At 46.1% G+C, this 57,671-nt stretch carries 36 protein-coding genes, 2 tRNA genes and 3 rRNA genes (1 of these 41 running past the window's edge); 24 read left to right on the top strand and 17 right to left on the bottom strand.

All coding sequences use genetic code 11. From position 1 onward, the window contains the following. The first annotated feature begins 83 nt into the window (after nt 1-83). The 5 genes from MA_RS27825 (at nt 84) to MA_RS24125 (ending at nt 3,327) form a co-directional block, all read left to right on the top strand. Nucleotides 84-269 (top strand): hypothetical protein, encoded by a 186-nt coding sequence (locus tag MA_RS27825; RefSeq protein ID WP_157197147.1) that lies wholly within the window; start codon nt 84-86, stop codon nt 267-269. Between the two features lie 35 nt (nt 270-304). Further along, on the top strand, nt 305-1,552 hold the full coding sequence (gene ltrA / locus MA_RS24140; protein WP_011024495.1) for a group II intron reverse transcriptase/maturase: 1,248 nt from the start codon (nt 305-307) through the stop codon (nt 1,550-1,552). A 52-nt stretch (nt 1,553-1,604) separates the two neighbouring features. Beyond that, on the top strand, nt 1,605-2,240 hold the full coding sequence (locus MA_RS24135) for a group II intron maturase-specific domain-containing protein (RefSeq protein WP_226990708.1): 636 nt from the start codon (nt 1,605-1,607) through the stop codon (nt 2,238-2,240). A gap of 521 nt (nt 2,241-2,761) precedes the next feature. Further along, entirely contained in the window at nt 2,762-3,019 is a 258-nt protein-coding gene (locus MA_RS24130; RefSeq protein ID WP_048066034.1) for a hypothetical protein, read from the top strand. Nucleotides 3,020-3,123: 104 nt separating this feature from the next. Beyond that, nucleotides 3,124-3,327, top strand: coding sequence for a hypothetical protein (locus MA_RS24125; RefSeq protein ID WP_226990707.1), 204 nt, complete (start codon nt 3,124-3,126; stop codon nt 3,325-3,327). Between the two features lie 242 nt (nt 3,328-3,569). Here the strand turns inward: MA_RS24125 and MA_RS24120 are convergent, their stop codons facing one another. From MA_RS24120 to MA_RS24110, 3 genes are all read right to left on the bottom strand, one after another. Further along, complete coding sequence (locus MA_RS24120; RefSeq protein ID WP_011024492.1) at nt 3,570-3,992, bottom strand: TrmB family transcriptional regulator; 423 nt, start codon at nt 3,990-3,992, stop codon at nt 3,570-3,572. 113 nt (nt 3,993-4,105) lie between these two features. Continuing rightward, nucleotides 4,106-5,533: an MFS transporter gene (locus MA_RS24115; protein ID WP_011024491.1), complete on the bottom strand. Its 1,428-nt coding sequence runs from the start codon at nt 5,531-5,533 to the stop codon at nt 4,106-4,108. Next, nucleotides 5,530-6,135 (bottom strand): class I SAM-dependent methyltransferase, encoded by a 606-nt coding sequence (locus MA_RS24110; RefSeq protein ID WP_011024490.1) that lies wholly within the window; start codon nt 6,133-6,135, stop codon nt 5,530-5,532. The genes MA_RS24115 and MA_RS24110 overlap by 4 nt, the downstream gene beginning before the upstream one ends. A 165-nt stretch (nt 6,136-6,300) precedes the next feature. Here MA_RS24110 and MA_RS24890 point away from each other — a divergent pair, with 165 nt between their 5' ends. Next, a complete protein-coding gene (locus MA_RS24890) occupies nt 6,301-7,056 on the top strand; it encodes a helix-turn-helix transcriptional regulator (RefSeq protein WP_052279229.1) in 756 nt (251 codons plus the stop codon). A 348-nt stretch (nt 7,057-7,404) separates the two neighbouring features. Here MA_RS24890 and MA_RS24100 read toward each other — a convergent pair whose 3' ends face one another. The 4 genes from MA_RS24100 to MA_RS24085 form a co-directional block, all read right to left on the bottom strand. After that, nucleotides 7,405-9,249, bottom strand: a complete 1,845-nt coding sequence (locus MA_RS24100) for a YgiQ family radical SAM protein (RefSeq protein ID WP_011024488.1) — start codon at nt 9,247-9,249, stop codon at nt 7,405-7,407. A 414-nt stretch (nt 9,250-9,663) separates the two neighbouring features. Continuing rightward, nucleotides 9,664-10,305, bottom strand: coding sequence for an MBL fold metallo-hydrolase (locus MA_RS24095; protein WP_011024487.1), 642 nt, complete (start codon nt 10,303-10,305; stop codon nt 9,664-9,666). Nucleotides 10,306-10,388: 83 nt separating this feature from the next. After that, nucleotides 10,389-11,147: a TatD family hydrolase gene (locus MA_RS24090; protein ID WP_011024486.1), complete on the bottom strand. Its 759-nt coding sequence runs from the start codon at nt 11,145-11,147 to the stop codon at nt 10,389-10,391. 147 nt (nt 11,148-11,294) lie between these two features. Beyond that, nucleotides 11,295-12,842 (bottom strand): 2-isopropylmalate synthase, encoded by a 1,548-nt coding sequence (locus tag MA_RS24085; protein ID WP_011024485.1) that lies wholly within the window; start codon nt 12,840-12,842, stop codon nt 11,295-11,297. A 709-nt stretch (nt 12,843-13,551) separates the two neighbouring features. Between MA_RS24085 and MA_RS24080 the strand changes: the two genes are divergently transcribed. The 3 genes from MA_RS24080 to rrf all read left to right on the top strand — a co-directional run bounded on the left by MA_RS24080 (nt 13,552) and on the right by rrf (nt 18,318). After that, nucleotides 13,552-15,029 (top strand): 16S ribosomal RNA (locus tag MA_RS24080). 189 nt (nt 15,030-15,218) lie between these two features. Further along, nucleotides 15,219-18,122: ribosomal RNA gene (locus tag MA_RS24075) — 23S ribosomal RNA — on the top strand. A 74-nt stretch (nt 18,123-18,196) separates the two neighbouring features. Beyond that, nucleotides 18,197-18,318 (top strand): 5S ribosomal RNA (gene rrf, locus MA_RS24070). Together the 16S, 23S and 5S rRNA genes form the textbook arrangement of a ribosomal RNA operon. A 147-nt stretch (nt 18,319-18,465) precedes the next feature. On the opposite strand, the gene MA_RS24065 is transcribed toward rrf, so the two are convergent. Further along, entirely contained in the window at nt 18,466-20,517 is a 2,052-nt protein-coding gene (locus MA_RS24065; RefSeq protein WP_162013106.1) for a tetratricopeptide repeat protein, read from the bottom strand. 582 nt (nt 20,518-21,099) lie between these two features. Between MA_RS24065 and MA_RS24060 the strand changes: the two genes are divergently transcribed. The 6 genes from MA_RS24060 (at nt 21,100) to tpiA (ending at nt 25,009) form a co-directional block, all read left to right on the top strand. Next, on the top strand, nt 21,100-21,708 hold the full coding sequence (locus tag MA_RS24060) for a YIP1 family protein (protein ID WP_011024483.1): 609 nt from the start codon (nt 21,100-21,102) through the stop codon (nt 21,706-21,708). Nucleotides 21,709-21,870: 162 nt separating this feature from the next. Next, nucleotides 21,871-21,942 (top strand) — tRNA-Cys (locus MA_RS24055). A 71-nt stretch (nt 21,943-22,013) separates the two neighbouring features. Next, nucleotides 22,014-22,085, top strand: a tRNA-Cys gene (locus MA_RS27820). 176 nt (nt 22,086-22,261) lie between these two features. Then, complete coding sequence (nth, locus tag MA_RS24050) at nt 22,262-22,876, top strand: endonuclease III domain-containing protein (RefSeq protein WP_048066030.1); 615 nt, start codon at nt 22,262-22,264, stop codon at nt 22,874-22,876. A 225-nt stretch (nt 22,877-23,101) separates the two neighbouring features. Next, nucleotides 23,102-24,280 carry a bifunctional 5,6,7,8-tetrahydromethanopterin hydro-lyase/3-hexulose-6-phosphate synthase gene (locus tag MA_RS24045; RefSeq protein WP_011024481.1) on the top strand — a complete coding sequence of 393 codons (1,179 nt, stop codon included), beginning with the start codon at nt 23,102-23,104 and terminating at the stop codon, nt 24,278-24,280. A gap of 60 nt (nt 24,281-24,340) precedes the next feature. After that, nucleotides 24,341-25,009: a triose-phosphate isomerase gene (tpiA, locus tag MA_RS24040; protein ID WP_011024480.1), complete on the top strand. Its 669-nt coding sequence runs from the start codon at nt 24,341-24,343 to the stop codon at nt 25,007-25,009. A gap of 158 nt (nt 25,010-25,167) precedes the next feature. Here tpiA and MA_RS24035 read toward each other — a convergent pair whose 3' ends face one another. From MA_RS24035 to MA_RS24025, 3 genes are read right to left on the bottom strand one after another with little or no spacing between them, the layout of a single operon-like run. Further along, complete coding sequence (locus MA_RS24035; protein ID WP_157860414.1) at nt 25,168-26,046, bottom strand: ABC transporter ATP-binding protein; 879 nt, start codon at nt 26,044-26,046, stop codon at nt 25,168-25,170. Further along, nucleotides 26,043-27,110 (bottom strand): FecCD family ABC transporter permease, encoded by a 1,068-nt coding sequence (locus MA_RS24030; RefSeq protein ID WP_011024478.1) that lies wholly within the window; start codon nt 27,108-27,110, stop codon nt 26,043-26,045. Before MA_RS24030 ends, MA_RS24035 begins: the two co-directional genes overlap by 4 nt. 15 nt (nt 27,111-27,125) lie before the next feature. Further along, complete coding sequence (locus MA_RS24025) at nt 27,126-28,247, bottom strand: iron ABC transporter substrate-binding protein (RefSeq protein WP_048066029.1); 1,122 nt, start codon at nt 28,245-28,247, stop codon at nt 27,126-27,128. Between the two features lie 465 nt (nt 28,248-28,712). On the opposite strand from MA_RS24025, the gene MA_RS24015 reads away from it, so the two are divergent. The 6 genes from MA_RS24015 to MA_RS23990 are packed head-to-tail and all read left to right on the top strand — an operon-like array spanning nt 28,713 to nt 34,744. Further along, the gene (locus MA_RS24015) at nt 28,713-29,366 is read left to right on the top strand and encodes an FmdE family protein (RefSeq protein WP_011024475.1); all 654 of its coding nucleotides are present in this window, start codon (nt 28,713-28,715) and stop codon (nt 29,364-29,366) included. Nucleotide 29,367: 1 nt separating this feature from the next. Then, a complete protein-coding gene (locus MA_RS24010; protein WP_157860413.1) occupies nt 29,368-31,119 on the top strand; it encodes an ABC transporter substrate-binding protein in 1,752 nt (583 codons plus the stop codon). A gap of 16 nt (nt 31,120-31,135) precedes the next feature. Then, complete coding sequence (locus MA_RS24005) at nt 31,136-32,134, top strand: ABC transporter permease (protein WP_011024473.1); 999 nt, start codon at nt 31,136-31,138, stop codon at nt 32,132-32,134. 2 nt (nt 32,135-32,136) lie between these two features. Next, entirely contained in the window at nt 32,137-32,961 is an 825-nt protein-coding gene (locus tag MA_RS24000) for an ABC transporter permease (RefSeq protein ID WP_048066027.1), read from the top strand. Then, nucleotides 32,961-33,914 carry an ABC transporter ATP-binding protein gene (locus MA_RS23995; RefSeq protein WP_048066026.1) on the top strand — a complete coding sequence of 318 codons (954 nt, stop codon included), beginning with the start codon at nt 32,961-32,963 and terminating at the stop codon, nt 33,912-33,914. The genes MA_RS24000 and MA_RS23995 overlap by 1 nt, the downstream gene beginning before the upstream one ends. A 2-nt stretch (nt 33,915-33,916) precedes the next feature. Next, the gene (locus tag MA_RS23990) at nt 33,917-34,744 is read left to right on the top strand and encodes an ABC transporter ATP-binding protein (protein WP_011024470.1); all 828 of its coding nucleotides are present in this window, start codon (nt 33,917-33,919) and stop codon (nt 34,742-34,744) included. A gap of 168 nt (nt 34,745-34,912) precedes the next feature. On the opposite strand, the gene MA_RS23985 is transcribed toward MA_RS23990, so the two are convergent. The 6 genes from MA_RS23985 to MA_RS23960 all read right to left on the bottom strand — a co-directional run bounded on the left by MA_RS23985 (nt 34,913) and on the right by MA_RS23960 (nt 41,727). Continuing rightward, nucleotides 34,913-36,358, bottom strand: coding sequence for a HEAT repeat domain-containing protein (locus tag MA_RS23985; protein WP_226990706.1), 1,446 nt, complete (start codon nt 36,356-36,358; stop codon nt 34,913-34,915). 167 nt (nt 36,359-36,525) lie between these two features. Continuing rightward, nucleotides 36,526-37,956, bottom strand: a complete 1,431-nt coding sequence (locus tag MA_RS23980; protein WP_011024468.1) for a prephenate dehydrogenase — start codon at nt 37,954-37,956, stop codon at nt 36,526-36,528. After that, the gene (locus MA_RS23975; RefSeq protein WP_011024467.1) at nt 37,953-38,795 is read right to left on the bottom strand and encodes a shikimate dehydrogenase; all 843 of its coding nucleotides are present in this window, start codon (nt 38,793-38,795) and stop codon (nt 37,953-37,955) included. The genes MA_RS23980 and MA_RS23975 overlap by 4 nt, the downstream gene beginning before the upstream one ends. Next, nucleotides 38,792-39,520, bottom strand: a complete 729-nt coding sequence (gene aroD, locus MA_RS23970; RefSeq protein WP_011024466.1) for a type I 3-dehydroquinate dehydratase — start codon at nt 39,518-39,520, stop codon at nt 38,792-38,794. Before aroD ends, MA_RS23975 begins: the two co-directional genes overlap by 4 nt. Nucleotides 39,521-39,679: 159 nt before the next feature. Continuing rightward, nucleotides 39,680-40,822, bottom strand: a complete 1,143-nt coding sequence (locus MA_RS23965) for a 3-dehydroquinate synthase II (protein ID WP_011024465.1) — start codon at nt 40,820-40,822, stop codon at nt 39,680-39,682. Between the two features lie 107 nt (nt 40,823-40,929). Further along, nucleotides 40,930-41,727 (bottom strand): 2-amino-3,7-dideoxy-D-threo-hept-6-ulosonate synthase, encoded by a 798-nt coding sequence (locus MA_RS23960; protein WP_011024464.1) that lies wholly within the window; start codon nt 41,725-41,727, stop codon nt 40,930-40,932. Between the two features lie 513 nt (nt 41,728-42,240). Between MA_RS23960 and MA_RS23955 the strand changes: the two genes are divergently transcribed. From MA_RS23955 to MA_RS29135, 3 genes are all read left to right on the top strand, one after another. Further along, nucleotides 42,241-42,810 carry a GMP synthase subunit A gene (locus MA_RS23955; RefSeq protein ID WP_011024463.1) on the top strand — a complete coding sequence of 190 codons (570 nt, stop codon included), beginning with the start codon at nt 42,241-42,243 and terminating at the stop codon, nt 42,808-42,810. A 1,216-nt stretch (nt 42,811-44,026) separates the two neighbouring features. Further along, nucleotides 44,027-48,097 (top strand): PKD domain-containing protein, encoded by a 4,071-nt coding sequence (locus tag MA_RS29140; protein WP_052279228.1) that lies wholly within the window; start codon nt 44,027-44,029, stop codon nt 48,095-48,097. Nucleotides 48,098-49,116: 1,019 nt separating this feature from the next. Then, on the top strand, nt 49,117-57,671 hold the 5' portion of the coding sequence (locus tag MA_RS29135) for a DUF2341 domain-containing protein (protein ID WP_011024461.1). It continues 301 nt past the right edge of the window; only the first 8,555 of its 8,856 coding nucleotides appear in the window; it begins with the start codon at nt 49,117-49,119; its stop codon lies off the right edge, out of view.

The raw sequence follows: 57,671 nt of genomic DNA, 5'->3' as shown, positions 1-57,671 counted from the left end.
AAAACCAGGGGGTAGTCGTTAACCTGGGATAAGTCTGGAAGAAACCTGTTTACTGACCAGATGGTGGCCGGCATGAAGGTGGCGTGAACTTAGCACAGGCTTCTGTGTGGAACGTGGGAACCTGTACTTCGATGGTAAGAGAAAATTCCAAGCGGAGGACCCGTAAGGAGGAAAGTATCGAAGCGATGTACAGGGGCGGAACAATCCGTAGTAGTGATGAAGCTCCTGTAATGGGAGTGAAGCGAAGGGATTGTGTTATCCAGTTTTGAAAATTGGTCAACCTGACAAATCAAGGGAGGAACCCATGGACGAAACAAAGCCTTATGAAATCTCTAAAGATATAGTACAAGAAGCTTTTCAGAGAGTAAAAGCAAACAAAGGTGCTGCTGGTGTTGATGATGAAAACATTGCAGCTTTTGAATCAGATCTAACAAACAATCTCTATAAGATTTGGAATAGAATGTCCTCTGGCTGCTATTTCCCCCCATCAGTGAAAGCAATCGAAATCCCTAAAAAGAGCGGCGGAACTCGCATTCTGGGAATTCCCACAGTACTCGACAGGGTAGCACAGATGGTTACAAAAATCTATTTGGAACCGCAATTAGAACCACTCTTTCACCCCGACTCTTACGGCTATAGACCCGGCAAGTCAGCTGCAGACGCTCTTGCTGCAACACGTAAGCGTTGTTGGAGATATAACTGGTTACTGGAATTCGATATCAAAGGATTGTTTGACAATATTAATCACGATCTGCTAATGAAGCAAGTCAGTATGCATACTGACAAACCATGGATCATTCTCTACATTCAGAGATGGCTCAAAGCACCCTTTCAGATGGCAGATGGAACAGTCAATGAACGGACAAAAGGAACTCCCCAGGGAGGCGTTGTTAGTCCGCTTCTTGCGAATCTGTTTCTTCATTATGCTTTTGACCAGTGGATGGATAGTCATCATCGGTATAATCCATTTGAAAGATACGCCGATGATAGTGTCATACACTGCCGAAGCAGAGAAGAGGCAGAAAGGCTGTGGATTGAGTTGGACAAGCGTTTATCTGAATTTGGTCTCGAGCTACATCCTAGCAAAACACGGATTGTCTATTGTAAAGATGATGATCGTCAAGGTGATTATCCAGAAACAAAATTTGACTTTCTGGGTTATACCTTTAGACCCCGTAGGTCAAAGAACAAATACGGGAAACACTTTATCAACTTTACTCCAGCAGTCAGTAACACTGCTAAAAAGTCTATGCAGCAAGAAATTCATGATTGGCGAATGCACCTAAAACCAGATAAAACGTTAGAAGACCTTTCCCACATGTTTAATCCTATACTTCGAGGGTGGGTCAACTACTATGGACTCTTTTACAAGTCTGAACTGTACTGTGTACTCAAGCATATGAATCGGGTGTTGACTCGCTGGGCCCAACGTAAATACAAGAAACTTGCAGGCCACAAGCGACGAGCGAGATACTGGCTTGGCAAAATTGCCAGAAGGGATCCAAAACTTTTTGTTCACTGGCAAATGGGTATTTTTCCTGAGGCTGGATAATGGGAGCCGGATGAGCTGAGAGGTTCAAGTCCGGTGCTGAGAGGGCCTAGGGGTGAAACTCCTCTGTGCTACTCACCTCATAGTTACTGCTAATTCAGAAGAAACTGCTAAAGAAATTAAAGATATAATTGCTACTTTTCTCAAAGAACGTGGTCTTGAGCTCTCGGATGATAAAACCCTTATCACAAACATTGATGCAGGCTTTGACTTTCTGGGCTGGAATTTCCGCAAGTACAACGGTAAGCTTCTTATCAAACCCTCCAAAAAGTCCATTAAAAGATTTACTGAAACTATCAGTCAAACCATAACTGAAGGAAAGGCATGGTCTCAGGAATTCTTAATCTCCAAACTAAACCCCATAATAAGAGGTTGGGCTAACTACCATAATTCCGTGGTCTCCTCGGATATTTTCCAGACACTTGACCACAGAATTTGGGAACTGTTATGGAAATGGGCTAAAAGAAGACATTTAAACAAACCCAAAGATTGGATTGTCAACAAATACTGGAAAAGAAGCACTACCAGAAGGTGGAATTTCAGAACAGAAAAGAACAATTTACTGCTTTTATCAAAAACCAGAATCTATAGACACATTCCTTTAAAACTACAAATGAATCTATTTCTTAATGTGGATTACTTCTATGAACGTCAAAACAAATTGAATCCTCGGAAAGGTCAATCCATTTAAAAAAAAGACTGCTACCTGATACAGAAAAGGTTATAGAACGCTTGAGCCGTATGAAGGGAAACTTTCACGTACGGTTCTTAGAAGAGGGAGAGCGAGTAATCGCTCTTTCTTATTCGACATGTCTTCAAAAAAATAACATTTTTTTTGCTATCGTTTTTGGGGAATTATTAGAAAATTTCGGTCATTGTCTCAACTGAAGCTTAGGTAAACGGCTTCTGGAAGTTCTCAATGAAGACAAAAGGCCAAAGAGTTTGCAAAATTTCAAAAATAAATGTTTGAGTAGCTAGGGCAGTTTTCAGAAAAAACGATAGCAGGAAAAATTATGAAAATTGGAAGGACGTCTGCGGAAATCAGATGCTAGAATCCTAATCAACTTTTATAAATGTCTTAATAAACTCTGAACTATCCTTTATTGATGTGAAAACTCCAAATTTTAATTTTTTAGAAACCTCATTACTTTATAGAATGAACGAAAAAAATGAGTGACAATCTTTTTGGATATTTCTATAGGAGGAAAGACCATGAGCTGTAGACCTATAAAGTTTAGTAATGTACCTCCTGAGGTGTTTAATTGTATGAAGGAAAAGCTTCAGGACTCCGGCATCCATGTCCCGCCGGGAAATAGAGGAGAACTCTCGGGGTCAGGGATTGTGGCAGACTTCCAATGGGACGGGCAGTCCATCCTTACGATTACAATCACAGAAAAACCATTTATTGTCAGCTGTGAAGTCGCAGCCATGAAAATAAAACAATTCGTAAGACAGTGCCACGGTTCTTAAAGGAAATCCAGGAGCCTGGTATAAATATGGGCGAGAGAAAAATTGATACTGAAGGTTGTCAGGGCATCAAATTTAGAAATGTTACTCCAGAGGTTTTTTCCTGTATGAAGAAAAAACTCCAGGCTTACGGGATTGAAACTTCAACTGGAAATTCCGGAGTTCTTGAAGGCAACGGCATAGTTGCCCATTTTAGCTGGGATGGAGAAGCAAACCTGCTAATTGAGATCCAGAAAAGGCCTTTAACTACCTACTGCGGACAGGTAAGCGGAAAATTGAGAGCTTTCCTGCGTGAATGCCAGGGGTATTGAGTAAGCAGGGAAAAGTATTTCATGCGTCTTTTATTAGATGGGGAACCTTGACAAATTGCCTTCATTTCCACAACAATCATCAAAAATTTCATTGTTTTGTAGGCTGGAACAAAGTATCGATTTTATGTAAAAGAGTCAAAATTTAAGCAGGCTTCTGGTACAAAATCGACACCGTCAAGCAAGAAAATTCCTTAACCGATGATCATGTATGAGTACTAAGTACCGAATCGATACAGCCCTGCTTACATAACTTTAGGAGTTAGAGTTGGAAATTGAAATCCCCATTTTGCTTTTTTTAGACAAATTTTCAAGTCCTTACTCTTAGTTCCTGGAAACCTTCCTGGAGATGAAAAAGAGGTGGAGTTCAATGCGTTAAGTTCACTGGCAGTTTCACTTAAAAAGAGCATAAAATCTGCCCTTAATTTTAAAATGATCTCTTCTGGTCGGACGCAGCAAAAAAAGGTCGGTTCGCCTTCAATTATCCTTACATAGCCTTTTTTCTCCGTTCCTCTGAGGGCTCCATATATCTTGGGTCTCGGAACTCCTGCATTTTCTGCAATCTCACTGGCTCGCGCCTGCTTGAAGCAGACAAGCGCTGTGTAGATTTTGGCTTCGTTACCTGTAAAACCCAGTTTCTGAAGGTTTTCTACAAGCTTAAGAGTCATTTCGGTTTCCTTCTTTCACTGTGATCAATTGTATAATCTAAGTAGCTGATCTGATCTAAACAGTAACAAATATTTTTTCAGAGTAAACTTTTCAGTTATATGATTAAGGTAAGTCAATTATTTCTGTTCCTTATGTAAGAAGGCCAGGCAGCAATTATACATAGCAGGGCAGCTATAGCCAGCGTTACTCCTGAGGATAATGTCAGGCTGTTGATATCGATTTCGGGTAATGCCTTTGTCAGTTCTGTAGACAAGAACTGTATGGAAAGAATTACAGATGCAAAAGATGCCCCGATTGCCATTCCAAAATATCTGCCCGTGTTTGCAATACTGGAAGCGATAGCTGCTCTGTCTTTATGCAATCCCCGCATTATCTCAATATTATTGGGGCTCTGAAAAAGGGAATATCCAGCTGCAAACAAACCCATTGAGAATAAGATTATTCCCAGTCTTTCATCCAGTATCGCCCAGGCACATATTAGCAGGGCTGAAAAGGCTACTAATAGTCCCATGGTTGAGAAATGTTGCCATAGATAATGGTCATACAGCCAGCCTACTATCGGAGAGCCAACTATCAGGACAACAGGAATGGCCATCATCAGCATCCCCACATGTAACGGGGTAAATTCCAGAACCTCTTCCAGATAGAAAGGCATGGTTATGTTCAGCATGAAAACTGCAGCAAAGAAAAGAATCGTGCTCAAAAGAGGCAGAAAAAACATCGGTTCACGGAAAACGCCGGTATCAAGCATGGGATCTATCTGCCGTCTTTCATTCCATCCCAGGAGCATAAATGCGAAAAACATCACTGTAAAGGTAACCAGAACCTCCATGGAATACAGGCCTTTTGTAGTGATTGCATTGAACAAGACCATGAGTGATGTGATGCCAACTGCAAAACTTACAGCCCCTATCCAATCGATGTTTTCTCCTTTTTTCTTGGTATCTGTTACTTTGAGATAAGGAATTCCTATGAAGAGTCCAATTATTCCTATCGGGATGTTAATGTGGAAAATGGCTCTCCAGTCGAACATCTCGATCAATATGCCTCCAATACCCGGACCTGCAAGGCTTGCGATGGCAACAGTTGCACCCATGATACCTATTGCCTTTCCTTGCTTGTCAGGAGGGCTAATCCTATAAATAAGGGCCATACTGATAGAACTCGCCATGGCCCCTCCAATTGCCTGAGTTATCCTGAAGGTGATGAGCATAAGAAGAGAAGAAGCCATACCACATCCAAGAGAACTTACCGTAAAAAGAGCAATCCCTCCAAGAAACATCTTTTTCAGGCCCGTGTATGTGGAGAGCTTTCCAAAAACTATCATAAATGCCGTGATAGTTATCAAATAAGCAGTTACAACCCATTGTGATTCGGAAATCGTATTCCCGAAATAAGCAGTTATACTGGGCAGTGCTATGTTTACAATGACAGTATCCATTACGGACATGAAGAGCCCCAGCAGCACAACTCCAACCGCGACTAGATACTCTTTTCCATTCAAAATATTCGAGTCCGAAGCAATCCCATCTGTCTTCAAAACAGGGTCCCCTCTTGATTGCAGTTCTTTTTATTATTGGCTGCCGAAAAGATCAGAAAACTCTGCTCTGGCAGGAATGTGTGGTCTTCTACCAGGCAGTATCCTGCTACAGCCATTTCGTTGATTATTGTCTCCTTTGGGACACTGTGACAGAAGAGTCGATGGAAGCTCCATTTACCTCTGCCGTCATAATCGATGATCGCAACCCTTGTTCCAGTGCTCAGGGCTGCGGCCAGATCCCTGAAATAGACTTCCCTGTTGGGAAGATGATGATACACGTTACGCAGAAAGACCAGATCCAGTTTCTCATTCGTAAAAGGAAACCTATCCCCCTCAGCAAGCACGGTGACGATATTATGAAAATCGCTTTTTTCCGAACTGTTGCTTACAAAGTCAAGGAATCCCTTGTTTGTATCGGTCGCATATACTTTTCCTTCACTGCCGACATATCTGGCAAAAAGGAGGGAAAAATGGCCTCCCCCAGAGCCAACATCCGCAATTTTCTGCCCCGGCTTAAGGGAGAGGATCTTTACTATTTCATCGGGTCTGCTCTTTGCACTTGATGCCTTTCTATTTAACAGTCTGGCCTTTATAGTGTTCATTGTTTTAACTTCCAGAAAATTCTACATGAGTATTCTAATTCCTTCTTGACTATTTATTTCACCAATAGCTATACTCAAGTGCGTTTATTTAAGAAAAATCTGGAACAGATGTTACAGTAGTTACATCGGTATGACTAAGTAGCATAATTGTTAGAATGTAAAGGCATGAAGAGTCACGAGCTTTTTGCTGAGCTGTCATCCGAGAGCAGGCTTGCCATATTGAAGGCTCTGGAGAAAGAATCATTGACATTCACCCGGCTAACAAATACAATAAACGCTACGTCTCCTGAGGCAGCAAGGCAATTGAACCGCCTGTTTAAAAGCAGTCTGATTAGTAAAGATAGTGAAGGGTGTTATTCCCTCACTTCTCTTGGAAGGCTTGTAGTCTCATCAATACCAAATTTGGAGATTATCGCTCAAAAGTCGGACTTTTTTCTGCATCATGACACCTCTGCTATACCTCCACATCTACTCAGGGAACTTGACGCTTTTGAAGAAGCAGAAGAGGTTCATGGAGTTTTTACGGTGGTCAACAGAACAACACAGCTTTTAGAGGAGATGCATGAATATGCCTGGTACCTTACTGATGATTTTCCCCACTTCTTTATGCCTCTCATAAAAAAGAAGCTCAATGAAGGAGTGAATTTCCGTGTTATTTCTCCTTGGAAGTTTGGTGAAGGTTTTCTATCTGAAGACTTACTGTCGGGTTTACCCGAAAAACTCTTGAAAGCCATAGAAATCCGTTATATAGATGAACTTAGAATAATCGTTAACATCAATGACAGGTTTGGTATGCTAGCACTGCCCGGGCCCGATGGGAAGATTGATCGCGATTATGTGCTTATCGGGTATGGGAGTAGATTCAAAGATTGGTGCAAAGGCGTTTTTGAATATTACTTTAAAGCCTCCAGGCGGTGCTAGTGCGAGTCCATCGAATTGATTTATGAGGAGTAGATCTGCAGCCAAGAAATTAAGGGGTACTTGAAGGCACGGCATAGTTGCCCATTTTAGCTGGGATGGAGAAGCAAACCTGCTAATTGAGATCAAGGAAAGGCCTTTAACTACCTACTGCGGACAGGTAAGCGGGAAACTGAGAGTTTTCCTGCGTGAGTGCCGGGGGTTTTGAGGGAAACCATTAATTTTCCCCGAAATTTTGAGGGAAACCATTAATTTTCCCCGAAATTTTGAGGGAAACCATTAATTTTCCCCGAAAATCTGGTTCCTTCCGATCCTGTTCATTTGAAGTCGGTATGTCTAAGTTCTTCACTTTCATTGTTTCTCTTTTCTCCTTATCAAGCACTTATGAGCGTTTCCCACAAGGTCAAGCCTTCCTGCTTTTTCCAGGGCTTCATATACGAGTTCATAGTTTGCAGGGCTCCTGTAGTGCATAAGGGCTCTTTGCATGGCTTTTTCTTTTTTATCTTTTGCAACATACACTTTTTTGCCTGTGAACGGGTCAAGCCCCGTGTAGTACATGCAGGTTGATACCGTCATGGGTGTTGGGGTAAAGTCCTGTACCTGTTCGGTGTAGCCTCCATGGTCCCGTAAATACTCCGCCATTTCGATCATATCTTTAAGGGTACATCCCGGGTGGCCCGACATAAGATAGTTTACGATGTACTGTTCCTTGCCGCATTTTTTGTTAAAGGCGGCAAATTTTTCGGAAAATCTCTCATAAACTTTCTTTCCCGGCTTGGACATTGCATCGGTTACTCGCTTTGAGAAATGTTCAGGTGCAATCCGCAGCTGCCCGCTTATGTGGTGGGTGCAGAGTTCTTCGAGGTATTCCTCATCCTCAAGGGCAAGGTCGTAGCGCACGCCGTAACCTGTAAAGACATGTTTGACTCCGGGAAGCTCGCGCAGGCGCTTCATTAATTCGAGCAGTTTTTTATGGCTGGTATCGAGAGCCGGGCAGACCCGCGGGTAGAGGCAGGCTTTATCCAGGCAGGCTCCTTGCTTTTCCCAGGATCTGCACCCCATGCCGTACATATTGGCAGTGGGACCTCCGACCCCGTTGATTATGCCTTTGAAGTCCGGCTTTTCCGTAAGCTTCTTTGCTTCCCGCAGGACGGACTCGATACTGCGGCTTGTGATCATACGCCCCTGGTGCTGGGTGATGGCGCAAAAAGAACAGCCTCCGAAACAGCCCCTGTGTGTTGTCAGGGAGAATTTTACCATCTCAAGGGCAGGGATGGGCTCGGTATAGGAGGGGTGGGCTTCCCCCGTATAAGGCAGCTCATAAACATGGTCAAGTTCCGCTTCTGTCAGAGGACGCATGGGCCTGTTCTGCACAATAACGGTTTTTGGGTGAGGCTGGACAATGCCTTTTCCGGTGATGGGATTCTGTTCCAGAAAATATGTGCGGAAAGCTTTTGCAAAAGCCGCTTTATCCTGAGAAACTTCGGAAAAAGAAGGGATTTCGATATATTCCTTAAAAAATTCGGCTGCTTCAGGGGCTGTATCCCTAGCCACAGCTTCATTCGTCCCTTTGCCCTTTTCTTTGAGCTCTTTCCAGGCTCTGACTTCCATTTTCCAGACCGTGCCGGGGATGTCTCTGATCTTCCGGATGTCCTCTCCGGCTTGAAGACGTTTTGCAATTTCTACGATCTGGAGTTCGCCCATGCCATAGACAACCAGGTCTGCGGGGGCGTCGGCAAGAATTGCCTGCCTGACTTTATCCGAAAGATAATCATAATGAGCAAAGCGCCTGAGGGAAGCTTCGATTCCTCCGAGCACTATCGGCACATTGGGGAAAGCTTCTTTTATCCTGTTGGAATAGATAATCACGGAGCGATTTGGACGAAGCCCTGTTTTGTTTCCGGGAGAATATGCGTCCTTTTTCCGGGGTTTAAGGCCCGGAGTCAGGTTGCTGACCATTGAATCGGTGTTTCCTGCGCTTACGGAAAAAAAGAGTCTGGGCCTCCCGAGTTTCTTTAAATCCTCAGGGTTATCCCATCTGGGCTGGGCAATTATTCCCACTCTGAAGCCGGCATCCTCAAGGACCCTTCCTATTATTGCAGTCCCGAAACTGGAATGATCCACATAGGCATCTCCGGTAACCAGGATGATGTCAAGTTCTTTCCAGCCGCGAGCCTTTACTTCTTCAGGGCTCATCGGGAGAAATTTTGATGCGGGGAGAGATGAAGAAAAGCTTTTTTTCTGCTTTTTTTCCTTCTTTCCGGTTTTGGTTCCAGGTCCCGATTCTGCTTTTTTTCTTTTTCCTGCTGAGGGTTTCAGAACTGCCCTTTCAGATATTGTTGAGGTGCTGATTCCGGCTTTCCCTTCTGCTTTTTCTTCTGCCTTCCCTTCCGATTTTCGTCCTAATTTTCCTTTTTTTCCTGTCTCTACTTTTTTTGGGACAAAAAAACCTGTTTTCCTGCCAGCTCTTTCTCTATCAGGTTTTTTATCCTTTTCTTTATCTTTTTTTTCCCTGGTAAATTTTTTATTTTCTATCGGGACTGCTGTATCTTTTACCATAGTCTGCTTCCGAACTCCCAATCTTTAAGCTCTTTTCCTTATTCGTTGCCTTCAGACTCCCATCATCATCTTTAGCATTGTATAAGAAGCCATGATCTGTTTATTCCCGTCCCTATCATTGGGGGCTCCATGTCCTGAGTACAGGTTTTTTACATCGAGTTTTGTGAGTTTTTCTACGGAACCAAGCATTTTTTCAGGTTCTGAGCCTTCAAAGTCCATCCTTCCGAAACCACCTCCTGGAAAGACAGTGTCTCCCGAAAAGAGGCTTTTTGAGACGGGCTCATAGAGGCAGATGCTCCCTTTTGAATGTCCCGGGGTGTGGATAACTTCGAGAAACTCCTCGTTTCCTATGGGAATTCTGTCTCCTTCTTCATAGATGACTGTTGGTTTGACAGCCGGGGCACGGTCTCCGAAGAGCACGGAAACACTGAGATACTCGTCGTTTACACCTTCAAGGTCTGCTCTGTGGATTCCAACTTTTGCTCCGCTCTTCTCCGCAATTTCTGCAGCTGCGGCAGTGTGGTCATAGTGGCAGTGGGTCAGGATGATCAGTTCAAGGTCAGTAAGCTTGATAGATTTTTCAAGTTCCCTGATGATCAGGTCGCTGCTCATTCCCGCATCGATAAGGACTTTCCCATTTACAAGGTAAACACTGGAATCGTAGGCTGTGGGGCAGATGTACCGGACTTCCATATTTCTTCCTCTTCTGCTTTTTTTTCTGCTTTCCCTTTACTTTTTGTTTTTTTCCTTCTTTTTTCTAAAACTATTTTAAAACTTCATATCTTGAAAATCCTGCGTGCGTTTCCAGTGACGGTTCTCGCAATTTCTGCAGGTTTCATTTCCTTAAGTTGCGCTACAACCGGAATTGAATCCACTATATATGCAGGCTCGTTTCTGCCTTTGCGGGGGGAGAGGAAAGGACTGTCGGTTTCCAGAAGCAGGTTCTCAGGGGGCACTTCAGCTGCAAGAGCTTGGTGGTGTTCGGAAAAACAGACAAGGGTGGCCAGGGAAATATAGTAACCTGCGTCCACAATTTCCTGCATGGTCTCAGGGGAACCGCTATAGCAATGGTAGATTACGGTGTCCACGTTTCTGACAAGCTCCAGGACCTCGGCTTCAGCCATCCGGGCGTGCACCACAAGGGGTTTTTCCAGGTCTTTTGCAAGCTCGATTACTTTTTTGAACGAAGCTGTCTGACGTTCTCGTTCTTCATTAGTTTTGCAGTCCTGAAAGTCCAGACCGGCTTCTCCGATCGCCACCGCTTTTCCGGCATTGTCTTCGATCTGGGATAGGATTGAGTTGATGACGTCATCAGTCCCCCCTCTCCCGATGTCGGGGCTCAGGCCCAGAGAGGCGTGGATGTCCTCGTTCTTCTCTGCAAGCTCGAGACTCATGCGGTTGCCTTTCAGGGAAATTCCGGAGTTGACCATTCCGACAACTCCTGCTTTCCGGGCGCGGTGGATAGCCTCTTCCCGGTCGGGGTTGAATTTGGGAAAATCAAGGTGACAGTGAGAATCAATGATTGGATAAGGCATGGGTTTGTATTCCATTTCATTTTATTTTACTTTATACATGCTTGAGGAACACAAACCCGAAAATTAACAGGTGTCTGCCTTATCCTTAAGGCTTCAAGTGCCGGTTCCGGTATTATTTTCCGGCTTTTCAGTCTTTTTCTTGCCTTTTTAGCTTTTTTCTTTCTTATACAGCAGGTTCATAGCGTTTATGAGGGCTTCTACGGAAGCCATGACTATGTCCGGGTTTGCGGAACGTGCTGTTACAATTCTGCCCTTTTCGTTTTCGAGACCTATGTACACATCGGCAAGAGCGTCAGCTCCTCCCGTGATAGCATCGATCCTGAATTCCTGGAGCCTGAAATGGTTGCTCTCGCCCAGGATATCCCTTACGGCTTTAAGGGCAGCATCCACAGGACCTACTCCGGTTTTTGCTGCAATTATTTCTTTGCCTTCAATATCTGCCTTGACCACAGCTGTAGGTGTGAGGATGTTTCCTGTCATGACGGATACTTCTTTGAGTTTAATCAGTTCTTCTTCAGAACTTGCTTTTCCTAGCACTGCAGAGGCAACTGCATAGAGATCAGCGTCTGTTATCTGTTTCCCTTTGTTTGCGATTTCTTTGATCCTGAGCACAATCTCATCGAGCTGATTTTCACTGGTTTTTACGCCAGCAGACTCAAGGGACTGTTTGACTGCGTGTTTGCCTGTATGCTTTCCAAGAACAATGCGCCGTCTGTGCCCGACCATTTCCGGGGTCATAATACCTGGTTCGAAGGTATCGGATTTTTCAAGCACTCCCTGGCTGTGGATTCCCGACTCGTGGGAAAAGGCGTTTTGCCCGACCACAGGCGTGTTTGGTGGAAGCCTGATTCCGGTGTAGTTTTCGATCATTTTCGAGGTTTCTACGAGGTATTCTGTCCGAATATTGGTTTTTATACCGTAGATTGATGCCAGGCTCATCACTGTCTGGGCAAGGTCAGCATTTCCTGCTCTTTCTCCTATACCGTTAATAGTGACCTGTACCTGAGATGCCCCTGCTTCAACAGCCATAAGACTGTTTGCTACTGCAAGCCCGAAATCATTGTGGCAGTGTACGTCTATCGGAATCGTTATTTCAGCTGCAATGTCTTTTATCTGCCTGTACATTGCAGACGGAACCATAACGCCGACGGTGTCCGGCACGTTAATGATATCGCATCCTGCCTCCTGAACCGCCTTGAAAACCTCTATGAGGTATGCAGGATCGGTTCTGGTGGCATCCATTGCAGAAAACATACACTTCAGTCCGTGATCTTTGATGTACTGGACCGCTTCCACAGCCAGTTGAATGACTTCTTCCTGGCTCTTTTTGATGGTATAGATCCGCTGTACATCCGAGGTCGGAACGAAAGTGTGCACAAGGCCAACATCACTTTCAAAACAGGCATCGATATCTTTTTTCAGCACACGAGCAAGTCCACAGACTGTGGTTTCAAGCCCAGCATTAGAAATCGATTTTACGGATTCTTTATCCCCTTCTGAAGATATGGGAAATCCGGCTTCTATTATGTCTACCCCCAGTTTGTCGAGTTGACGAGAAATCTCCAGCTTCTGAGAAGAAGTCAGGGATACTCCAGGGGTCTGTTCTCCGTCACGCAGTGTTGTGTCAAAAACAGTTACTTTTTTATTCTGCATGGGTTCGATGTAAAAATCGATCCCTTCTTTCAGTGTGTACATCCATAGTAATCACCTACATGGATGTACAGTTCTGGTATATAAACATCATGCATATTTTTAAATGTTCAGCTGAAATTTTATTTTTTTAGGTTTTCAACAGAAAATTATTTATAGTATATATGCTATGTTAGGGTTGCTTCTCGGGCGTCACAAGACACCCCGAAGGTGAAAAACGGAAATTGAAAAACAGAGTTCGAAAAACGGAACAGGTACTTAAAAACGAAACCTGAAAAACGGAATAAATAGTGCCTGAGCGGTTTGTTTTTTACAGCAGTCGCCAATAAAAACGGACAAAGGTGAGGATTCAAAAGGTCAACTCTTTTGAAATCTTTTAACCATTCACTTTCCATCTTTCAAATTTGTTCAACCTTCCTTGAAGGAAAACGCTTATATGCAAGAAATGCCTTATACGTAATCCCTCACAGGTCCAAATTCGTGGGAGAACAATAAGAAGGTTTATATACAAGAAATGCCTTCTATCTGTCCCTCACACAATGTGGTTGTGTGGGTTGAATTACAAAAATCTCTTTCATCTTTTAATGGAGTCAGGAGTTCTTTCCTGTCTGACGAGGATTTGTCGGTTCGGTTAATTCTGGGTGATAGATGTTTTTCAAATATCTATCGCGAAAAATGAACTAACTGAATTGATGTTGTTAGTGCAAGTTTCTGCGACCAAGACCTTTAATTTTAAGTGTGCGATACCTTAACAATTCTGGTTGATCCTGCCAGAGGTTACTGCTATCGGTGTTCGCCTAAGCCATGCGAGTCATATGTTCTTTGTGAACATGGCGTACTGCTCAGTAACACGTGGATAACCTGCCCTTGGGTCCGGCATAACCCCGGGAAACTGGGGATAATACCGGATAACGCACATATGCTGGAATGCTTTCTGCGTAAAACGGATTCGTCTGCCCAAGGATGGGTCTGCGGCCTATCAGGTAGTAGTGGGTGTAACGTACCTACTAGCCGACAACGGGTACGGGTTGTGAGAGCAAGAGCCCGGAGATGGATTCTGAGACATGAATCCAGGCCCTACGGGGCGCAGCAGGCGCGAAAACTTTACAATGCGGGAAACCGTGATAAGGGGACACCGAGTGCCAGCATCATATGCTGGCTGTCCGGATGTGTAAAATACATCTGTTAGCAAGGGCCGGGCAAGACCGGTGCCAGCCGCCGCGGTAACACCGGCGGCCCGAGTGGTGATCGTGATTATTGGGTCTAAAGGGTCCGTAGCCGGTTTGGTCAGTCCTCCGGGAAATCTGACAGCTCAACTGTTAGGCTTTCGGGGGATACTGCCAGACTTGGAACCGGGAGAGGTAAGAGGTACTACAGGGGTAGGAGTGAAATCTTGTAATCCCTGTGGGACCACCTGTGGCGAAGGCGTCTTACCAGAACGGGTTCGACGGTGAGGGACGAAAGCTGGGGGCACGAACCGGATTAGATACCCGGGTAGTCCCAGCCGTAAACGATGCTCGCTAGGTGTCAGGCATGGCGCGACCGTGTCTGGTGCCGCAGGGAAGCCGTGAAGCGAGCCACCTGGGAAGTACGGCCGCAAGGCTGAAACTTAAAGGAATTGGCGGGGGAGCACAACAACGGGTGGAGCCTGCGGTTTAATTGGACTCAACGCCGGACAACTCACCGGGGACGACAGCAATATGTAGGCCAGGCCGAAGACCTTGCCTGAATCGCTGAGAGGAGGTGCATGGCCGTCGCCAGTTCGTACTGTGAAGCATCCTGTTAAGTCAGGCAACGAGCGAGACCCGTGCCCACTGTTACCAGCATGTCCTCCGGGACGATGGGTACTCTGTGGGGACCGCCGGTGTTAAATCGGAGGAAGGTGCGGGCCACGGTAGGTCAGTATGCCCCGAATTTCCCGGGCTACACGCGGGCTACAATGAATGGGACAATGGGTCCCTCCCCTGAAAAGGGCTGGTAATCTCACAAACCCATCCGTAGTTCGGATCGAGGGCTGTAACTCGCCCTCTTGAAGCTGGAATCCGTAGTAATCGCGTTTCAATATAGCGCGGTGAATACGTCCCTGCTCCTTGCACACACCGCCCGTCAAACCACCCGAGTGAGGTATGGGTGAGGGCACGGACTTCGTGCCGTGTTCGAACCTGAATTTTGCAAGGGGGGTTAAGTCGTAACAAGGTAGCCGTAGGGGAATCTGCGGCTGGATCACCTCCTAAGCCGAAAAAACACTATCACCCAGATGCCGATAAACCGATCAAATCCTCACCCCTATTAATTTTATAATCATCAAGTGCACCCGGAAAGTAGTTTTTCGGGGAAGGATGGATAGCCTGTGCTGAAGCTCAGGCATATGAAGTCGTGTATATGTGCTGTATACTGGACGCTTACTGGACCTGGTTAGGTAATTAGGAATTATGCTATCAGGTGGATGGCTCGGCTCAAGAGCTTATGAAGGACGTGCCAAGCTGCGATAAGCCCGGGGTAGGTGCATGGAGCCAATGAACCCGGGATTTCCGAATGGGACCTCTCCGTAGTGATCATTCATGATCGGGAACGCTCCGAATTGAAACATCTCAGTAGGAGCGGGAAAAGAAATCAATTGAGATGCCGTAAGTAACGGCGAGTGAAACCGGCACAGTTCAAACCGAATCCCTTCGGGGACATGTGGTGTTGTAGGGCTGTTCAAACGTCTGGCGGTAAAATCGAACTTGCCTGGAACGGCAGACCATAGAGTGTGACAGTCACTTAGATGTACGCCAAAAGACCGGAACATGTCCCTGAGTACCGTGCGTTGGATATCGTGCGGGAATTTGGGGGGCACCAACCTCCAAAACTAAATACTCCTTGAGACCGATAGCGAAATAGTAGGGTGACCGAACGCTGAAAAGTACCCCGAGAAGGGAGGTGCAAAGTGCCTGAAACCTGATAGTGATGGAACGATACGGCATGAAAGGATCTCTGGCATGAAGGAATCATTCGCGAGGATGTAGTACGAATGTCACTGCCAGTGTCGTATCTTACGTTTTGAAGAACGGGCCAGGGAGTGTATCTTGGTGGCAATGGCTAACCTTTTATCTGGGCAGCCGAAGCGAAAGCAACATGTGCGCAGCCTTTTGGCGAGGCACGACGTATACAAGTGCGTGGAGTCACCGGGGTACGACCCGAAGCCGGGTGATCTAGGCGTGGGCAGGTTGAAGCGTGGCGAAAGCTACGTGGAGGACCGTAAACGGTATTGATCTGCAAATCATTCGTGTGACCTGCGTCTCGTAGTGAAATGCTAATCTAACCCGGCATCCGCTGGTTCCTTCCGAAACATGTCGCAGCATGACCTGACTTGAGATCGTCGGTGGAGTAGAGCACTGATTGGCGATTCCGGGGGAGAAATCCCTCGCTCGCTTGTCAAACTCCAAACCCCCCGTCATCCTAGAAAGTCGGAGTCCGGACTGCTGGGGTAAGCTTGTAGTCCGTAAGGGAGACAACCCAGCCCGTGGTTAAGGTCCCCAAGTGTCGACTAAGTGTTAATACTAAAGGGCGTCCCAAGCCCCAGACAGCTGGAAGGTTAGCTTAGAAGCAGCTACCCTTCAAAGAGTGCGTAACAGCTCACCAGTCGAGGTTTGGGGCCCCGAAAATTGACGGGGCTCAAGTCGACCACCGATACCACGGAGTACCGCAAGGTAATCTCGTAGGAAGGCGTTGTGTTCGGGTCGAAGCAGGGCTGTGAAGTCCTGTGGACCGTTCACAAACGAAAATCCTGGTAATAGTAGCAGCAAAGCAGGGTGAGACTCCCTGCCGCCGAAGGGGCCAGGTTTCCTCGGCAATGTTCGTCAGCCGAGGGTTAGTCGGTCCTAAGACGTACCGTAATTCGAGTACGCCGAAAGGGAAACAGGTTAATATTCCTGTACCATTTAGCGTTTAGTCTGACGTCTCAGGGCAAGCCGAGCGGCGTCGTCGCGCCGTCTAAGCAGCGAACCCCGTGGAGAGCCGTAATGGCGAGAAGCGGGCGAATCTGTAATGGCACAAGTCGGCTTCACCCCGGGACCCGTGAAAAGGACAGCTAAATGTCCGTACCGAGAACTGACACAGGTGCCCCTAGCTGAAAAGGCTAAGGCGTGTCGGAGTAATTCAGTTAAGGGAATTCGGCAAATTAGCTCCGTAACTTCGGGATAAGGAGTGCCTGCTGTGTAGACAGCAGGTCGCAGTGACCAGGGGGCTCTAACTGTCTAATACCAACATAGGAGATTGCAAACCCGTAAGGGCTAGTACAATCTCTGAATCCTGCTCAGTGCAGGTACCTGAAACCCCGGTTCAACGGGAAGAAGGGCCTGTAAACAGCGGGGGTAACTATGACCCTCTTAAGGTAGCGTAGTACCTTGTCGCTTAATTGGCGACTTGCATGAATGGATCAATGAGAGCCCTACTGTCCCTAACTGGAGTCCGGTGAAGCTTACATTCTAGTGCACAGTCTAGAGACCTCTAGGGGGAAGTGAAGACCCCGTGGAGCTTTACTGCAGCCTGTCGTTGGGTTGTGGTTCTGGATGTACAGTGTAGGTAGGAGGCATCGAAGCGGGTGCGCCAGCATTCGTGGAGCCGTCCTTGGGACACTACCCTTCCGGGACTACGACCCTAACTCTGAGAAGAGGACCCCGATAGGTGGGCAGTTTGCCTGGGGCGGGACGCCCTTGAAAAGATATCAAGGGCGCGCAATGGTTGACTCAAGCGGGTCGGAAACTCGCTGAAGAGTGCAAGAGCATAAGTCAGCCTGACGTTATTCAGCACAGCAGTGGATGACGAGACGAAAGTCGGCTCTAGCGAACTTTTGAGCCTCCTTGGTGGGGGCCAAAAATGACAGAAAAGTTACCCCGGGGATAATTGAGTCGTTGCCGGCAAGAGTACATATCGACCCGGCAGCTTGCTACCTCGATGTCGGTTCTTTCCATCCTGGCCGTGCAGCAGCGGCCAAGGGTGAGGTTGTTCGCCTATTAAAGGAGATCGTGAGCTGGGTTTAGACCGTCGTGAGACAGGTCGGTTACTATCTACTAGAGGTGCCCGAGGTCTGCGGGTAAGCTGCTTTTAGTACGAGAGGAACCAAGCAGCGGCGCCACTGGTGTACCGGTTGTCTGACAAGGCATCGCCGGGCAGCTACGCGCTCAGGAATAAGAGCTGAATGCATCTAAGCTCGAACTCTGACCTAAAAAGAGACCTCTTTAAGGATTCCGGTAAAAGACCGGTTTGATAGAAACGGGATGTAAGCACCAAGGCAACGAGGTGTTCAGTCCGCGTTAACTAACCATTCGTTCCTTTCACTTAATTCAGGTCCAGGCGAAATCCAGTATGCAGCACATCTATACATGACTTTTTCCATATCCAATTTATAGGTTGAGTTTGGCGGCCATAGCGGTAGGGCAACTCCTGTACCCATCCCGAACACAGCAGATAAGCCTGCCCGCGTTCCTTACTGTACTGAAGTGTGCGAGCCTTCGGGAACTCTGGATCGCTGCCAAGCTCACCTTATAATACTTTCAATTCTATTCTGAAATTGCTTTTGAACTTGATTTTTGTGCTTTGCTGTTGTTTTTGAAACTGCTTCTTTCATAGCTTACAGCCTTGCTCATTGCATAGTTCTTTCATTACTATTCAGAGCAAGCGGAAATTATTTGTTGTTACTCTCAATCTTTTGGTAGGCTTTTTCAAAATTTTCTTCTCCCATTTTTTCTTTCAATCTATCCATGTCTTTTTTAATCCTATCAAGCTGGTGCAGTGTTTTTGCAATTCCGCTTTTGTCCCCCAGTTCTTCTTTAATTTTCAGTGACTGGTTATACTTTTTTACTGCTTCTTCGTAGTTGCCCTGAGAATAATGAATATTTCCAAGCTGGTGCAGTGTTATTGCAATTCCGCTTTTGTCCCCCAGTTCTTCCTTTATTTCCAGTGACTGGTTATACTTTTTTACTGCTTCTTCGTAGTTGCCCTTATCGTGATGAATCATTCCAAGCTGGTGCAGTGTTTTTGCAATTCCGCTTTTATCCCCCGGTTTTTTGTTCATTTCCAGTGACTGGTTATACTTTTTTACTGCTTCTTCGTAGTTGCCCTGAGAATAATGAATATTTCCAAGCTGGTACAGTGTTATTGCAATTCCGCTTTTGTCCCCCAGTTCTTCCTTCATTTCCAGTGACTGGTTATACTTTTTTACTGCTTCTTCGTAGTTGCCCTGCTGCTGATAAATAATTCCCAGACTATGACTTGTAGAAGAAATTCCAACTTTATCATGGTTTTTTGAGAATATTTCTTCAGCTTTTTCCAGGCATTTTCTGGCTTCGTAGGGCTTTGATATCTTTATAAGGAATATTCCTAGGTCAAGGAGATCCTTTCCATCTTGCAGAATGTCGTAATCTGTCCAGAATTCTTTAAGTTTTTCTGTGACAAGGTTTAAGCTACCAAATCCGTCATAAACCATTATTCCTGTTTTAATTCTTTTTTTCTTTTGTTCGGCATTGGGTTCAAGCTGGTCAACGATTTCCAGCAATTTTGCTGCGGCTTTACGGTATATTTCCCTATCATCTTTGATTTTCATTATGGAGTTAAGCATCTCCAGAATGTAGGTTCCGTTATCTGCTCTGGCGAGTTCTTCAAAGCTGTGTTTCAGAATAGTACCGGAAAAAAATTCTCGGTTGATCAGATATTCCGATAGGACATCGGGAGTCAGGTGGTATTTTGATTCATGCTTGGCAATATGCCCGCTTTTTTCCATTTCTATCATTGTTTTTTCATACTCTTGCGGGATATTTGCCACTCCGCCAGTAAGTTCTCCCTCTGCAAGGAATTCTATAAAATCTTCTCCGTATTCTTTCTGGAAGTCTTTTATGATTTTGTCAAAAAAGTCTTTGCTTGTTCTGATGCCCTGAAATACCTCTTTTGCATTCCTGTCGGGGTCTTCTCTTATGTAATCGAGAGCCAGGAGAGCTATTGCAGGATTTCCTTCCGAAATCCTTTCGACCTTTTTTAAGTCTCCGTCTTCCAAGTCCTTTAGTATCCCGTTTATATCCATTCTTCCCAGTTTGATTTTTCTGATTGAAACTTCCCCTATCTTTTCCTTCAGGGCCTTAACGAATATCGGTCTTGTGGTAATGATGAGCTTTGAGTTTCGTCTTAATGCCTTATTTTTTATTTCGTTGAACACTTCCATGTTATACTGATAATCATCGAAAATGAGTACCGTCTTTTCCGAAAGTTTGGCGTTTAATTTTTCTTCAATATCCTTGGGGTTTTTATAATGCCTTAGATTTGCAAATAGGCAATTTCCTTTGAATTTGAAATTTCCTGTAAGTTCTTTGGATTCATTAATTTTTATGGATATTTCAATTGCAAGTTTGGTTTTCCCGATCCCGCTTTCCCCACATATTATGAGAACTTGCTCTGAACTCTTTAAAAAATCGGCTGCTTCTTCTATCACGTCTCGTTCAATGTTGTTTTCTATTCTTTGAACATAGGGCACTTCAAGCTTTTCCAGTTCCTTTTCCGTGAAATATTTTTTGTACTCTACAAGTGCTTCAGCGTCCTTCGGAGTCGAAGGTTTCGAAATGTGATTCTTGGATAAATAGAGTATGATACCTACCAGTACAGGTAGAGCAGTAATTATTGCACATATTAGAGCAACGTCTTCGTAATAAGGCAAAACAAGTGCTCTGATCTCCGATAAGTTTGTCATTGTTGAAATCAGAATCAGGGTATACATTAAAAATCAGTAAAGTTTTGGATTATGTACTATTAATGAATTTTGATTTTATTGGTCGTTTATCTACATGGTTGACATTTTCGGAAAAAAGCAATCCTTGGCTCAAACTCCTGAATCCTAACCCATAAAACCTTATTCGCCATATGGTGTCGTTCATGTCCCGCTCGACGCAGGAGAGCGGTCTTTCCCGATAAGACAAAAAAGAGCCCGAAGAATGAAAATAACAGGTCCGCAAGCAAAAACTACTGAGGGCGTTTGTGAGTTAAAAAAGCAAAAAAGGTTAAAACTGTATGAATTTCAGTATCTCTCTTGAATATCTTTTAATTCCTTTTGTGCAGGGCCGCCAGACAAGCTGGCGGAGGCGCTGATATTTATCCGCGTATTTAAATGAGGTATTTGGTAAACAAAAAGGAAACACTCGAAACAGACGAATTTGTTTCTGAAATGTGCGGCTTCATTACATGCGAAAATGAATACCTCTAATCGTTTGGTGAAACTTCCTGTTTTCTGTAGTCCGAATACCCTGTTAAATCTGAAAATGGATTTTGTTTTTGAATGACAAATCTCTTTAAATACGGTTCATGCATATTTTTAATGGGGATAATAATGGATTATATCGAAACTTGGAAAGAAGTTATACAAAGGCCGTCTGATTTTTACAGAAGAATGCCAACGACCGGAGGATATAATGAACCTATTACCTTTGCAGCACTCAGCTATCTGATATACTGGCTTTTAACCGCACTTTTTAACCGCGGAATGATGAGGGGCATGTATGGGTACGGCGGTATTACCGAATTTGGTTTTTCCACTGCAATTATAACTGCGGTTGTAGCACTTATCATGAGCATCATCTCTATCTTTATCGGAGCCGCAATACTCTATGTTATTTATAAAGTGCTTGGAGGATCTGGAACTTACGAAGGCACTTTCAGGTTCATATCTTATGCAACCGCTGTAATGGTAGTCTCCTGGATTCCTTTTATCGGCTGGATCTTCGGGCTTTACGGAATATATCTTTACATTGTGGGCGGCATGGTTGTACATGATGTAAGCATGGTGAAATCGGCGATAGCTGTACTCCTGCCTATTGTAGTGATTATTTTGTTGGCTGTAATTGCGGCAATGTTTGTTGTGTCCAGTTTTTTCAGCGCTATTGTCTAACCCGTTTTTATCCGGTTAGGTTATCTCTTTCCGGGAGGTAACACAATATATTTTTTTATGTTTTGATTGTCAAATTCTTTCGGAATTGCTGCTTCAAGCTAAATATTTATATATTAGAAATTACTTTAATTGCATCTACACGACTGATACGTGCTCAAAAATGCCAAGATGGCGGAGCGGCTACGCAATCGCCTGCAGAGCGATTCCATTCCGGTTCGAATCCGGATCTTGGCTTTTTCTCTTTTAATATTCGATTTGACCTAAAAGTATATATCTAATAAAGTTGTTTAAGAGAACCTACCTGTGCCAAGATGGCGGAGCGGCTACGCAATCGCCTGCAGAGCGATTTCATTCCAGTTCGAATCTGGATCTTGGCTTTTTAATATTTTTTTTACTCAAACATTTTTTGTTTCTCAAACACTTTATTTTTCTCAAAACATTTTCTGTTTTCTTTTGAAATTATTTCCAAGATTTTTTATCCGCTTTTTTTGCCCGATTCTCGAATTACGGTTTTAATTTGGTATTTTATATTAAGAGAACACTAACTCTGGACATGGACCTTGATGAACTCATGCGGAGGCTTTTCGAACTTTACCCTGAGGGCTATACTGATGGCTCAAGAGACCCATTTTTTGTGTTAATCTCCACTGTCATGTCTCATCGGACTCGGGACGATGTCACCTATCCTGCAGCAAGAAAACTTTTTGAGAGGTTTTCGACCCCCGAGGAAATGGTCGGGGCGGATGTTGAAGAAATTGAAGCGCTCATAAAAGATGTGGGCTTTTACAGGGTCAAATCCGGGAGGATAAAAGAGATTTCCGGGATTCTGCTCGAGGAATACGATGGCGAAGTTCCGGATGATATGGAAACTCTCCTCAAGTTGCCGGGAGTTGGCCGAAAGACAGCTAACTGCGTACTTGCCCATGCTTTCCTTAAAGATGCCCTTGCAGTGGACACACACGTTCACAGGATTTCCAACAGGCTCGGGCTGGTTGAGACTAAAACTCCCGAAGAGACGGAGCTTGAATTAAAAAAAATTTTTCCGCAGAAATACTGGAAACATATAAATCTCTTGCTTGTAAAATTAGGACAGAACATCTGCCGACCGATTTCCCCAAAGTGTGAAGTCTGCGTCCTGAACGATATGTGTCCGAAAATTCTCCTTTAAGCAGGAGTTTCCGGAAATTCCGTAATTATGGAATCAAATTGCGGAGAACCTGTGAGCTGTCGAAAAACTGTTTGGGATATCCAAGATTATTTATATCAGGCTGGCGTTTAGCAGGCAAAAGGGTTATACTACCCTCAGTTTAAAGACAAATTCGCTCTCAAGCAACCAACTATCAAACACTTAATAACACTTAATATTACTTTCATCGCATTTACGAGGTCAAATATGTTTCAGATAGGAGAAGCATTGATGGGGCAGGGCTCAGAGCTCGCCCATGTTGATTTGATGATAGGAGATAAAGGAGGCCCTGTAGGGCAGGCTTTTGCAAACGGCCTTACCCAGCTTTCTGCAGGACACACCCCGCTTCTTTCCGTTATCAGGCCAAATCTGCCGCCTAAACCTTCAACCCTCATCATCCCGAAGGTTACCGTAAAGAATATGGATCAGGCAGCAAAAATTTTCGGCCCTGCTCAGTCGGCAGTTGCAAAGGCAGTAGCAGACTCCGTAGAAGAAGGTGTAATCCCGAAGGACCAGGTTGAGGACCTTGTCGTTGTAGCAAGCGTCTTTATCCACCCCGAAGCCCAGGACTATAACAAGATCTACAGATACAACTACGGTGCAACAAAACTCGCAATCAAGCGCGCTCTTGAAGGCTTCCCGGACATCAATAAAGTTCTCGAGGAAAGCAACAAGTCCACCCACGCAATCATGGGTTTCAAGGTCACCAGGCTCTGGGACCCGCCATACCTGCAGGTTGCTTTTGACAACCCGAACCTCGAGTTCGTGCTTTCGGCTATCTCCCAGATCCCGAACAGCGACCACGTCATTATCGAAGCAGGCACACCTCTCATCAAGCGCTACGGCGTGGATGTGATTTCCAAAATCAGGCAGGTCAGGCCCGATGCCTTCATCGTTGCTGACTTAAAGACCCTGGACACCGGAAACCTTGAAGCAAGGATGGTTGCAGACGCTGCAGGCGATGCCATTGTGGTCTCAGCCCTTGCCCCGATCAGCACCATTGACAAGCTCATTGAAGAAGCTCACAAAACAGGCATCTATGCAGTCATGGACACTCTCAACCAGCATGACCCGATTTCGGTCTTAAAGCAGCTCAAAGTCATGCCTGATGTCATAGAACTCCACCGCGGAATCGACATCGAAGGTACCGAACATGCCTGGGGCAACATTGGCGAGATCAAAAAGATCGCTCCGAAAGCTCTGATCGCCGTTGCAGGCGGAGTCCGTCTCGATAAGGTGCCTGTAGCTCTGGGCCAGGGCGCTGACATCCTCGTGGTCGGACGTGCCATCACCAATGCAAAGGACGTCAGGGAAGTTGCCGAACAGTTCATAAACGCCCTTAACAAACCGGAGATTGACCAGTTCAGAGTCATGACCGACTTCTAAAAGCGTGGGTTTCCACGCTTTTTCTTTTTCATTTTCTTTTCATTTTCAGGAGGGGATTTTTTGGGTTCACCATTCATTTTACTGAATTATAAGACTTATAATCAGGGCACAGGCCAGGGAGCAGTGGAAATTGCCAGAGCCTGCAGAGCCGTATCCGAAGAATCAGGTATCGAGATTGCAGTAGCTCCACAGCTTCCGGACATTTACAGGGTAGCTTCGGAAGTTGAACTTCCGATTTTTTCCCAGCATATGGACGGAGTAGGGGCAGGAAGCTTTACAGGCCATGTTTTCGGAAAATGCATAAAAGAAGCAGGAGCTGTCGGGACTCTGATCAACCACTCTGAAAGGCGTCTGACCCTTGCGGAAATTGAGGCATCCTTAAAGGCGGCAAAAGAATTCGGGCTAAGAGCGGTTATCTGCACCAATAACGTCCCTACAACTGCAGCAGCTGCAGCCCTTGAGCCAGACTATGTAGCAATCGAACCACCGGAGCTCATAGGCAGTGGAATTCCTGTCTCAAAAGCCGACCCTGAAGTTGTCAGCGGTTCGGTTGAAGCCGTTGCAAAGATCAATTCCGGAGTAAAAGTGCTTTGCGGTGCCGGAATTTCAAAAGGTGAAGACCTCAGGGCAGCCCTTGACCTTGGCTCGCAGGGTGTACTCCTTGCTTCCGGAATCGTGAAAGCTGCAGACCCTAAGGCTGCCCTTGAAGACCTTATTCGCCTGGTTTAAGTTTTATTTTCCTGAATTTCAGGTCGAATATTCGAATTTGTTTTCAGGTACTTGATGGGAGGTTTTACCCTTTTCCATCTCCAATTTCAATTAAAAAGAATCAGGTTTTTTTAACAGGGCTTATGAACAGGATCTAAGCTTGATTTCTAAATCTGGAGTTAAATTTCAGGGATAATCATCCTTTTTCCTTTATGTTCCAGGATCTCGACGTCTATGCCGTACGCTTCCTTTATTTTTTCGGGGGTCATCACCTTTTCCGGAGCTCCCGAACTGACTATATTTTCCACAGGGTAAGTTAGAATGTTCTCTTTTTCAGGAGAAGCTCCCGTGTTGGGATCATGCCGGCTGGAAATATTTTCGTTTTCCGGGCCATGCAGTTTTCTCAGGAGAATGATCTCGTCAGAAAACAGCAGGGCATGGTTTGGTTCGTGCAGGGTCATCAGCACGGTGATATTCCGGGTTTTTGCCAGGTTGATTATGGTTTTCAGGACATGAATCTGGTTTTTCAGGTCAAGAAAGGACGTCGGTTCGTCAAGCAGGAGAAAATCAGGCTCCTGGGCAAGAGCTTTTGCAATCATAACCATTTGCCGCTCTCCTCCGCTGATCCGGGTGTATTGTCTCCTGGCAAAATGCGCTATCCCCATAAATTCCAGGACCTGATAGGCTTTTTCAATATCTTCTTTTCCTGGGGTTGAAAACATGGAGATATAGGGCATGCGGCCTGTAAGTACGACGTCCAGCACGGAAAAAGGAAAGGAGGATTTGTGCATCTGGGATACGTGTCCCAGAATCCTTGAAAGCTCTCTGTTTGCAATTCCCTCTATATTCCTGCTGTCGATATACACGGTTCCTTCATTCTGTCTGAGAAACCCGTTTATGATTTTCAGAAGGGTCGTTTTCCCGCAGCCGTTAGGGCCTACAAGGGTTACTACCGACCCTTTTTTAATTGAAAAGTTGATATTGTTTAAAACCAGGTTTTTTTCGTAGCTCAGTGTCAGGTTCTCTACGGATATGCCTTTGTTTTGGTTTTCGTTCATTCCCATCCCCCTATTTTTGTAGTCCTCAGGAGGTAGAGGAAAAAGGGAGCTCCGAGAAGTGTGGTAATAATCCCGACAGGGATTTCAAACCCGAAGGCAGACCTTGCAACATCGTCCACGAGGGCGAGAAATGCAGCTCCGAAGGTGATCGAAAGAGGTATGATCTTCCTGTGGTCCGGGCCGAAGATCATTCTGAGGATGTGGGGGACAATCAGCCCCAGAAGCCCTATAATTCCCGCTACGGCTACGGCCGCCGAGGCTGCAAGGGAAGCCGCGATTATGAATATTGCCTTATACAGCTCGACGTTCATACCCACTGCTTTTGCTTCTTCTTCTCCGAGGGCGAGGACGTTAAGTTTCCAGCGCAGGAGATATATGAGCAGGCAGCCGGCGAGCACAAGAGGAAAAGAATCCAGAAACTTTGTCCAGTGTGAGGTGTGGAGGCAGCCCAGGGTCCAGTAAACGATACTCTGGACGGCTTTTTCGTCAGTAGTAAACTGAATTATCGAAAGCAGAGCTGCAAAGACCGATGAAGTGATTACCCCCGAAAGCACAAGGGCAACAGTTGAAGTTTGCCCTCCAGTCCTTGCCATTACATAAGAAAACCCGAGCGCTGCCAGGCTGAAGATAAACGCCCCTGCCTGGACGGGCAGTTCAGGGATAACTGCGATAGACAGTGCAGCTCCGAAAGCCGCTCCCGAAGAAAGTCCGAGGATGTAAGGACTTACGAGGGGGTTTCTGAATATCCCCTGAAACGTGGCTCCTGAAGTTGAAAGAGCTGCTCCTGCCATCATGGCAAGCAGAACCCTTGGGAACCGGATGTTGAAAATAACGGTGTCATAAACCGAAGGATAACTGTATTCATATGCAGTAAAGTGGGATAGAAGAACCCTGAGTAGTTCCGGAGGAGATAAAGGGTAGGTCCCGAGGAAAATCGAGAAAAAGAACACAGGTACGGGCAAAAGTAAAAAGCCTATAAATGCCAGGCTTCTCCATTCCAGACAAAAAGGGATTTCCGGCCTGCAGACCGGATACCCGTTTTTTTCCTTTTCCGGGAATTTCATGCCAGATCCTGTTCCTTATGCAGGTTCGAATCCCGGATAGTGGACCCCGTACACGTCAACATAATACTGATCCGTTTCTGCTGTAAGGTTCAGGGCTGCAAATTTGTCAGGGTGCAAATCTTTTGCAACATGCATTATTGCAAGGGGCAGTCTGGGGGAGTGGAAGTCATAGACAAAAGGATCCGAGATCTCATACACTCTTCCGTTTTTCACGGCAGAAATTTCTTTCCATGTGCTGAAATCTATTCCGTCCACGGTATCTCCGGAAGTAATGTTTACTGGGTCAAGGTTTTCGTTATTCCACATGTATATGACCTCCGGATCCAGTGCAAGCAGGGCTTCCAGGTTCAGGACAGGGTGTTCCACATTCTTTGTTTCGTTCGTCCAGTTATTGAGGATGTTTACTCCCCCTGCTCTCTCTACGAGGTCGTTGGCTGTACTGTTCAGGCCTGCAGTGCCGTATACATCTCCCCACATCCAGTATACTGTCGGTTTTTCTTCGGGAGATAGGGCTCCGGTTACATCCGTAACCTTTTCCATACTTTCATTCATAAGCTCAATAACTTCTGCTCCGCGCTCTTCCTTTCCGATGAGTTTGCTGAGCGTTTTCATCTGCCTCTGCAGGTCATCAAGGCTGTCGATGTAAACCCCATAGACAGAGGTATTGAGGGTCTCTTCGATTGCTTTTATATCTTCACTTCCCCAGTCCGATGCCCAGAGGAATACAACCTGAGGGTCTGCCGTTGCTATGGTTTCGGTACTCGGCTGTTCGCTTCCTCTGGAAAGCCTTTTCTCATCATAACTCGGGTCGATAGCCCTGAAGAAAGGTGCCTTTGTGTCCTCATACCAGACAGCTCCTATTCCGCTAATTTCATCGGCACCTCCCACGGCATACATCGAGTTCATGGCATTTTCAACCAGAAACACGGTTCTTTCACAGGGATAGGGAACTGGTATCTCTCTTCCGATATCGTCAGTAACGATTATTACAGCGGATTTAGCCGAGACGGGACCGGAATCGGAACTGGAACTTCCACCCTTTTTTTCTTCACCCGCCGAATTACTCACACAGCCGCTTAAAGCGACTGAAGTTAGCAGTATGACTGCCATAAAGATAACTTTAGTTTTGATCTTCATCTTTTTCAAACTCCGGGAGCTGTGTAAACAGTTTCACTGCTCATAACCACGGTTTTCATTGCTTTCACAATTGTAACTTATGTATCCCAACAGTCATCTAATATTAATTTACAAAAACTAAAAAAATAAGGCAATTTAATGTTACTTTTCTATCTTAATGTAATAAATCTGGGTATTTAAATTTGTTGAGCTCAACTAAATAAATACATTTATATGCAGTCTCCAAACTCTGAAAATCAGTCTCCAAGCTCTGAAAATATTTTTTCTTATCCTTCAATTCTCTTTCCGACCGGAATCCGTTCCCTCCCTGAAACCTCGAATTTACCTTTCAAGGGCTTTTTCCGGTAAATTATGCCGGCTAAGAGATTATCATATAATTGAAATTCTAATATGAAAAATTCTTTTATTAATTGCTGATAATAATTATTTAGAAAAATATAATATGTATTACAAAAGTAAACATTCATGATCAAAATGTCTGGAGAATGTTCGCGCGAAAACACAGGGGTAAATCAAATAGCACCCTTTTCCGAGGTTTCAAAGTTCCATGGGCATGTGTGTCCGGGGCTGACTATAGGTTATATGGCTGCCAGAGCCGGAATGGAAGAGCTTTCTGTTGACAGGGATATCGATGAAGAGCTTGTAACTATTGTGGAAAACGATGGTTGTGGGGTTGATGCGGTTCAGGTTGTAACGGGTTGCACTATTGGGAAAGGCAACCTCATCTACAGAGATTACGGGAAGCAGGCTTTCACTTTCATCTGCAGAGACAGCGGCAAAGCAGTCAGGGTTGTGCTGAAATCCGATTTTAACATTGAGGACCTTGACCCTGAGTTAAGTGAACTTCGTCCCAGAGTGATCTCAGGTGCGGCTACTGATTCCGAAACTCTTGATTTCAGAACACGGATTAATTGTATCTCGGAGTACATCAGAGAAATGCCGGCTGAAGAAATGTTTGACATAAAACACGTAAACGTGGAAATTCCCCGAAAAGCCAGGATCTTCAATTCGGTAAAGTGCTCAAAATGCGGGGAAATGTTTGCAGAATCTCGCGCCAGAATGGAGAATGGAGAGATAGTCTGCATATCCTGTTATGAGGAATATACTAGAGGCTGGTAAAATGAAGATTGTAAAGGCATTTTCGTTTCTCTTATCCTTCTTTATCATCAGTTCCGTATTCGGTCCGCTTTTCCTTTCCCCGGCTGCAGCTGCGGAAAATTCCGGGGAAGAAAGTGCCAGGGTTCTTAAAGCAACCTGGGGAGCAAGCGGCGGAGACTGGGGATTTCCTTCACCCCTAACCTTTTACCCGAGAGGTCCGGGTTATGTAATGACAAGTTTCTGTTTTGACTCGCTTGTCTGGCCTGAAGAAACAGGGAACTTTACGGGGCTGCTTGCCAGCTCCTGGGAGAACTCCCCTGACGGGCTTACCTGGACTTTTCACCTGCGGGAAAATGTGACATGGCATGACGGAGAACCGTTTACGGCAGACGATGTCACCTTCACATACGATTACATCCAGGGAAAAGCTGCAATAAGCCCTATCGGAGCAGGCTGGTATAATACGGCGGTCATTGAAAGCGTGGAAGCCCTGGATGACTATACGGTCCGGATAACGCTCAACCAGCCGTATGCACCTTTCATGCAGCAGGTAGCTGCCGTAATTCCTATCATGCCGGAACATATCTGGAAAGACGTCTCTGACCCTACAAAATATATGGAAGACGAAGCTGCCATTGGCACAGGGCCTTTCATCCTTGAAGATTACAACAAAGATCAGCAGTCCTACAAATATTCTGCAAACGAGAACTATTTCCTTGGAAAACCGGCTATTGACACTCTTATTTTTGTGAAATCCACTGACCCCGTGATTTCCCTTAAAGTAGGGGACGTAGACGAAGCCAGCCTTACCCTGGACCAGGTTCAGGCCCTGGATGATTCGGAGAACATGAAAGTGATCGAAGGTCCCGGATACTGGGTTTACAGGCTGAGGTTCAACATCCCTGCAAATACCATTCTTGAAAATACCGAGATCAGAAAAGCAATTTACCATTCCCTTGACTGCGAGGAAATCCAGAATAAAGTACTTCACGGCGGAGGAATTGCAGGCAATTCGGGATATGTGCCTCCTTACTCCGTCTGGTATAACCCGAATGTAACACAGTATGCATATGACCCTGCAGCTGCCGAAAAAATCCTTGATGAGGCAGGATACGATGAAGTGGGTTCGGACGGGATCAGGCTTACCCCGGACGGCGAAAAGCTTGAGTTCCAGTTGCTTTATAGCTCGGACCAGCAGAGCCAGAGGATAGCAGAACTTGTCCAGAGTTACCTGAAAGACGTGGGTATCGGAGTGGTCCTTAAGCCTGGGGATACGAAAACCGTGGACGGTCTGGTAAATGCAGGCAACTTTGACTTGGCTATCTATTCCCACGGTACCTCAACAGACCCTGCGAGAATGTTGAATTCTTTCCCGACATCCACGGGCTGGAATAACACCGAATTCGTATCCCTGGCAAACCAGCAGATGAGCACCATAGATGAAGAGGAACGTAGGGAGCTCGTAGACCGGATGCAGGTTTTGATTGCTGAGAATGTTCCGACAATTCCTCTCCTATACAGGAACGTTTACAGTGCCTGTAACCAGGATAAGTTCGACGGCTTTTTCTACACTCCCGGGGGCGTGGGTGGAGGAGTCCCTACGGAATACAACAAACTGGTTTTCATCTACGGAGAGTGGAATGGTCAGAGTACTGCTTCTGCCGGGAACGATACTGCCAGTTCAATGGACAGTCCTTCGATGAACGCTCCCGGAATCCTTACAGCATTGATGGCATTTGCAGCTGTTTTCATGCTGTACAGACTAAAAAGGTAATGAACGGGTGTTGTGATTGTCGGATAGAGTTCAGTGGGGCCACATATTCTCAAGAGGGCTCGAGTATGCCCTCACATTCTTTTTGATCCTTGCTGTCAATTTTTTTCTGCCCCGCTTTATGCCCGGGGGTCCGCTGTTAAGCGTACTAGGGAGCCAGAGTGCCGACTTACCGGTGGTCATCGATGAGGAGACAAAATTAAAGCTGATGGACTACTATCACTTAAACGACCCCCTGCACTTACAGTTCGTTCACTATTTGATAGATGCAGCACATCTGGATTTTGGTTATTCGATATTTTACAATGTGCCTGTGGTTGATGTGATCTACGGCAGGTTGCCCTGGACCCTGCTCCTGATGGGATCCGCACTGCTGCTGTCAACAGTGCTGGGGATTTTGCTCGGGCTCGAATCTTCCTGGAATCGGGGAAAAAAGCTGGATAACCTGCTGCTTATCGGGCTACCTTTGTTTCGGTCCGTTCCGGTATTCTTTTTAGGGTCGATCCTCATCTTCCTTTTTGGGTACAGACTGGGCCTGTTCCCGGTTTCCGGAGCTCTGACTCCCTACATGGATTATCAGGGCTTTTCCTCCATGGTAAAAGACATTGCTTCCCACCTGATACTTCCGCTGGTGTGCCTTTCGGCTTTTGAGATGCCGGGCACATACCTGCTTGTAAGGAATGTCTGTTCCCAGCAGCTCGAAAGCCCCTATGTCCTGATGGATATTGCAAGGGGTTTGAAGGACAGCCATGTTAAGAGGCACATACTTCTCAATTCCATCGGGCCCGTGGTGAACCAGGTAGCCGCAATGCTCGGATTCATGGTAGGAGGGGCTTTATTCGTGGAGACTGTATTCTCCTATCCCGGAATGGGGCTTCTTGTCTATAACGCCTTTATCGAAAGGGATTATCCTGTCCTTCAGGGGGCTTTTGTTTTTATCGCCCTCTTTGTGCTGGCATGCAACTATGCAGCTGATATCGTCTGTTCATACATTGATGGCAGGGCCGGGCAGGAGTGAACATGCACGAAAGAACTGTCTCACAGCGGTTAAAAACACCGAAAGGAATCGCAGGACTTGCAATTCTGGCTTTTTTCATTTTAATGGCTGTATCCGCACCTTTCCTGGCTCCTTACGGAGCCTCTGACATCTCAAGCCAGCCTTTGCTTTCTCCGGATGATGATCATCCGCTTGGTACCGATGATGTGGGAAGGGACATCTTCACGGAGCTCCTGTACGGCTCAAGGACTTCACTTACGGTCGCCTTTGTCGTTTCGCTCGGAGTGCTGGTAATAGGTACCCTCGGAGGGGTATTTTCAGGTTACGTGGGGGGAACCTTTGACAGAGTCCTGATGAGAGGCGTTGATATTTTCCTTATGATCCCGGACCTTCCCCTCATCCTTATCCTTGCAGCATACCTGAGGCCGAGCATCTGGAATATTATTTTCATCCTGATCATTATGGGATGGCCCGTAGGCGCAAGGGTCACCAGGGCCCAAACCCGGACCCTCAAGGTATCCGGCCATGTTGATTTTGCCCGGGTATCCGGGGCTGAACCCTGGTATGTTGTTAGGAAACACATTGTTCCGGACCTGTATCCCATCATGGTCACCACCATTGTAATGCAGTCCATCCGTGCAATTCTGTCGGAGTCAGGGCTTGCTTTCCTGGGGCTCGGAGACCCTTCTTACCCGAGCTGGGGGACCATGATAAAGTACGCAATAGCCTATCCTATGATATTTTTCACGGATGCGTGGATGTGGTGGCTACTGCCTGCAGGGATGTGCATAACACTGCTTGTACTCGGATTTGTGCTTCTGGGCCAATCCCTGGAAGGTGATTATTGATGCCTGTACTTGATATTGAAGGACTTACAGTTGATTTTACTGCCAGAATGGGGACTCACCATGTGCTGAAAAACGTGAATCTCCGGGTTGAAAGAGGAGAAATCGTGGGTCTGATAGGGGAGTCGGGTTGCGGGAAATCAACGCTTGCCATGAGCGTCCTTGACATAAATACCCGGAATCGGCACATGTCAGGGCAGATTCGCTTCATGGGTGAGGATCTTCAGAAACTCAACAGGGAAAAAATGCGTGAGCTCAGGGGCAGGCATATAGGATTTATACCCCAGGCTTCCATGAACGCGCTTAACCCGCTTGTCCGTGTTAAGAAACAGTTTATAGAGACAATCCGGGCCCATGTGGACATGCCTGAAAAAGAAATGCTTGCTCTCAGCCGTGATATGCTTTCCCTGGTGTCTATAGACCCAGAAAGGATGAATGCTTTCCCCTATGAATTCAGCGGGGGACAGCGCCAGAGGCTCATGATTGCTCTTTCCATGCTCCTCTCTCCTGAACTGATCATTGCCGATGAGCCAACTACTGCCCTTGATGCAATGATCCAGTTGCAAATCATAGACCTGTTGAAGAATACGGCCCGGGAAAAAAATACTTCCCTGCTTGTTATTTCCCATGACCTGCACACGATTTCCAGAATCTGTGACCGGATTTACATAATGTATGCAGGGCGAATCGTGGAAACAGGGACGAAAGAAGAAATCCTGAGGAGTCCACGCCATCCGTATACACAAAAATTGTTAAGTTCGAGGTTACCCCTCATGGTCGAACCTGTAAGGGTGAAGGGTATACCCGGCAGGCCTCCGTCTACCCTGAAAGTGTATCAGGGATGTGAATTTCTGGAAAGATGTGAAAGGAGTTTCGAGCTTTGCAGGGAGAAAAAACCTCCCGAATGTACTGGCAGGGCCAGGGTGTCGTGTCACCTATGTCATGTTGAGGGATGAAAATGAACGAAAATGAACTTGTCAGGGTTGCCAATGTCACAAAGGAGTTCAAGAGTAAAAGGTTATTTAAAGGCAGTTCGTCTGTCACCGCTCTTGATGGTGTGTCTCTTTCCGTGGAAAAAAACAGGATACTTGGAATTATAGGAGAAAGCGGAAGTGGCAAGACTACTCTGGCTAAATTAATACTTGGTCTCCTGAAACCAACATCAGGAGTCATATCCTTTGCCGGCCTGAAAGACGGGAACGGCGGATTAAGGAAACCTGAAGTCCAGGTGATTTTTCAGGACCCTTATGATTCCCTGAGCCATATGATGACCATCGAAGAAATTGTGGCCGAACCGTATCTCATAAAGCACAAAAGCCCGTGTAATGCCGATAAAGTACGCAGCGTCCTTGAAGCCGTAGGTCTGACCCCTGTTGATGAGTACCTTCATAAGTATCCGCGTTCCCTCAGCGGGGGGCAGCGCCAGCGTGTGGCCATTGCCAGGGCGATAATTACCAGTCCTGATCTGGTAATAGCCGATGAGCCTATTTCCATGCTTGATGCTTCCATAGGTGTCGATATCCTTAACCTGATCCTTGAAATGAATGAAAAATTGGGAATTACATTCATTTTCATTACCCATGACATCGCTGCTGCTGCTTATATATGCGATAACATTGCCGTGATGAATTTAGGAAAGATAGTCGAATACGGCTCCCGAAAGCAGGTAATAGTCGAATGCCAGAACCTTTATACCAGTTCGTTGCTCTCGGCGGCAGGAGCGGATTTCATATTCTCCGAAAATAAAAAACGTAAGGCTGAACTGGCAGTCAAACAGGTCTGTTGATGGAATAAATCCAGGATAAAGAGGATTTCGGGATAACAGGATTCAGGGATAAAAAAGAGTACCGGATAACAGATACGGATAAAAAAGAGTGCCGGGTAACAGATACGGATAAAAAAGGAATGTGGCTTTTTCAGCCGCTTATTTTTGAATTTTTTCAGTACTTCCGAATCACTGATAAGCCAGAATAAGGGGTTCAACTGCTCTTGGATCCCCGATTTCAATCAGGATCAGGGCGGTCTCGTCCTTAGCTGCCCGGTCTTCGGTGTTCAGGTTTTCGATGAGAGGTTCGACTGCAATGTCTCCCATGGATATGAGGGCTTCTCCGGCACTGGCTTTGAAGGCATCATCTCCCAGTTTTTCTACAAAAAACTCTGCAGACTCCTGGTTTTTTGTTTTGCCAAGGGCGAGAAGGGCTTCGTTTCTGATGCCCATATTCATGCTCTGGTTGTCAAATACCTTTTTAAGGGTACTTACAGCTTCGGGGCTTCCTATATTCCCAAGAGCTGAGGCTGCAGCGACCCTGACTTCAAGAGCTTCCTCATCATCTTTCAGCACGCCGATTAATGCTTCCGTAGCCTCCTCGCTCCCTATTGCTCCAAGGGCAAGGACAACGCTTTTTCGGACATCCGCAAGTGCATTAACGGTATCTTTTCTTTGGCCTTCGACTTCTTTTCCGCTTTCCAGTACGTCTATCAGGGGTTCCACTGCAGATTCGTCTCCCATTCTGCCAAGTGTGAGGGCTGCATTACTCCTTACAGCAGCTTTTGTGTCTCTCAACCTCTCGATAAGATAAGGTACGGCTTCTTCTTCCCCCATTTTCCCGAGGGCGACTGCAGCGCTGCTCCTGATGTAATCTTTCTCGCTATTTTTCATTTCTGTCATCAGGGTATCTGCCGCTCTTTCATCTCCGATTTCCCCGAGCGCCATAACCGCACTGTATCTTGCCATGGGGTAATCTCTCATCATAATCGTCAGTAAGGGATCTATTGCAGCTTTTTCCTTTTTTTGCCCGAGAGCCATTGCAGCTGCAACTCTCACGTATCCATTTTCACTTTTAAGGGCTTGAAGAAGTATTTCGTTTTCATTTCCGGTCTCTTCGGACCCGAAAGTTGAAAGCGTAAAGGAAGTATAGAGAGTAGAATTCTGTTCCTCGGCATTGAGGGCTTCTTCAAGAAGATCTGTTTCCTCGTCGTATTCTATATTAAGGGACTTTGCAAGAGACTGTCTCATGGCCATGTCTTTTGCTTCTATAGCCTGGAGTACATCTTCCGGGACTTCCCCCTGGCTATCGACCGTACTTTCGGCTGAAGCCTTAACTGTAATCTCTTTTTCTTCAAGTTTTCCTGAAAGAACAGTTTCCGCTCTTTCGTCTCCGGTTTCAAGAAGTGCAAGAAACATATAATTATTTATTTCTCCCGAACTCGAATTCCCTGTCTCGATCTTCTCAAGAAGGGCATCTGCTGCAGGCTCTCCGAGTTCCCCAAGTTCGGCTGCAGCGGTTAATCCTGTTTCACGGTCCCCGGTTTCCAGCTTATTTATTAGATTTGTGATCTTATCTTCGCTTGAAACTCCAGTCGCGGTAGTGGAGGTTGTTATATTTCCACTGCTTTCCACAAACTTATCACCGCTTAAAATAAGTGAGAAAAATATAGAGAGAGTGATAAGTGCAAATAAAAGAGAAATTTTCCATTTAACCTGGGACATTATGCTTTATATTTATCTAGTTATTGTTTATATCGCTTTCTCTGTTTATAAAGCCCTACCCATGAAAAAAGGTTCTTTCATTCCGTCAGCTTCAGGTTTTTCTCCCTTACCCTGCACCCAAGCCCGCAGAGAAGGGCTGTCACTTCAGCTTCAACAGAATCGGCGTTGCAGTCCCCAAAAATAGTTATTCTGTAAGTCACGCCGAGTCTTCCTGTCTCTCTTATTTCATTTTTGTCTTCTGTTCTCTCAGTCCCATCGTAAATATCGCTAATTTGACAGGCTACAAGATGTTTGTCTGTTTTTACTGCCCCGAGGACAATTTCGGGATCTGCGCCTTCAGGGATCAGGACCGAAATATCCCTGACCGAATGCACCAGTTTTTCTCTTCTCCACTCTCTCAATTCGGATTCCGAAAGGAGGCGGAGATTTTCAAGCTTGAGTTTTATGAATTTGTTTTTTATATGAGGCGATGTACCTTTTGAAGCAAGCTTTGTAAGAATTACTTCATTAGGGCCAACCTTTTTCACTGTGCCTACATGAACCCTTCCGGAATAAACATGAGAAAAGCCGCAGACTTTTCCGACAGAGTTCAGGAGAGTCTCGTACTCGGCTATTCTGGAATTTATCAGTTTATCCGACCTTCGAAGGGCATGGGCCGTATCATCATATTTCCGGGCGGCAGCTTTCATTTTCCTTACAAAGCCCTCTTCATCATGAGCCCGTACCAGGCTGGAAAGTTCCTCACATTCCTCTATAAATGCTTCATGCACCTCCGGAATACCCGGGTTTTCCATCTGGATCAGGGCGTAGAGGTAGGGGTTCTGGCCCAGGATCCTGCCCACAAAGTCAAGCATTATACTGTAGACCGGACTTACGAATTTCCTGGATTTCTTGATGTCGAAATCAAGCCTGTCAATGGTCGTCCCTATTGAGATATAAGCAAAATGCGTCAGCCCCTGTACTACCGAGACCAGCCTGTCGTGTTCGGCTGCGGTCGTGATTTCAACGTGGGCTCCGCCTTCCTCAAAAAGCTGCCTGATTACCGGAAACCATTTTTCCGAGCGCTCCTTTACCGGGACAAGGATTACCGTTTGTCCCCTGATGGTGGGAATCGTGGGCCCGAACATGGGGTGCGTTCCGAGAATCTCAACCCCGGCAGGTGCAAACCTCTGCATGGCTTCAACAGGCTTTACCTTGGTGGAGGTAAAATCCATGAGGAGGCTCCCTGCTTTCATCTTCGGGGCGACTTCTGCAATGGTCTCTTCCGTTACGTTGATCGGAACGGATACTATTACTATATCGTTTTCAGGGATGGCTGCGTCAAGTTCCGAAGCAAAGGGTACATTCAGTTTCCTGGCGACTTCCACCTTGCCCCCTTTTCCCCAGACCGTAACCTTATAACCCCTTTCTTTAAAAAAACGAGTGAACCACTGCCCCATCTCTCCGGTTCCGCCAAGGATCAAAACCTTCGTTTTTCCGGAGCTCGGTTTCTCAGGGTCCGGGTTCAAGCCTGCAGAGCCTCCAGGACGGTTTTTTTCATGAGTTCGGCCGGAGCTTCGACTCCTGTCCAGAGTTTGAAAGCTTCTGCTCCCTGGTAGACGAGCATTAAAACCCCGCTTACGGTTTTTGCCCCTGCAACCTTTGCTTCCTTTAAAAGCCTGGTCTCAAGAGGGTTATAGACAATATCAAAAACAGTAAGGCCGCTGTGAAGTTCTTCTGCTGTCGCAATCGTTGTATCCGTGTTCGGATGCATCCCGAGAGTCGTGGTATTGATCAGGATGTCTGCATCTCGCAGCAGTTCCTTTAGCCCCGAAAGCCCGGTTCCGTTTATTTTTCCCGGCAGGGACGCAGCTGCGACATCTTTTGCAAGTTCGACTGCCCTTTCTTCGGTCCGGTTTACTACGGTGATCTCGGCACCGTCGGCTGCAAGCTGGAAAGCAACTGCTCTTGCTGCTCCTCCTGCCCCTGCAACCACCACTTTAGACCCCCTTATTTCCACTGCAGCTTCGAGAAGAGCCTGCCTTGCTCCGAGTCCGTCGGTGTTGTATCCCCGGATTTCTCCTGTTTCACTGAAAACTACGGTATTTACTGCTCCGATTCTCTCGGCAAGGGGGTCAGGCCTGATGAAATCCAGTTTCAGAGCTTCTTCTTTTAACGGGACTGTCAGGTTAAGCCCTCCAAATCCCATGGCTTCGGCTCCCAGGATTGCTTTTCTCAGGTTTTCCGGCCTGACCCTGAAAGCATGGTAGATGCAGTCCATGCCAAGTGCGGAAAACGCTGAATTATGCATGGCAGGGGAAAGAGAATGACCTACAGGGTCTCCAAATACACCAAAAACTCGCTTCATTTTAACATTTCCATTATCTTCTTTACTTCATCTACCGGAAGCTGACCCGGGGCTGCCACTGCATTGCTTTCTATCGATGCGTATGTCAGGACAGAACCGTAAAGAGGGGCAACCACTCGCGTGTGTTTTCCCGGCTTGCCCATTGCAATGGTGCATACGGTTTTCCCTGTATTTTTGAATTCCAGCGTAACTTTCAGCAGGTTAAGGACATCTTCCATTGACCCGGGCATCACCGCAATTTTGGCAATATCCGCCTCGGCAAGAAACATTTCTGCAAGAGTTGCCGTCATTTCCTGTGGAGAAGGAGTTTTCGAAAAGTCGTGGGAAGAAATTATTACGGTTTTTCCGTGAGCTTTAGCCGCTTTTATAACTTTATCTCTATCTTCCCTGCTGGCAGAGAGTTCAATATCGACAGCATCAGGTCCGTCTTTAAGGGAAAGGAGGGCTACCAGAAGCTCTGTTCGGTCTACCTCTTTCCCTTCCCACTTTCCTCCTTCTGCCACGGAACGGTTGGTAACGAGTACGGGAAGCCCGGTTTCGGATTTAATTTCCCTGATTATTTTTGCAGCACTTTCTGGGTTCCTTATCCCCAGCAAATCCAGCCGGACTTCGAGGATGTCAGCCCCTTTTTCGGCTGCCTTTTTTGAAGTTTCAAGAGGCTTTTCAAGGATTACTGCAACAACTGCAGCTTTTTTTTCAAGGTCAAAAGGGCCTATTTGCGTCATTGCTTGCTCCGGGACTTAAGGAATCTGGCTATGAACCTGTCTATGATCTGATTGATCGGATCTGTTGGCATCTGTTTATGGATTTGTTTATGGATCTGCTTATGAATCTGGTTACGAACAGGCTGTTATTCGTTTCTCCCTGGTTCGTTTCTCCCAGGTTCACTTCTCTATAATCGTCTCTTCGATTTTTTTGCCGAAATGCCTGGCTCCTTCCTCGAGGCGGACCAGGACTTCGTCTCCTTTCTCGAGTTTTGCAACCGAGATCGGGGTTCCGTCTTTTCCTACAAGTTTGATAGTTTCGGCATTTTGCAGGATTGCCGTTAAAGTCCTGTCTCTGGCTTTTGCTTCTATCAGCATCAGGGGGCGGCTTTCTATCTTGACCCTGCCAACTATGCCTTCCCGCTGTTTTCCTTTTGAGTCTACGATGGTTACGGGATCTCCTGCCCGGAGTTCCGAAAGATAGCGGGTTTTCTCCCCTATTTTGATGTAAGAGTGAACCGCACCTGCATTTACCCTGAAGGGGCGGGCTGCCACATAAGGGCTGTCATCGGATTCCGAGTTTACCAGGAACATCCCGCTTGCCTGCGAACCTATTAGCATGCCTTCTCCGCGCTGCATGAGGTTGCAAGTGTCCACACAGACCCGGTCTCCCATTCCGAGGGGCTCTACCCTGGTTACAACCGCAGCTTCAAGTTCGGCACTTTCGCTTTCCAGTTCTCTTGCAGCTTTGATCGTATCTTTTATTTCCTGGGGATTTCCGCTGTCAAGAAGGACTCCGTCAGCTCCGGCTTCAAGGGTCTGGAAGGCAAGTCTTGCTTCCTCTGCGCTTTTTACCCCGAAAATGATCTTTACTTTCTGGTGCTGGAGGTCAGCTATCAGGTTCTCGAGAGGGATAACTTTCCAGTCCGTGCCTGTAACCAGCAGATAATCGCAGATTTTTCCCATTTCGGCTGCGAAGTGTTCATAGTGCTTGTCCTTTATGACCACGTATCCGCCTACGGTTACACCTTTGTCCATGAGCAGGGTTGCTGCGTTTATATCAAAAGAACCCGGAATTTCCTGAGGCAGGGGTTTTGTCCCGTCACCTTCTCCTCTCTTTCCCACGACCACGATGTCAGCTCTGGACTTGTTGTCACGGGCAAAGGCTGCTACCGTAATATTTCCCAGTTCACGGACCTTTTCCACATCTCCCGGGTTTACCAGTACACAGTCGGCTCCGGATTCCAGGCCTGTAGTGATCCTATCTTTCTGTTCTTCCCATCCGCCTTCATCGGCTTTTATCCAGACGCTTTTCTTTTTCAAAGGCTTTCAACCCCGTTCGTAAATTCTGTATTTTACTCCGGTTATTAATCCGGTATTTTCGTTTTTTGTTTTTTACCTAGGGCTTAATTTTGCTTTCAATATTCTTGTTACTTTAACTGCTCAAGCGCTTCTTCCACAGGTCTTCTGTGGTGCACGATTTCACAGATAGCCCGGGTCAGCCTTACAGGGTCCCGGTGCTGGAATACGTTTCTTCCTATTGCAGCTCCTCTTGCTCCGGCTTCTATTGCCCCGTCAATCATTTCCAGAAGTTCCATGTCGGTTGAGGTCTTCGGCCCGCCTGCAATTACTACAGGTACTGGGCAGCCCCTTACCACGTCTCGGAAACTGTCGGGATCTCCGGTGTAGACGGTTTTTACAACGTCAGCTCCGAGTTCGGCTCCAATCCTTGCAGCATGTGCCACATTTACAGGGTCGTGGGGGTTTGTGATCTTTTTGCCTCTGGGGTACATCATAGCAAGAAGAGGCATGCCCCATTCCGTACAGTCCCTGGAGATTTTTCCGAGCATTTCGAGCTGGTCGGCTTCGGTATTGGAACCAACGTTGATGTGCATCGAAACTGCGTCAGCTCCCATTTTTATCACTTCTTCAACGGTACAGACCTGTACTTTGGCATTGGGGTCAGGGCTCAGAACGGAAGAGGCACTGATGTGCACAATAAGCCCTATATCATGGCCGTATCCTCTGTGCCCGTACTTGACCATGCCTTTCTGCATGAGAACTGCGTTTGCTCCTCCTTCGGCAACCCTATTAACTGTGTCGGTAATATTGATCAGCCCTTCAATAGGTCCGTCGGAGATCCCATGGTCCATGGGAATGATGACCATGTTTCTGCTCTCCCGATTCATCAGCCTTTCTATGCGGATTTTCTTTCCAATTTCTGACATCGTGATTCCCCTGAATTGGTTTACTACATCAGTGATTTTTTATTAATTGTATGATTTATCTTTTCTAGCGTGCTAGTGTGTCACATACTAGCACGCTACTTGTATTTAAACTTATTCAAGCCCTGATCCGTGTTCATTTTTCCAGCTACTACGGATTTGATGGCAATTACTGATTCAGATGATAAATTATGGACTAATTATGTATGCATTGAACTAATATGTACATCTATGTACTAGATTGTTCAGTTCTTAAAGTTTTCTCTTTTTTGACAGTTGGGGTTCGATGAATATTCCTTATCCCAATTCTGGGATTGTTGCCCTGACACAGAATCTTTTTTTTGAAGTAGATGCATGAACACTAGCTCCGGAGTCCGGAAACTGTGATTTGAAGAGTAAAAAGGAGCTGAAGCAAAACCAGGAAGATAAAAGAATTAAAATAGGATAACATGGGCTAATAGAATAAGTTTGCAGCAAAGAAGCATTTCATATCTATAAACAGGAACGGAAGGAACTATGAGAGAATTAAAAATCCTTGTTGTTAATAATTACGGACAATTCTGCCACCTTATTCACAGGGCTGTCCGGGATCTTGACATGGATACAAAGATTATTCCCAATGTAACCCCTATAGAGGATATCCTGGCAGAAGAGCCTGATGGCCTGATCCTGAGCGGAGGCCCGGAGATGGAAAGGGCAGGCCTCTGTTTTGATTATGTCCGGGAAATCGATATCCCTATTCTCGGAATCTGCCTCGGACACCAGGCAATTGCCCTTGCTTACGGGGGGCATGTACACTCAGGGAAAAAAGGCGGATACGCCGAGATTGAAATCGAAGTCATCGAAGAAGACGACATACTCAGGGGGCTTGGCCCAAAAATAACCGTATGGGCTTCCCATGCCGATGAGGTTGCTATTCTTCCTGAAGGCTTTATCCACCTTGCCCGTTCGGATATCTGCGAGATTGAAGCCATGCGCCACCCCACAAAACCGATTTATGGAGTTCAGTGGCACCCTGAAGTTTCCCACACAAAGAAGGGAGATGAGCTGCTGACGAACTTCTTTGAGGTCTGTGACCGGTATTAATCCGGTCATTGATCATTAACCTCGTTAGTGATCAGCCCAGTTTCCGCAGTTAAATTTCATATTTCACAATTTTTTCCTGCTATCTATTTTTAGTCTTACGTCGATTTATTGGACTTTTATGCGTGAGGTAAAAGTAGCTACGTTGGATACTTAGAGACCAAAAACGATGTCAGTCAATTTTCATCAAGACATTGATAGTTAAAATTACTTAACTCGGTTCCAAAAATGCTACCAGGTAAAATACTGTGGAAAGTGGGCTAAAATCAACAATGTTCATTCTCCAGACGCAGAAATGGTTTGAATTTAAGACTGCCTCTAATATGAGTTAAACTCTGAGCTGATCCTAAAACTCAGAATTAGCCCCAAAATCTTGAATTTGGAATAATCAATCGATCTACTGATCAGGAAAAAAGTTCTTAAATTCTTATTGATATGGAAATAAAATTGGTTTTGGGATGAGCTCTCTTTATAATAATAACTTGTGTTTCTGAAAAAGGGTATTATGATGGCGGTGTTACAAATCAATTCATTAGTGTTAATAATCGCATATATAAATTGATACTATTCTTATTTTTTAAATTAATTTAAATATGTCGTGTTCATACATTTTTTTCTGATGATCTGTTTCAAAATAAACAGACCCTCTTACAAGTCAGACCCTCTAAAAAATATCAAAAGTTAGATTTTTTCTGTTAAGGAGGTGATCTCGAAAAAAATCGGGTAATTGTTGAATATTTATGAGCTCGCATTCGTATAATTCGCCTGCGTAAAATAACTTCTGCGCAGCCGATTTCGGCTATTACTGCACTGATACCAACTTACTATCGCATAGACTTCGAAATCACCTGATTCAATAGTACAACCTGATTCCAAGGAGCCATACCTTATGGTTTCCCATTTTACTGGTCCCTTGATCAGAAAGACTATCCGTACTTCAATACCCCATTGCTTTGAGCTCCCATTAATTGAGCCTTATTCGTGGTCTACACTATGAATATGCAGTCAAAGCCGTCCAGCTAATCGGCAGAGGTATTCCTAGAACCGGATCTGGCTTAACAGAGTTACAGACCCCAGCAAACGACGGTATAAGTGCACAGGCAACTCTGTGAGTTCCTAAGATTATGCAGGCTTTGGAAACAAGAAAAAACACTCCTTTCTTTCCAAGGCAACCTTATCCGGCTGCCTCTTTTCCTTTAAATATGATGAAAACAAGGTGATGAACATTAGATCAAAATATGCTGTCTATATATTCCCTCTACTGTTAATCCTGTTTTTTGTCGGGACAGCTTCGGCTTTACCCACAGTAGCTCACGACAGAGTGCAGGGTGAGATGTACGTAGCATCCACCGCAAACTGGGATTCCCATTACTCTACAAACAGCTTTGATGTGCCGAACGGAACAGTTGTTTTCGCGCGGTATTATGTAGGAGTATGGGCCAGCGGTACCCCCAGTTCAATATCCGCCACATTCAACGGGCATGCATTCGAGACTAACCCGTCTTATTATATTTCCGGTATGGGTGTAACATGGATACCCTTCAATGTCACAGACTATGTGCAACCAGGAGAAACAAATACTGCAACAATTGATTCTTCGCACTGGGGCGATGGAAGACAGTACGGCAGCACCCTTGTAGTCGTACTGGAGAATGAGAACAAACCTGAGGTGGAATACTGGATTGCGGAGGGTCTTGACTGGGTGATTGGTTATGGTAGTTCAACAACGTATTTCAACGACACTAACATAGATCTCGACGACGTCGACAGTGCAAGCCTTTACTCAACCATCCTAACAGGATACAGTAGCGAGTCTCTAAACGGAGAATCACTTTCCGGGGCTGTCGATTCGGTAAGTGGCGCCTATTTCAACTATATCAGGTGGGACAATGTAAAGGACTCCCTTACGGCAGAGAACCAGACTATCAAGGTAGTGGGAGACGGTGACTACACTTCCGCGGTATTGCATGGCCTATCAATAACATACAAAATCCCTGACCTGGTGCCGACAAGCCTCACCCCTTCATATGTGACCCCCGGCACCGTCAATACCATGACCGCAACCATCGAAAACACAGACAAGGATTCACCCTCTTTTAATGTCTCGCTAATTGCGGACGGGACTGTCGTGGATACGCAGGATGTTTCCGGGATTGCAGCTGGCGGCAGCACCACTGTCGACCTGCAATGGACACCTGAAGGCGGCAAGGATAGCTACTCATTGACCGTGGTTGTGGATCCTGATAATTCTGTGGTGGAATCCGAAGAGACCAACAACGAGCTGACGGTCCTTGTCGGTTCAGCTTCGGTAGAAGTCCCGGTCGCGAATTTCACGGCAGTGCCGACTTCCGGCTCGATCCCTCTCACGGTCAACTTCACTGACCAGTCCACTAACTCCCCTACCTCATGGTTCTGGGACTTTGGGGATGGTGAGAATTCCACAAGCCAGAACCCCTCTCATACCTACACTTCAGTCGGCAATCATACGGTCAGCCTCACGGTCACCAATGCAGAAGGGAGCGATTCCGAGGTAAAGACAGATTACATCACAGTTGAGGTAATTACACCGGTTGCCGCCTTTACAGCCGACAATACCAGCGGTGCCGCACCGTTCACCGTGCAGTTCACTGACCAGTCAGCCAATTTACCGGCGGAGTGGTTCTGGGACTTTGGAGATGGGACTAACAGCACCGAGCAAAACCCTGCGCACACCTACATCACCGCAGGAAAATACACTGTCAAACTCACAACTGCCAACGCAGCCGGAAATGACAGCGAGGAAAAAACGGATTATATCACCGCCTATATCCCGCCTGTCGCCAACTTCACAGCAACACCAACAAGCGGAGGTGCACCATTAACCGTAACCTTTACCGACACGTCCACCAACATGCCGACAGAGTGGCTCTGGGACTTCGGGGACGGCGTTAACTCGACAGATCAGAACCCGATTCACACATATACCTCGGCTGGAAACTACACCGTTTCCTTCACCGCGACAAACAGTGGAGGAAGTGACTCCGAGTTGAAGACGGCCTATATCACGGTGACTGCGGAGGCAGGGAAAGGCGGTCTTGCGGATACGGCGTGGCCGAAATTCCACTACGATCTCGGAAACACCGGTCAGTCCCCGTATACCGGGCCACAGACCGCAAACGTCGTATGGACCTACACCACAACAGGCGAAATGAGACTCGGTCAAGGGGCAGTAATAGGGTCGGATGGTACCATGTATATCGGGGATAGGAGCGGAACTCTCTATGCCATCAACCCCAATGGTACCCTCAAATGGGGTACCTCCATTGGCACTAAAAGCTTCCCGACCCCGGCAATCGCATCGGACGGGACCATCTATGCCGGAGGTAATGATAAAATAGTCTATGCGATAAATCCCGACGGCAGTATCAAATGGAGTTACCCTGTCGGAACGAAATCTGTCATATCTTCTCCGGCAATCGCATCAGACGGTACTATTTATTTCGCAACGAGTACTAACCTTTTTGCACTCAAACCAGACGGCACCCTGAAGTGGAATTCCGCTGTAAGTTATGGTGGATATAACTATTTCTCCCCTGCGATCGGGTCGGACGGTACCATTTATCTTGGAACCTATGGGGGCGCTCTCTCCGCAATTAATGCCGACGGTACCCTTAAATGGACCTATTCCATCCCTGCTCCTAATAATTATATTTATGACACACCGGCAATCGCATCGGATGGTACCATTTACTTTGGATGCAATAACGCGAATTTGTATGCACTAAACCCCGACGGTACCCTCAAATGGACATACTCCGTAGGTACTTCAGCATCTCAAGCTATAAAATCCTCGCCGGCTATCGGGTCGGACGGTACCATCTACTTTGGATCCAATAACCAGTATTTCTACGCATTGTACCCCGACGGTACCCTTAAATGGAGTTCCAAAGCGGGATCTTTTGGTCAAACCACTCCGACCATCGGTTCTGATGGAACCATCTATATCGATAATTATGGGAGTAAAACACTCTACGCATTCAATCCTGATGGTACCGTCAAGTGGAGTTATGCCGACGGTAATTACAATTATGCATCGCCGGCGATTGCTTCGGACGGAACCCTCTACTTTGGAAAAGGATATACGGTCTACGCATTCCGTGATGTTGCCCCGGTCTCGAATTTCACTGCAGATCCGACCTCCGGCACAGCCCCACTGACAGTGAATTTCACCGACCAGTCCACAGGTTCCCCCACTTCGTGGTTCTGGGACTTTGGGGATGGAGCTAACTCAACTGAGCAGAACCCCGTGCATACTTATTCTGTAGCAGGAAACTACACCACGAACCTCACGGTCACAAATTCAGCTGGGACAGATTTCGAGGTGAAGACTGATTATATCACTGTATTGGAGCCCTCAACACCTGAACCTGAACCCGTTGCTGCTTTCACTGCTGATGTAACGAGTGGTAGTGCTCCTCTCACAGTTAACTTCACTGATCAATCCACAGGTTCCCCCACTTCGTGGCTCTGGGACTTTGGGGATGGAACAAACTCAACGGAACAGAATCCAGTGCACACGTATGCTTCAGCCGGAAGTTACACCGTAAATCTGACTGTGGAAAATGACGCTGGTTCTGACTTTGAGTTAAAAACAGATTACATAGAAGTTTCCGAGATTTCCGGGTCAACCGTTACTCTCTATTTTGACCCTGAAAGTTCCTCAGTTGCAGAAAACGAATCTACTGAAATAAGTCTCGTTGCCAGTAATTTCCCTGCAGGCCTTTCAGGCTACAACCTGACCGTTGCTATTGATGACCCGGCTGTTGCCGAGATAGTTGGTATAGAGTACCCGACCTGGGCTCTGATTACTGAGAACTCTACCCTGCCAGGGACTTCGATCTACATGAAGACCGTTGACCTGGAAGATTCCATTAAGGAAGAAGAAGGAGAAGTTGTGCTAGCTACTCTCACGGTTTCTGGAAAGGAGAAAGGATCTGCAAATATTTCGATAGGAGTTAAACGTCTGGAGGACGATTCAGGAGACTCCATCGAACCAGCTCTCCTAACAGGGACAATTGAAGTGACCATTCTGTCTCTCCTTCCTGATCAGGAATATGCTCCTAAAGATCTCGATGGAGACGGACTCTATGAAGACCTCACCGGAAATGGAGAGTTCAGTTTCGTAGACATAGTAGCTTATTTCCACAACATGGACTGGATAGAGGAAAACATGCCGGTGGAGTACTTCGACTTCAACGGAAACGGGAGGATCGATTTTGATGATGTCGTGGATATGTTTGCAATGATATGATCAAGGAGAAAAAGATTTCAAATTGAAAAACAATGAAAAATTCAATACTAAGGTTGTGGAGAATTTATTGTTCAAATCTGACAGGAAAGGCAAACTCATCCTGTTCTGTCAGATTTAAAAGCCAGCATTTGGCTTATGTTTTTCAGTAATTTCTCCATACACCTGGTTTTCACTTTTTAATTATCGGATATAAAGGATCTTTTAAAGAAAAGTTCTGATCTCTACTGGATAGTTACCTCTTTTTAGCATTTTTTTCTCCAAAAGGATTAAACTCTTTAGAAAAAGAACTTGTGCTTCTGAAAAACAATGTCTGCTGATTTAATGTTACAAATAAATTTGTTTGTGTTAATAATCGTATATATAAGTTTATAGTATTCTTATTTTTTAAATTAATTTAAATACTTGGTATTCATACACTTTTTTCTGAAGACCTGTTTCAAAATAAACAGGTCCTCTTACATATCAAATTTTGTGAAAAAAGATCGAGACTTCAATTTTTTTTATCATCAAGAAGGTGATATCGAAGAAAAAGATCTGAGTACTATTGAATATGTGTGAACTCTCATCCATACAAGTCGCCTGCATAAAATAACTTCTTCGCAGCAGATCACGGCTATTACTGCACTGATACCAACTTACTATACATTGACTTCAACATCACCTGATTCAAAAATACCGCCTGATTCCGATGATCCAAACCTTCCAGTCTTCTATTTTGCTGGTCTCTTGACCAGAAAGACTATCTGTACTTCAATACCCCCACTGCTTTGAAATTCCATCCTTTGAGTTGGATTCGTGATCTACACAATGAATGTGCAGTCAAAGCCGTCCAGCTAATTAGCAGAAGTAAGTATTTCTAGAACCGGATTTGGCTCAATAGAGTCACAGGCCCCCAGCAAACGAAAGTGTGAACGTACAGGCAACTCTGGGAGTTCCTAAGATTATGCAGACTTTGGAAACAAGAAAAACACTCCTTTCTTCCCAAGGCAATCTGATCAGGTTGCCTCCTTATTTCCAAGATGACAAAACCAAAGGTGATGAACATTAGCTCAAAATATGCTATTTATATACTCCCTCTACTGTTAATTCTACTTTTAGCCTGTACAGCTTCGGCTTTACCCACAGTAGCTCACGACAAAGTACAGGGTGAAATGTACGTCTCATCCACAGCAAACTGGGAGTCTAAATACTCTACAAACAACTTTGATGTGCCAAATGGGACAGTTGTTTTTGCGCGTTACTACGTTGGAGTTTGGGCGTCTTCTGCTACCACTACTTCAATATCCACCATATTCAATGGGAATGCATTCGCTACTAACCCTTCTTGCTATAGTTCTGGTATGGGTGTAACATGGATACCCTATGATGTCACAGATTATGTGGTTCCCGGAGAAATAAATACTGCAACAATCAACTCGGCTTCCTGGGGCGACGGCAGACAGTACGGCACTACTCTTGTAGTCGTGCTGAAAAACGAAAATAAGTCCCAGATAGAGTACTGGATTGCAGATGGTCTTGACTGGCTTCATTATGGAGATTACGTTGGAGACGAAGTGGACAACTCGTTCACATATTTTAATGGGACCGTGGACCTTGCTGATGTGCAGAGCGCAAATCTTTATTCAACCCACTTGACTGGGTATAATTACGAGGATTTCAACGGATATTCCCTTTCAGATCCTGCCGATTCGGTAAGTGGTGACTACTTCAACTATATCCGGTGGGATAATGTAAAGGCCTCTCTTGTGGCGGAGAACCAGACCGTAAACGTAGGACGGGGAGGCGATGCTTACTGTTCTCCGGTATTCCATGCACTATCAATAGCGTACAAAATACCTGACCTGGTACCGGTGAGCCTGACACCTGTTACCGTAGTTCCCAATACCGTCAACACTATGACCGCCACCATCGAAAACCAGGGCAACAAAGACTCAACTTCCTTCAATGTATCGCTTCTGGTGGACGGTATAGTAGTGGACACACAAACCGTTACCAGCCTGGAAAGTGAGAACAGCACAAACGTTGACTTCCACTGGACACTCGACGGTACTGCAAACAGCTACACATTAACCGTAAACGTAGACCCTGAAAATGCAGTGAATGAAGGGAATGAGAGCAACAATACCCTGACCGCACTGGTAGGGACGACTACAGCTCCCATTCCCGTAGCCGATTTCACCGCTACCCCAACTGCAGGCGAGGTACCACTTACGGTTAACTTTACTGATCAATCCGCGAATTCACCCCTATCATGGACCTGGGATTTCAACAACGATGGAACTATGGACAGTATCATGCAGAACCCCACCTACACTTATGATACTCCGGGTAATTACACGGTAAAGTTAACAGTATCCAATGGTGGCGGAAATGATGAGGAAGTAAAAACCGATTATATTTTTGTAAATTACAAGCGGCCAATTGTAAACTTCACGGCTAACTTAACAAAAGGTAATGCCCCGCTTACTGTCCAGTTCAATGACACTTCTCTCAATAGCCCTACCGTATGGTACTGGGACTTCGGTGACAATACAATCTCTACCGAACAGAACCCTGTACATACATACACAGCTGCTGGCAATTACACAGTGAACCTGACGGTCACAAACGCCGGAGGCAGTAACTCCAGCATAAAGACCGAATACATAACAGTCGGAAGCGGTGTGCCTATAGCAAACTTCACTGCGAACACGGTGAGCGGCTATACTCCACTTGAAATCCGGTTTTTCGACACTTCTACCATTAACCCGACTTCCTGGGCCTGGGACTTTGGAGACAATACTACATCAACAGAACAGAATCCGGTGCATACTTACATCTCTCCTGGCCTTTATACCGTGAACTTTACGGTCTCAAATGACTACGGAAGCGATATCAAGACAAAGGCAAACTACATCTATGCAGGCAAGTGCAAATTTTCTCAGAACATCTCCTTCTCTGCAGGTGGCCAGGCCATCTACCAGCAGGATATTATGATTCACCGCACTAGCGGAACAGCTTACGAAGAAAATGCAGGCGGCCTGAAGATCTGGCATGTCTACCTGGGTGATAGTTGCCGTGAAGATTATGGAGATCTCAGGTTCACCGATGCGACCGGAACCCAATTAACATACTACCTCTGGCCGGACTATACCTCAGAGGAGGCACGGTTCTGCGTGCGGCTGGAGAGAGCGGATCAGCCTGGAAGGCTGACGATCTGTTACGGAGATCCAGGAGCAACGACTACCAGCAACGGGAATGCAACATATTTCCTTTTCGACCAGTTTGATGGTACAGCATTGGATACAACAAAATGGGAACCTGTTCAGGACAATGGGATTTCCGTAAGCTCGGGTGGTCTCCATATATCTTCAGGAACCGGTAATTTTGCAGAGATCTTCTCTCGGACAGCAGTTCCTTCCGGAATAATCCTTCAATTTAGGATACAATCGAAGACATATTCTACGTCACTTGGTTTTGGAAATAGAGATTATACTGATAATGGTTCTTCAATAGGACTGGAAAGCTTTTCTTCTTCCTATAACTCTGCGATTTATTCTGGTGAAGCGTATAGCAACTTACGATGGGCTCCGCCAAGAACCTGGACCAGCAAGAGTACGGATGGAGATATTATCCCGGATACCCCGGGTGGATATTACACAGAGGAACTTGTGATTTCTCCAGATGAACCTCTTAAAGAGCGCCGCGATGGAGAGGCATGGACTAACTCGACACGATATGTTGGAGTGAGTGGTACAAAACCTATCCAGATAGAACATTATAGAAAATATGGGAAGATGGATTTGGACTACATTCTAGCACGTGCCTACAGCTCTACCCCACCATCGGCTTTGGGTCTGGGACCGATCGCTAACTTCACCGTAAACATGACGAACGGTAATGCCCCTTTTACAGTTCATTTCACCGATTCTTCCAAAAACAGTCCAGCTACATGGATCTGGGACTTCGGAGACAATACAACATCAACCGAACAGAACCCGGTGCACACCTATGTAGTAGCCGGTAATTACACGGTGAACCTAACAGTAACGAACAGTTATGGTAGTGACACCGGTGTGAAGACAGATTACATATCGGTTGGTAGTGGTGTGCCAGTTGCGAATTTTACGACAAACAAGACAGGTGGTAATGCTCCTCTCACGGTCAAGTTCACTGACACCTCGACAATTAACCCAGCTACATGGATCTGGGACTTCGGAGACAATACAACATCAACCGAACAGAACCCGGTGCATACCTATGTAGTAGCCGGTAATTACACGGTGAACCTGACAGCCACGAATAGCTACGGCAGCAACACCTGTGTGAAGATTGGCTACATCACAGTAGGCAGCGGTGTACCGGTGGCAAACTTCACCGCGAACGTGACGGGTGGTTATGCCCCGCTGACGGTCCAGTTCAACGACACCTCGACTGTTAACCCTGCATCCTGGTCCTGGGACTTCGGTGACGGGAATACTTCCACCGAACAGCACCCAGTTCACACCTACATGAGCGCCGGCACCTACACGATCAGCCTCACGGTCACGAATACCTATGGCAGCGGCACTGAGACAAAAGTTGACCACATCTATGCAGGCATGTACGAATACAATCAGCAGATTTCCTATTCTGCGAGTGACAGGGCAGTATACCAGCAGGATATTGTGGTCCACCGCAGCAACGGAACGGCTTACGAGGAAAATGCGGATGGTCTGAAGGTCTGGCATGTCTACCTCGGTGATAATTGTCGGGATGATTACGGAGATGTGCGATTCACTGATGTCACCGGGGCCAAATTAGCATACTACCTCTGGCCGGACTATACCTCAGAGCAGGCACGTTTCTGTGTACGGATAGAGAACACAGATCAGCCTGGAACACTGACGATCTGTTACGGGAATCCAGGAATAACTACGACCAGCAACGGGAATGCAACATATTTCCTTTTCGACCAATTTGATGGTACAGTATTGGATACAACAAAGTGGGAACTCGTTCAGAACAATGGGATTTCCGTAAGCTCAGGTGGTCTCCACATATCTTCCGGAACCGGTAATTTTGCAGAGATCTTCTCTCGGACAACAGTTCCTTCCGGAATAATCCTTCAATTTAGAATACAATCAAAGACATATTCTACATCAGTTGGTTTTGGAAATAGAGATTATACTGATAATGGTTCTTCAATAGGACTGGAAAATTATGATTCTTCCTATAACTCTGCGATTTACTCTGGTGAAGCGTATAGCAACTTACGATGGGCTCCACCAAGAACCTGGTCCAGCAAGAGTACAGATGGAGATATTATCCCGGATACCCCAGATGGATATTACACAGAGGAACTTGTGATTTCTCCAGATGAACCTCTTAAAGAGCGCCGGGATGGAGGGACATGGACCAACTCGACACGATATGTTGGAGTGAGTGGTACAAAACCTATCCAGATAGCACATTATAGAAAATATGGGAAGATGGATTTGGACTACATTTTAGCACGTGCCTACAGCACCACACCGCTATTTGCCTCCGCTTTCAGTGGGGAGCAGCAGACTGCTGCACCGCCCGTCGCCTCTTTCACCGCAACTCCAATCTATGGTTTTCCGCATACTATCCAGTTTACTGATAAGTCTTTCAATTTCCCGACTGAGTGGACCTGGGATTTCGGAGACGGTACCACTTCCCCTGAGCAGAACCCTGTGCACACCTATGCCGCGGACGGGAACTACACGATTACTCTCACGGCGACCAATGAGTACGGCACCGACACTGAGACAAAGGACTACGAAGTTGTGACCCTGTTCGCTGCCTCTCTCACAGTTTCCCCCTCCTCGGTCCAGCTTAACCAGAGTGAGACACAGTACTTTACGGCAGTTGCAGTAGACCAGCTGGGAAATGTGATCAGTAATACCTCAATCAACTGGTCGAGCAGTAATGAAACTATCGGCACTATTGATTCCAACGGGCTGTTCACAGCTAATGTTCCTGGTAAGGTCAACATTACCGCTTCAGCAGAGGGAGTCACCGGATTGGCAGAAGTAACAGTGATGAAGGCATCTCCTGACTTCATAGTATCCGTTGTCACTTCCCCAATGTATCCGATCTCCCACAACACAGTTACTGCAACCATTGAAAACCATGGTAGTGAAGATGCCAGTGAGGTTACTGCCAATGTTACGATTGCCGGAAACACAACAACCATTACAGTACCGGCGCTTGCTATCGGAAGTTCCACCACAATCAGTGTCAAAGACACAGCTCGCTGGCATGTCGGAGACCTCGTTCCAATCACAGTCGTGGTCGATCCAGGAAATGAGATAGACGAGGCCAACGAGACAAACAACGTATACACTAAAAATGCGACCATATCCGCAACCAGCCAGAGATATAACGGCGGCCGATTCTCTGACGGGTATGATAAAGTCAATAACTTGTTCTATGCAGAAGGCAATGTTGGGGTGGCTGTCGCCATATCAGGCAATTACGGATCCCAATACGGTGTATCTGGAGTCACCCTGACCAGGAAATTCTCTGCAGATGATCTTGATATCCCCGCCGGTGCGACCATAAAGTCGGCCCGGCTATACCAGGGTTCGACGTGGTATGGAGATCCAGGGTTCAATCTCCAGTTCAACGGTCATGAGACCCAGGAAGCTGATGCAAAATACGGAGACTGCATCAATGGCCAGTATGCCTTCGATGTAACCACATACCTGAACACAACCGGCGACAACATAGCAGTTCTCACTTCCACGAATTCTTTAAATAAATATGCTTACTACGCCACTGTCCTCATTGTGGTCTACGAGGCCGACAGCGAACCTTATCGCCAGATATGGGTGAACGAAGGCAGCGACTGCCTGCTCGCCGATTACGGTGCCGATCTTGCCTGGGGATATACAATGTTTGACAACGTAAGCACCGACAGCCTATTCTCAGCCAGGACCATTACTGTCCTCGAATCAGACGACGGCGATGTCAACTCCATAAACTTCAATGGAGAATCTCTTCCTACAATAAAAACAGGCGGATCGGACCCGACTATCAAGTACTTCAGCGTCACAGACGCCCTTCAGGGAGGGGAGAATGAACTTGGAGTCACCGGTCCCAGCTACTTTAATTTCGCCAACGCTGTTCTTGAAGTCACCCAGGTGACCGCCTCTGAAGCCAACTTCACAGCAAATGTTACGAGTGGAAACGCTCCGTTAAACGTGGAGTTCACTGACACCTCTACCGGCACCCCGACCAGCTGGACCTGGGACTTCGGAGACGGGAAAAACTCCACTGAGCAAAATCCGACCCACACCTACACGGCCGAAGGAACCTATACAGTGAAACTCACGGTCTCGAACTCGTTCGGAAGCGATTCTGAAGAGAAAACCGGATACATAACAGCGGGCTCAGTTGTTCTTGCTCCTGTAGCAAATTTCAGTGTAGATCAAACAACAGGAACAGCACCTCTCTCAGTCCAGTTTACGGACGAATCCACAAACACTCCAACCTCATGGACTTGGGAATTCGGAGACGGAAAAACCTCTACAGAGCAAAATCCGACTCATACATATGAAACCATAGGCACATACACCGTAAAACTCACTGCCACAAATTATGGTGGAAGCAATTTCACAATAAAAACTGATTACATAACCGTGACTTCGAACGTTTCAGCACCTGTAGCAAGTTTTACTTTCGATGAAAATTCAGGTAGGGTACCTTTCACAGTTCAGTTCACGGACACTACAACCGGCAGTGTAAGCAGCTGGAATTGGGACTTTGGAGACGGTGGTACTTCTAACGAACAGAACCCGACCCACACATACGTTACAGAAGGAAGTTACAATGTCACTCTGACTGCCACAGGACCGGGAGGCAGTAACACAATAACTTCTACTGAACCTGTTGTTGTCAGTGCACCACTAACTTCAGACAGCTACAACGGCGGCATCCCCCTGACAAACGTCCAGAATGGAACGGTTTCAGGTGATCTCTGGTACGACTCATATTACGCTATGGAGACATCTGCTCAAAAAGCGTTTACTCTGCCTTCATATACTGATATTAAGTGGGCCAGACTCTACGTTGATGTTTATGATGGACACATGGAAAACAATTACAGAGGAAACGTGGAAATCAGTATTGATGCCGATGGCGACAGCACCTACGAACTCCAGAAGAACGAGACTTTCAACACCACATACTCGTTCCCCGGAGAAGGTGGAACAGGTCCTGTCTGGTTAAGCGACCATTTGAACCGTGTTACAAGTGACTATCAGATGTGGTATGACCTTACTGGTGAAATCAGCGGGCAAACCGTGAACGTGCAAGCCATAACCTCAAAGATAGATTCTAATTTTGACGGCAGGGTTAAGGCAATGACGCTGGTTGTTGCGTACGATGACGGCGATTCCGATGAGGTTTATTACTGGGTCAACCAGGGCCATGATACTGTCAACCCGCTGGATACGGAATATACCGGTTCGACTTCATTTGGTACTTCTACGCTCGCAAGCGGCTGGAGTTCTGCAAATCTCACTGCGATCTACCTTGCCAGTGTGGATGGAATCTATTCTTTCCAGGGTACAACCCTGACCTCAGGGACACCACAGGGTAGCTACTATGGAGACAATACCTGGGACGTGAGTTCCATGCTCACGGCCGGAGAATACAGTATTTTTACCTACAACAAACAGGAAGAAAAGTACTACAAGATCCCACTGGCTCTCATGAGTGTAAAATATGCAGGATCCGGGCCGACGGCTCCAACTGCAGGCTTCAGCGCAAATGTAACTGAAGGTGAAGTTCCTCTGACTGTCCTGTTCTCCGACGAATCAACAGGTTCACCTACTGCCTGGGTATGGGACTTCGGAGACAACGAAACTTCATCGGAACAGAGTCCAGTGCATACTTATTCTGCAGCAGGTAACTATACCGTGACCCTCACAGTTACAAATGCAGCTGGGAGCGATTCCGAGGTGAAGACTGATTATATTATTGTATCAGAATCTTCTATGCCTGAAGAACCCGTTGCTGCTTTCAATGCAAATGTAACTGAAGGTGAAGTTCCTCTGACTGTCCAGTTCAGTGATGAATCTACTGGATCTCCAACATCCTGGTTCTGGGACTTCGGGGATGGAGCAAACAGTACTGAGCAGAACCCCTCTCACACGTACCCATCAGCAGGTAACTATACCGTAAATCTGACTGTGGAAAATGCTGCTGGCTCTGACTTTGAGCTGAAATCGGATTACATCGAAGTTTCCGATGCTTCCGGGTCAACCGTTACACTCTATTTCGATCCGACAAGTTCCTCAGTTGCAGAAAACGAATCTACTGAAATAAGTATCGTTGCCAGCAATTTCCCTGCAGGTCTTTCAGGCTACAACCTGACCGTTGCTATCGACGATCCGGCTGTTGCCGAGATAATCGACATCGAGTACCCGACCTGGGCTCTGATTACTGAGAACTCTACCCTGCCCGGGACTTCTATCTACATGAAGACTATTGACCTGGAAGATTCCGTTAAGGAAGGGGCAGCAGATGTTATGCTTGCCACTCTCACGGTTTCTGGAAAGGAATCTGGTTCAGCGAATCTTTCTAT

The sequence above is a fragment of the Methanosarcina acetivorans C2A genome (assembly GCF_000007345.1).
In the GTDB taxonomy this organism is placed as follows: Archaea; Halobacteriota; Methanosarcinia; order Methanosarcinales; family Methanosarcinaceae; genus Methanosarcina; species Methanosarcina acetivorans.
This window is presented reverse-complemented; position numbering and strand designations above follow the sequence as displayed.

Coding starts and splice junctions, on each gene's coding strand:
- MA_RS23960 (WP_011024464.1), bottom strand. CDS start 41,727: ATGTCAGAAATTGGAAAGAAAATCCGCATAGAAAGGCTGATGAATCGG.
- MA_RS24000 (WP_048066027.1), top strand. CDS start 32,137: ATGCACGAAAGAACTGTCTCACAGCGGTTAAAAACACCGAAAGGAATC.
- MA_RS24125 (WP_226990707.1), top strand. CDS start 3,124: ATGAAGAAAAAACTCCAGGCTTACGGGATTGAAACTTCAACTGGAAAT.
- MA_RS24060 (WP_011024483.1), top strand. CDS start 21,100: ATGACAAATCTCTTTAAATACGGTTCATGCATATTTTTAATGGGGATA.
- ltrA (WP_011024495.1), top strand. CDS start 305: ATGGACGAAACAAAGCCTTATGAAATCTCTAAAGATATAGTACAAGAA.
- MA_RS24110 (WP_011024490.1), bottom strand. CDS start 6,135: ATGAACACTATAAAGGCCAGACTGTTAAATAGAAAGGCATCAAGTGCA.
- MA_RS24030 (WP_011024478.1), bottom strand. CDS start 27,110: ATGAAATTCCCGGAAAAGGAAAAAAACGGGTATCCGGTCTGCAGGCCG.
- MA_RS24095 (WP_011024487.1), bottom strand. CDS start 10,305: ATGGAAGTCCGGTACATCTGCCCCACAGCCTACGATTCCAGTGTTTAC.
- MA_RS29140 (WP_052279228.1), top strand. CDS start 44,027: ATGAACATTAGATCAAAATATGCTGTCTATATATTCCCTCTACTGTTA.
- MA_RS23975 (WP_011024467.1), bottom strand. CDS start 38,795: ATGAAGCGAGTTTTTGGTGTATTTGGAGACCCTGTAGGTCATTCTCTT.
- MA_RS23995 (WP_048066026.1), top strand. CDS start 32,961: ATGCCTGTACTTGATATTGAAGGACTTACAGTTGATTTTACTGCCAGA.
- MA_RS24120 (WP_011024492.1), bottom strand. CDS start 3,992: ATGACTCTTAAGCTTGTAGAAAACCTTCAGAAACTGGGTTTTACAGGT.
- MA_RS24090 (WP_011024486.1), bottom strand. CDS start 11,147: ATGCCTTATCCAATCATTGATTCTCACTGTCACCTTGATTTTCCCAAA.
- aroD (WP_011024466.1), bottom strand. CDS start 39,520: ATGACGCAAATAGGCCCTTTTGACCTTGAAAAAAAAGCTGCAGTTGTT.
- MA_RS24010 (WP_157860413.1), top strand. CDS start 29,368: ATGAAGATTGTAAAGGCATTTTCGTTTCTCTTATCCTTCTTTATCATC.
- MA_RS24130 (WP_048066034.1), top strand. CDS start 2,762: ATGAGCTGTAGACCTATAAAGTTTAGTAATGTACCTCCTGAGGTGTTT.
- MA_RS24890 (WP_052279229.1), top strand. CDS start 6,301: ATGAAGAGTCACGAGCTTTTTGCTGAGCTGTCATCCGAGAGCAGGCTT.
- MA_RS24065 (WP_162013106.1), bottom strand. CDS start 20,517: ATGACAAACTTATCGGAGATCAGAGCACTTGTTTTGCCTTATTACGAA.
- MA_RS23955 (WP_011024463.1), top strand. CDS start 42,241: ATGAGAGAATTAAAAATCCTTGTTGTTAATAATTACGGACAATTCTGC.
- MA_RS24025 (WP_048066029.1), bottom strand. CDS start 28,247: ATGAAGATCAAAACTAAAGTTATCTTTATGGCAGTCATACTGCTAACT.
- MA_RS24045 (WP_011024481.1), top strand. CDS start 23,102: ATGTTTCAGATAGGAGAAGCATTGATGGGGCAGGGCTCAGAGCTCGCC.
- MA_RS24085 (WP_011024485.1), bottom strand. CDS start 12,842: ATGTACACACTGAAAGAAGGGATCGATTTTTACATCGAACCCATGCAG.
- nth (WP_048066030.1), top strand. CDS start 22,262: ATGGACCTTGATGAACTCATGCGGAGGCTTTTCGAACTTTACCCTGAG.
- MA_RS24100 (WP_011024488.1), bottom strand. CDS start 9,249: ATGAGCCCTGAAGAAGTAAAGGCTCGCGGCTGGAAAGAACTTGACATC.
- MA_RS23990 (WP_011024470.1), top strand. CDS start 33,917: ATGAACGAAAATGAACTTGTCAGGGTTGCCAATGTCACAAAGGAGTTC.
- MA_RS24035 (WP_157860414.1), bottom strand. CDS start 26,046: ATGAACGAAAACCAAAACAAAGGCATATCCGTAGAGAACCTGACACTG.
- MA_RS24015 (WP_011024475.1), top strand. CDS start 28,713: ATGATCAAAATGTCTGGAGAATGTTCGCGCGAAAACACAGGGGTAAAT.